The sequence below is a fragment of the Pirellulales bacterium genome (assembly GCA_035533075.1).
Classification (GTDB): Bacteria; Planctomycetota; Planctomycetia; order Pirellulales; family JAICIG01; genus DASSFG01.
In genome coordinates this window covers 1-57671 of sequence record DATLUO010000031.1, presented here as the reverse complement: position 1 = coordinate 57671, position 57671 = coordinate 1, and the positions used below count along the sequence as shown (strand labels likewise).

Genomic DNA, 57671 nt, shown 5'->3' with positions numbered 1-57671 from the left:
GCCGACAAGAACGACAACGGCGTCGACTTGGCGGAACTGTATCAGTACGTGCGAGAAGGCGTCGGCCGCTATGTGTGGCAGGCCAGCGGTGGCCGCGAAACGCAAACGCCTCAGCTCCTCGGTCCGGCGGCGGACGGCGAACGCGTGGTGGCCGAGGCGGCCAACGTACTGCTGGTGGGCCGGACTAAGCGGGCCGTCCCCGCCCCCACGAAAGGCGATGCGGAACCCAGCGAGGCTCCCACGCCCAAGGTCGACGAGCCGAAGGCGACAACCACCCGACGCGCACGCGAGGCAAATCGGTCGCGATTCCTCGCTCGCGCTTCGGGCTTGTATGGCACGATGAATCTACCGCACGCGGCTGGCAACGACACATTCGCGGTGGCTGGGGCAGAGCTGGCCGCAATCGACTTGCAATTGCCGAAAGTCGCCGCCGGCCAGCGATGCCCCGGTGGTGACGCTACCGGGGCATCGGCTGGCCGCGGCGTTTTTGATCATTCTCGACCGCTACGTGGCCAGCCTCTGCCCCAGCCACCAAAAGTAAGCGACGTCACTTACGGTGGGCCGGCGATTGCAAGCGCGCTTTTTCCACCCTACGGCTACGGCGTTGTTTTCAACCTCGTAGCCGCCGAGGCGCCCGCGCCCGACAAAACCGCCAAGGCCGAAGGCGACGCTGCTGCGGCCACGCCCGCCGTCGCGGAACCCGACGGCGACAAAAAGCCGCCGCAAGCCGCTGCGCCGGCTGCCAACGACAACGACCACGCCACCGCCGAGTCGCCCGACACGGTCGCCAAACCGCTTTCCCAAGACGAGGACACGGCCGGCGGCAAGAAAAACGACGATCCTTTTCTGGCATCGCTCGCGGAGCAATGGCTGCTGTGTCATGAGCTTGTCGACCGCGCCGCGCACGACTGGACCGCGATCGACTACGCGCCCCATCGCTGGCTGCAGTCGGTCGAGAAACTGAAAGGGTACGAGTTACGATGGCTGTGCGGCGTGAGCAACGATCCAAGGCAGTTGAGCGGTCTGTCCGGCGATTTGCATGAGGAGCGACGCAAGTTAAACCGATATGCCTCCGACTTGCCGCTGGCACTCGTCCGGGCACAGCAGCACCCGCAGTTGCAGACGGCGGTCCGCTTGCGGAACGATCTGCTGTTGCGGCTGCGTTATTACATCGAGTCGCCGCTCGTTCTCGGAGCGGATGTGGGCAACATCGACGCTCTGCTGGACGGTCTTCCCCGACTGCTGGCGCTGCTTCGCAGCCAGCCCGATGCCACGGGCCAGGCCATCGACGCCCGAACCTGGCTCGCCGATTTGGAGGCGGCCTGCAGCAAGCTTCAGGCGCCGATGAACGCGCTGGAGGCGAGTTTCGCCGAACGATTTGCCGAACGATTTGATCGTGGCGATCCGGCGACGATCGAAGCCGTTTTGGAGTTCCCCTGGATCGAGGCCGAACGGCGCATCGCGCTGTTGGAGACGCTGAAAGCATCGCTTCCCCTTTCCGACAAGCCCACCGACGACGAGATCGTTCCGCGCCCGCCTGCGTGGAAGAGGACGGCGCAGTTCGCAGGCTGGCAGGCAAAGTGGCTTCAGCTCGTCGGCGGCCAGTCCGCCGTCGTAAATAAGCTGTTGAGTGGGCTCAGCGGCGCTTCGTCGGACCAGACGGAGCTGCGCACGATCGGCGCCCAGGTCGCGTCGTTGCGCGGCGCCCTGATCGCCGGTCTCAACGACGACGGGGATGCCGCAAAACGCTCGGATGCCGCCAACCGCTTGCGCTTGTTGGACGCGCGGGCCAACATTCCGGCCGACATGGAAAGCGACCTCATTCTTCGCGACCGTTTGCCCGAATTGAATCTTCCGTGGAATTTGAAACTCGTGCGGTTGAACAAAAAAGCGCCGGTCGAGCTTGCCGCCGATGACGCGGTCCAAGTCCAGTGGCGGATCGAAGCGGATCCTCCGCGACCGGTGCGTGCCCGGTGGAAAGTGGCCGACTATAAGCAGTCTCAACTGCTCATCGAGCCGACGCACGGCGAACTGGAGCTGACCGACGATCGCGAACAAATGCTCGCCGTGAAGGTCCGGGCGGCAAAAGGGTTCGAGTCCACGGCCCGGTTGACGTTGGAGATCGAGACCGAAGGCCGGACCGATCGCGACACGATCGACGTGCGCGTGCGGCCGCTGGAGCCGATCAGGCTTGTGGTCGAGGCACCCGGCCCGGAGGGGATGCACGAGATCGTGGAAGACGATCCGAGAAGGCGCATTCTGCGGCCGCTGGCGTCCGGGCAGACCACGTTTCACGTGTCGCTTCACAATCCATCGCGCCGGCCACGCGAAATCGAATATCGCCTGCTGGCGTACACCGACGCGGGCATCGTGCCGCCCGATCTGCTCGGTCGCTTGCCCGGCGTCGAGGATGAGCTGCCAGGCGGCTTCAAAGTGCTGCAGGCCAAAACTTTGAAGCTGGAGGCGGACGAAAAGAAACCGCTTCCGCTTGCTGAGCCGGCGAAACCGGCGGCGAAGGAAGCGGCCGGGCCGGCCGGCGCCGACGCACCGCCCGCCGGGCCGCCCAAAGGCCAGCCGATTGCGGCCTTGGTGTGCGAGGTGCAAGACGCCGCACCCGGAGGCCAACCGCTCGTGCAGCGGTTCTGGATTTCTCTGGAGCCGCTCCATCCGCGCCGCTATCTCACTCCGACGGCCCGCTTCGATTTCGACAAGCGGCTGATCGAGCTCGACTTCGCGCCGCTCGATGCCGGCTGGCTGCCGCCCGAGGGATCGGCGATCGACTGGCAATATGGCAAGGGAACGCTGGCGCCGCCGGGCCGCTTGTTGGGCGCTTCGATCATTCCGCCGAAGGACCTCGACGACCGGCCGGTGGAGGTGTTTGTCAGCGCCGACCATTATCCGCGTGCGTTCCGGTACGATATCCGTTGCGACGGGCCGCGCGGGACGCAGTTGCCCAAAGACGATTTCGACTTGCGGCTGATCGGGCCGCCGGCCGGCCAGCAAAACTGGCTGAGAAAAGGCGAGCCGGCGCGCGTGAAACTGGCGGCCGATTTTCCCAAGGACCGGTTGCGCGGCCGCGGCAACCTGGTCCGCATCGAGATCGACGCCGAGACGGGCCAGACGCAGCGGCGCGTCGAGCTGCACGCCGACCGCCAGGCAAAGTTTCTCTTGTTACCCGCCGCGGCCGACGGCCTGCTCGCCATCGAGGCGGCCGTCGGCGACATTGAAGTGGGCTTTCCGACCGACGCCTATCAAGACCAGGAGTTGCAGGTCGTCGCCACGCTGGGCAATCTCCGCCCGGTGTCGTGTTCGTTCACGCTCGACACGAAGCCGCCGACGATCGAGGTCGACCGCTTGCCCACGGCGGTGGTAGGCCAAGAGCTGCACGTCGTGCTGCGCGCCACCGACGAGCGCGGCGCGGTGAAAAAAGTGGAAGTGGCCCTCGACCCCAACGACTCGGGCGAGTGGAAAATGCCCGTCCTCGCGCAACCGGCCGCCGCGGGTGGCAACGTGTGGGAGGCTTCGTTGCCGACGAACGACAAGACGTTCTACCCGGCAGGCCGCGTTTCGCAATTTCTGGCACGGGCCACCGACGAGGCGGGCAACACGCCCGAACGGCCGCAACGCTTCGAGTTTCGCGTCGTGCCCGCGCCGCCCAAGCCGGCCGGGGGCGATCAAAAGGCCAACTTGAGCGTAACCGTCCTGTTTCAAGGCGTACCGGCGGACCGCATCAACGTTACCGTGAGCGGGCCGAAAAGCTGGCAAGGAAAGACGGATGCAAAGGGCCAGTTTACTTTACAGGCGCTACCGGCCGGCGTTTACAAGTTTCACCTGCAAGGGTATGGCCGTGCAGGCACTCCCTTGGACTCGGAGCACGAGCTGAAATTCGATCCCGCCGTGGCGCCCGTGCAAAAGGAGACGCTCGTCGGCAAATCGCTCCGCCGGCCGTAGCGCCCGAAGCGACGGCGCCTCAAGCCGTAGGAAAACCCACACGACCGACTTAACCCCCCTGCTTAGGATGTATTTGGCTGCTCTGGGCCGGTGGCAAGGGCCACACCTCCAGCCGACTCGGCAATGCAGCAGTAAACCACCCCGCCTCAGTTCTGCCCCTCGCAACGCCGGTAGATTGGGGTATATTTAACCACAGTGTCTTGGCCGACGGTTATGCCGGTTAGCCCAAGGCGGATTGTTGCACGCACGAAACCTTTCCCAATCTCCATCCGGAAGATCAACTATGTTGGCCATGCTCAGCCGCTTGCGGCGCCAGGTCTGTTTGTCGCTCTCGTCGATGATGCTTGTCGGCGCCCCAACGCTCGCCGGCACGGTGCGGGCCGACGATAAGCCGCCTGCGGATAAAGCCACCGACAAGGCCGGCGAGAAGAAAGATGGCCCCAGCACCACGTCTTCCGAGGCGGCGGCGAGTGGCGCCAGTGCGGCGACGAGCAGCCCCCGCTCCAAGCACCCGTCGTACTCCGATGTGCTCCGCGACTTCAAAGCGATCGACGGCCTGATCAAGTTGCACCGCAAAGAGAACCAACTCTATGCCGAGATCAGTCCCAGCCAGCTCAACCGCGACTTCATCGTGCTGATTTCGATTTCGCGCGGCATCGGCGAAGGGATGTTGCTGGGCGGCATGACCTGGGGCTTTGGCGACGATTGGCTGTGGCAGTTCCGCAAGGTCGACGACAGCATTCACGTGGTCCGCCGCAACGTCCGTTTCCGCGCGGCACACGGCAGCCCGGAGGAGAAGGCCGTCAGGCTGGCCTACACCGACAGCGTGCTGTTCAGTCTGCCGATTGTCACCACGGGGCCGTCGGGCGGCATGGTGGTCGATCTCGGCCCGATCTTCATGAGCGACCTGCCACAGATTTCTCGCATGTTGCCCGGATTCTACTTTGCCGGCAACAAGTCGTCGTGGGAGTCGGTGAAGGGTTTTGCGCAGAACGTCGAGTTGGAGGTGGCGGCCACCTACGCCTCGAGCGGCAACCTCGAGTTCGACACCGTGCCCGACAGCCGCGGGGCCACGATCAACATCCATTATTCGATCAGCGCCCTGCCGCAGACCGGCTATCAGCCGCGATTGGCCGACGACCGCGTGGGTTACTTCCTGACGGCCATCAAAGACTTTTCCAAGAAGAGCGACGAAGACCGTTTCGTGCGCTACGTCAATCGCTGGGACCTGCAGAAAGACGACCCCACGGCCGAGGTCTCGACGCCCAAGAAGCCGATCACGTTCTACATGGAAAAGACGGTCCCCTACAAATATCGCAAGCCGATCAGTGACGGCATTTTGGAGTGGAACAAGGCCTTCGAAAAGGCCGGATTCTATAACGCCATCCAGGTGATCCAGCAGCAAGACAGCGACGATTGGGACCCGGAAGACATTCGCTACAACACGTTCCGCTGGATCACGGCCAGCGCGGGCTTCGCGATGGGTCCCAGCCGCGTGAACCCGATCACCGGGCAAATTCTCGACGCCGACATTATTTTCGACGCCGACTTCGTGCAGTTCTGGAAGCGGGAATACGAGACGTTCACACCCGCCACCATTGCCGCCCTGACCGGCGGCCCACTCGATCTGGAAAGCTATCGTGCGGAGGTCCAGCGGCTGCCGTTCGCCCATCGGCACAGCTATCTCTGCCGTTGCGAGCTGCACCACGGCATGAGTCGCGAGTTCGCGCTGGGCGCCATCTCGCTGTTGGCCAACGCCCCGGCGGTCGGCACGTTGCAGCAGCAGGAAAAAATGATTTCGCAGGGTCTGAAAGAGGTAGTGATGCACGAGGTCGGTCACACGCTCGGCTTGCGCCACAACTTCAAATCGAGCTCGATGCTGTCGCTGGCCGACCTGAACGACACCGACAAGACCAAAGAGACCGGTCTGACGGGCTCGGTGATGGATTACGCTCCGGTGAACATCGTTCCCAAGGAGATGAAGCAGGGCGACTACTATTCGCAGACGATCGGTCCGTATGACATGTGGGCCATCGAGTATGGCTACAAGCCGTTGCCCGGCGGGACCGAGGGCGAGGCAGCCGAGCTGCGCAAGATCGCGGCGCGTGCGGCCGAGCCGCAGCTTGCCTACGCCACCGACGAAGATACGCGCGGCATCGACCCCGATCCTTTGGCCAACCGCTTCGACATGGGCAGCGACACCATCGAGTATGCCAAGCTGCGCGCCAAGCTGATCGGCGAGTTGTGGCCGACCGTGGTAGAGCGGGTGACGCCCGAGGGCGATGGCTATCAACGTGCCCGGCAGGCGTTCGGCGTGCTGTTGGGCAACTACGGCACGGCGATGTTTTTTGCCTCGCGCCAGGTGGGCGGCATTCTGGTGAACCGCGACCACAAGAGCGATCCGAACGCCCGGCCGCCGTTCGTGATCGTGCCGGTAGCCAAGCAGCGAGACGCGCTGGCCTTGGTCGAAGAGAACGTGCTTTCGGACAAACCGTTCAACTTTCCGCCGGAGCTCTACAACAAGCTGGCGGCGACGCGCTGGTATCACTGGGGCAGCGATATGCCCAACCGCATCGACTATGCGGTGCATGAAGTGATCGGCATGTGGCAAGACCGCATCCTGTCGCAGCTTATGTCGTCGTTGACGCTGGACCGGATTCACGATTCGGAGTTGAAGGTGCCGACGGACCAGGACGCGCTGACCACGGCCGAGTTGTTGTCGCGGCTGACGGCGGCGGTGTTCGCGGAGACCGGGCAGCTCAAGCCGGGCGAGTACAGCAATCGCAAGCCGGCCATCAGCCCCTTGCGGCGCGACTTGCAGCGGCGCTACCTCAAGCGGCTGTCGAGCGTGGCCATGGGCACCAGCGGCGCGCCCGACGACTGTCGCACCGTGGCCGCCTTCGAGCTGTCGGGACTGGAACAGAAAATCAAGCAAGTGCTGGGCAACGCCGAGTTGAAGCTCGACACCTACACGCGCGCCCATCTGGAAGAGACGGCTGGGCTGATTCGCAAAGTGGTTGATGCGCGGTTGAACCTGCAGAGGCCGTAGGAGAAAGGCGGAAGGCAGAAGGAGGCCAACTCGATGAAAATGATTGTCGCCATCATCCAGCCGACCAAGCTGGAACCGCTCCGTGAGGCGCTGGACAAGATCGGCGTCACGCGGATGACCGTTTGCGACGCACAGGGTTATGGTCGGCAGCGCGGCCGCACCGAGATGTATCGCGGGCACGAATACAAGACCAACCTGTTGCGGAAGATCGAGCTGGAGATTCTCGTCAACGACGACTTTCTCGATCGCACGGTGGATTGCATCATGAGCGTCGCGCGCACGGGTCCGGAGGGGACGATTGGCGACGGGAAAATCTTCGTCGTGCCCGCCGAGCAGTCGATTCGCATCAGCGACCGCGTCCGCGGCCCCGAAGCGGTTTAAGGAATTTTGGATTTTCGATTTTGGATTGCGCGAATCCAAAATCGAAAATCCAAAATCGAAAATCGCGTTAATGGATCCGACCCTGTTGAATAGCACTCCGACGCCGGCAGCCCTGGCCCTCGGTCCGACTGACGCGGGCTACGTGGCGCAGGTCCGCCTCCTGTCGGACCGCATCGTCGAGGCCCAGCGGCCCATTCGCGTCCGTGAAGCCGTCAAGTGGGACGATTGCGTCGAGGCCAAAGTGCTCGCGTCGGGGCTGAAAGAACTGCCCGACGTTGGGCCGGAGTATTACGCCGCCGTGCGTCCGCTGCCTTACGACGCAGGGGCCAAGATCGCCGAGTTCGCGGCCCTGGAGCGGGAAGTCGAGCAGGCGCTTGGCCGCAACGACGCGCTCGGGCAGATCCTGGCCCGCAATTGTCGCGAATATCAAGACGTCGTGCGAATGCTGCTGGCCCGCGGCACGCCCGAATTCTATCGCCGTTCTCGCGACCTCTACGGCAGCCCGAAAGACCGCTTCACCGGCGACGCGGTCACCATCCGCGATCTGGGCCTCTTGCTGCACGACATCTTGTCGGGCATCCCCGAAGACGGCCTGGGCGTGCGCTATCGCCGCGAGCTTACGGGCGACGACGTGGTGCGGCAGCTCAACCAGCGTTTCGACGGCTATTTCGGCGACAAGAGGGTGCATGCGCGGCTGGACGACGGCATTTTGTCCGACGCGGCGGCGGGCGCCGACTACGTCAAAATCCGCCGTGGCGGAAAGTTTTCCGAACGCGACGTCAACTTGCTGGAAGTTCACGAGGGCTGGGTCCACGTCGGCACCAGCCTCAACGGCGCGCGGCAGCCGTTCGCCACCTGGCTGGCCAAGGGGCCGCCTTGCACGATGGCCATTCAGGAAGGGCTGGCGGTGATTATGGAAGTGGTCACGCTGAATGCCACGCCCGACCGTGCCCGGCGGCTGAACAACCGCATTCTGGCCTGCGACCTGGCGGAAGACGGCGCCGATTTTCGCGAGGTCTGCGAGTTTTATCGCTCGGAAGGATACAGCGAACCGGAGTGCTATCAGCACGCGCAGCGTGTTTTTCGCGGCGGCGTGGTGCGCGGCGGGGCGCCGTTCACCAAAGACATCAGCTACTGCAAGGGCTTTGTGATGGTCTACAACTTCCTGCGGATCGCCATTCGCTTCGGCCGCCCCGACCTGATCCCCAACTTGTTCCTGGGCAAACTGACGCTCGACGACGTGCCGGTATTGGCCCCGCTTTTGAAGACGGGCGTGGTGACACCGCCCCGCTATTTGCCTCCGCAGTTTCGCGACCTGAACGGCCTGGCGCTGTGGATGGCCTACTCGAACTTTTTGAACCGCGTCAACCTGGCCAGCGTGCAGGAGTATTGGCGCGAACGGCTGACGTGCTGATTTTAGTTGGAACCCGGTGATTTATTGCAGCAACGTTCCCGATTGCGGATCGACGCCCACGCCCCCGGTCAACTCGACCAAGGCGTCGAGCACCACCAGCAGGGCGCTGGGATCGAACACCTCGTCGGTCTCCTCGCCGTAAGCGTCGCCCATTTCTTCGAAGTGCATGATCTCGAAGCGGGCGTCGCAGCCCTTCAGCTTGCCCAGCTTCTCGCGCTCGGCCTTGTCGCCGCGCAGCTCGCGAGTCAGCTCTTCGATCTGCACCAGCACTTCGTCGCCGCTGAGATAGTCGATCTCCAGCGCCGAATGGTCTTCGGGCGAACGAATGTGAAGGCACTCGATCAGCCCCTTTTCGTCGGCCTCTTCGCCGCTCAGCTCAAAGTGCGAGCCGAGCTTGCGGACCGCCTTCTCCACCTGCTTCAGCGACGGCCGCTGGGCGGACGGAAAGAGAATGAAGTAGGTCTCGCGCCACTCGAAGCGATCGTCCATTTCCATGGGTTGGGTGCCTTATTGCCAGCTTTCGTCTTCTTCGTCCTCCGGCCCCACGCCGCCGGCCCACTCTTCGAGCGCTTCGAGCAGGGCGTCGCGCTCTTTGTGATTGGCCCACACGACCTCGCCCTGTTCGAGCCGGACTTCGTAATAGCCTTCGCGCTCGCACGCTTCGGCGCCGCAAAAATGGGGCGTCGCCGAGACCCACACCACGCGATACAACGGCACGTGCTTGTCGTCAATCACACAGAACACAGACATGCTTTTGCACCTCAACTTCCGTCAGGAAGATTTCCCCAGTTCGGCGGAACGTCGCGTGGCGGCTTCGACGGCCGCCATCAACGCCCCGCGCACGGCCCCTGCTTCCAACACTTGCAGCCCGGCGATGGTCGTGCCGCCCGGACTGGCCACTTGGTCTTTCAGCGCCGCCGGATGCTGCCCCGACGAGAGCACCAACTCGGCCGCTCCGCGCACCGTTTGCGCCGCCAGGGCCAGGGCCACGTCTCGCGGCAGCCCCATTCGCACGCCCCCGTCGCTGAGAGCTTCGATCATCAAATACACAAACGCCGGCCCCGATCCCGACAGGCCGGTGACGGCATCGAGCAGTTTTTCATCGACTTCCAAGGCCAGGCCGACCGCTTCCAGCAACCGGCCGACCAACTGGCCGTCGGCGGCGCGGGCGCCCGGCCCCAGGCAGTAGGCGCTGGCTCCTTGACCGATCAGGCAAGGCGTGTTCGGCATGACCCGCACCAGCCGCGGGCCATCGCCCAGCGCCCGCGAAATGGTAGCCAACGGCACGCCCGCGGCCACCGAAACGAGCAGGTGCTGTTGGTTGAGTCGACCGGCAAGCTGCCCCAAAACGCCGGTCATCTGCTGAGGCTTGACGGCCAGAAACAGACAGTCGGCCTGGGCGGCCAACTGGAGATTGTCGGCGACGACGCGGCCCCCGGTGGCCCGCTCAAATTGCTCGCCGGCGGCCGTCGAGGGATCGCTGGCGACAAGCTGGCTGGCCGTCGCCAGGCCGCGCTCCACGAAGCCCTTGGCGAGCGCCGTGGCCATCCGCCCAGCGCCGATAAATCCGAAACGGTTGTCAGGCATCGCAACAGAACAGGCGTGGGCCCGTCGATACAAGGAACCGCAACATGCTAGGGCAAAAGGACATCCGCTACAATATACTCCACCCGGCCCGCCGAGTATCGCCGCGGCTTCCTCCCCGTCGCCGGCGACGTAACTTCCCAATTATAGACAGCTTAGGGCGTTTTGGGGCGTAAAAAATACCTCTGGACAGCCGTCCGCCTTTCTGCGAAAGTCGCGACGAACTCCGTTTTTTTCAGCCCTGCGCGAAAGCAGCCGTCCATGAATCCTCTCGCGAAGCCGTTGGCGAACCGCCCCTCCTTGCTGAGGCAGAGCGTGGGCTATGCGCTGACTGCGGGTCTGATCGTGCTGTCGCTGTGCGGCTGCGCCGGCAAACAGCCCAAACAGCCGACGACCGTCAAAGAGTTCCTCTCGCAGCCGCGACCGGAATAGGGTGGGCGTCTGTAGACACGCCGGGTGGTTGCCGTCTAACTTCATGAGACGATGCAATCGTCTCTCCCCGCTCGCGACGTCGTTCTCGTCGGCCTCGGCCACACCAATGCCCACGTGCTGCGGATGTGGCGCATGGCTCCGATCGCAGGCACACGGCTGACGTGCATCTCCGACTTTCCGGTGGCGACCTATTCGGGCATGCTGCCCGGTACGCTGGCCGGCCTCTACCCGCCCGACCACATGACCATCGACCTGGTCCGGCTGTGCGCGGCCACGGGGGCCAGGTTTCTGCAAGCCGAGGTCACCGGCCTCGACGTGACGGCAAAACTGGTTTTGCTGCGAGACCGGCCTGCGGTCCCCTTTGACGTGCTCTCGATCGGCGTCGGTTCCGTGTCCAAGGGAATCGGCCAGCAGACCGGCGCGGCCGCAATGTGTGAAGCGATCGTGCCAATCAAGCCGATGCAGACCTTTCTGGAACGGCTCGATGAGCGTCTCGCTGTCCTGGCGAAATCGCGCGACGGTAATCGGGCCGTGCAAATCGCGGTGGTGGGCGCCGGGGCGGGCGGAGTCGAAATCGCCTTTTGCCTGCCGGGCCATATCCGGCGTCAATGGCCCGATCTGCGATTTGAGCTGCGCATCGTGGACGGGAGCGATGAGATTTTGCCCGGCGCGACGACAGGCGCCATCCGCCTCGCTCGGCGGGAACTTGAACGTCGCGGAGTCGAGTTGCTGCTGTCACGCGGCGTCGACCAGGTTGCGCAAGGCCGGCTCGTTTTTTCCGACGGCGCGACGCAGCCGGTCGATCTAGCGATTTGGGCCACCGGTGCCGCGGCTCCGCCGCTGCTTGCCAGGCTCGGACTTCCGTGCGACGAGCAAGGTTTTTTGATCGTGCGACCGACCTTGCAAACCGCGGCTGATGCTCCGGTATTCGTCGTGGGCGATTCCGGCACGTGTCCGGAACAACCGCGTCCCAAGGCGGGCGTGTTCGCAGTGCGGCAAGGCCCGGTCCTGTGGCAGAACATTCACCGCATGCTCCGCCGCGAGCCATTGGTCGAGTATCAGGCGCAGCGGGGCTTTCTGTCGCTGATCGCCACCGGCGACCGCCGGGCAATCCTGAGCTACAAAGGACTGGCGGCGCACGGTCGATGGTGCTGGAAGGTCAAGGACTACATTGACAGCCGGTTCGTCGACAAATACCAGGACTATCGGCCGCGCATGGTGCAAGCGGCAGCCCCACTGCCCGCCGCGTTTGCCCCGCGGTGTGCCGGCTGTGGCAGCAAAGTGGGCGCGTCGGTGCTCTCGCGGGTCTTGGCGCGGCTCGACGTGCCGGCCAGCGAGCACGTGTTGCTGGGCTTGGACGCGCCCGACGACGCGGCGATCATTCGCCCGACCGAGGGCAGGCCGGTTGTGGCGACGGTCGATTTCTTTCCGGCGTTCATGGACGACCCGTATCTGGTGGGCCGTGTCGCGGCGCTCAACGCCATGTCGGACGTGTTCGCACTGGGCGGCCGGCCGCTGGCCGCACTGGCGATGATCACCGTCCCGCAGGGTCCGACGCGGCAACAGGAGCAGTTGCTCTACGAGCTGCTTTCGGGCGGACTGCGCGAACTGTGTGCGGCGGGAGCGACGCTGGCGGGCGGTCACACGACCGAAGGCGATCAGCTTACGGTCGGCTTCACGATGCTCGCCGAGACAAGCGCCGCCCCGCGTCTGAAAAGTGGTCTTCGGCCCGGCGATCGGCTTGTGCTCACCAAGCCCCTCGGCAGCGGCGTGTTGTTGGCCGCGCACATGCGCGCTCTGTGTCGGGCCACCTGGCTGGAACCGCTCCTGGCGGCCCTGCTCACCAGCAACCAGGTTGCCGCCCGAATCGCGGAAGAGTTCGATCCGGGAGGCATGACGGACATCACCGGTTTTGGGCTGGCCGGCCATCTGCTCGAAATGTTGCGGGCCAGCGGCGTGGCGGCCGAGATCGACCTGTCGGCCGTGGCGTTGCTTCCGGGCACGGCGGAGCTACTGGCGCAGGGCATCGAGAGCACGCTGGCGCCGGCCAATCGCGCCGCCGAGGCCGAGATCGAGCGGAACGCAAGCTGCGCACACTTGGCTGCGTATGCCGCTTTGTTCGATCCTCAAACATCGGGCGGATTGTTGCTCAGCTTTCGTCCCGCGGCGGTCGAAGGCTATTTGTCGCGGTTGAATGAGTGCTCATCGCAGCCCGCCGCCGTGATCGGCCAAGTCGTTGAACACATCTCTGAAACGCCGCGTCTGCGCGTCAAGTAGGGTGGGCCGGCGCTCGCAAGCTCGCTGGTCCCACCCTACACCCCTTCGCATCCGTTAGTCATCTTTTTCCCGGCTTTGCCGCAGCAGCCATTCGATGATCTCGCCAAGCATGTCTGGATCGCGTCGCAGGACTTCGTGGTCGATTTCTTCTTCCAGCTCCATTACCAGCTCGACGATATCGAGCGAATCGGTCAATCCGATCTCGAATACGCTTTCACCGAACCTTTCGGTCAGCCGCTGCCGCACTTGCTCAACCAGTTCGGCGTCCAACAGCCGCAGACCGTGTTCGGTGTTGACAAACCACAGCAGCGTGCCGCACCTTGGACACGGCGCATCGCCGAAGGGCGACGAAGGCTCGATGGCGATCACGGCCTCGCAGACCGGGCAAACATTCGGTTCGCCTTCCGGCGTCCGTGACGAAATCGTCTCCGCCATAACTTGAATCCCGGCGCGCCGGGAAACCCTGAACCCTGAACCCTGAACCCTGAACCCTGAACCCTGAACCCTGAACCCTGAACCCTCCTATGCACCTTCTCGATGAAACTACTGCCGAAGCCTATCTGCGCCAACAGGGCTGGGTCACGGCCGACGAGCGCGTGGTCGTGTGGCGGTTGACGGGCGGAGTGTCGAACGAAGTGCTCTATGTTTCCCGGCCCGACCGCAAAGATCGCGATTTCGTCGTCAAACAGGCCCGGCCGCAGTTGCGCACGCCGCAGCCGTGGTTCTCCAGCGTCGAGCGTATCTGGCGCGAGGTCGAGGTGTTGCGAATCTGCCAGCGGCTGCTATTGGCTGAAACGCAGCCGGAGGCGACCGTGGCGCATCAGCTCATCGCGGCCACGCCGCGCGTGCTGCACGAAGACCGCGACAACTACGCCTTCGCCATGAGCGCCGCGCCGGCCGATCACCGCGTCTGGAAGGCCGACCTGTTGGGCGGCCGCGTGGAGCCGGTCATCGCCGAAGCCTGCGGCCGCCTGCTGGGCCGGCTGCACGCGGGCACCTGGCACGACGCCGACGTGGCGGCCCAACTCGACGACCGGCGACTCTACGACGAGCTGCGGCTCGACCCATACTATCGCTCCGTGGTCCGAACGCATCCGGGCCACGCCGCGGCCTTGGAGCGGTTGATCGACCAGACGTGGCACGAGCGGCACTCGCTGGTACACGCCGATTTCAGTCCCAAGAACCTGCTGGTCTACGAAGGCGGCCTGCTGCTGGTCGACTTCGAGACAGGCCATTACGGCGATCCGGCCTTCGACCTGGGCTTTTTTCTCAGCCACCTGATGCTGAAAGCCGCCTACCACGCCCCCGCGCACGCGGCCTATTTGGACCTGTCGCGTTTGTTCTGGAAAAGCTATTTGGCCGAGATGGAAGGCGCAATTTCCGGCGACGAGCGGCGGCAACTCGAACGTCGCGCCATCGACAACTTTGCCGGTTGTGCCTGGGCGCGGCTCGACGGTAAAAGCCAGGTCGACTATCTCACCGACGCGGCCCGCCGCGATGTCGTGCGCACGCTGTGTCAGCAACTGTTGAACAGCCCGGCCGATGATTGGGAAGAAGTCTTGGAAGAGCTTGACCGGCGATTGTAGGGTGGGGCAATCCCGGCGCGCCGGAGCTGGTCCCACCCTGGAACATCGGCAGCCCCAATCGGATTCATCGCGGCAGCGGCATGAATGGTCTTTTACATCGGCCAAAGTTAAAATCACTGCTTGGGAGCATATTAACGTACCTGCGCCGATGCCGTATGATATCGTGATGCACGAACTGGCCGTTCGAGAACTGGAGGATCTACGCGCGTTCGACCAGCGACGACTCGTCGCGGAGATCCGCGGGCAGCTCTCCGATCAGCCGACCACGGCCACGCGTCGACGCAAATGTCTGATCGACCTGACGCCTTCGTTTGAACATGATCTGCCGGTGTGGGAACTTCGGGTCGGTCCTTTTCGCGTCTTTTACGACGTCGCGGATGAGGACCGACGAGTGCATGTGCGAGCGATACGGCGCAAACAGCCGCCGCAGAAAACGGAGGACATCCTATGAAACGAATCCCGGCCAAAGACTTGCAAACGAACGTCGACGCCGTCCTCGATTCGGCGCAGTCTGACCGCGTCGTGATCTCTCGGCGCGGAAAACCGTGCGCGGTGCTGGTAGGTATCGAAGACTACGATGCCGAAGACCTGAGGTTGGCCAGCTCGAACGAGTTTTGGAGCATGGTTCGCCAGCGACGTACGAGCGGCAGATCGGTTCCCCTGGAGGAAGTCGAGGCGCGGCTGGAGAAACGTGGCGCGGGGCGGGCCAAAAAGCAGAGTGAAGCCAAAAAGCGTTAGGGCCACTCGGATTCATCACCCTGCTAACAGCGCAAGAAGTCGGGCCAGATGGCGTCGCTGACGAACAGCCCCTCGCGCGTCAAACGTACCCGGCCGCCCTCGTCGACCAAAAGGCCCAATTCGATATGCTTCGCCAACGGCCGTCCGACAAGCCGATCGAGGTCAAAGCCGGTCCGGGCGGCGAATTCGTGGCGCGAAACCCCTTCCAATCGCCGCAGCCCCAGCACCAGCGCCTCGCGGGCACGGTCTTCGGCACACAACTCCTCGGCCTCCGCCACCGGCGACCAGCCGGCCAACACGCGGGCCATCCAGGTGGTCGTGCTGCGATGATTCACCTCGCGTCGCCCGCCGAGATAGCGGGCGGCGCCGGGACCGGCGGCGAAATACGGCCGCGCCGCCCAATACACCTCGTTGTGCCGGCAACGATGGCCGGGCCGGGCGAAATTCGACACCTCGTAATGCTCGAAGCCGCGAGCGACCAACGTTTCGATCGCTTCAGCATACATCGCCCGCTCCCGCTCTTCGCCCACCGGCGCCAGTTCGCCGCGCAGTCGCCGGCCCCAGAACGTGGTGCCACGCTCGAAGGTCAGCCCGTAGGTCGAAATGTGAGCGGGCCACAGCCGCAACGCCGCGGCCAGATCGTTCCGCCAGACCTCCAGCGACTCACCCGGTGCGCCGAAGATCAGGTCGAGCGAGATCGACTTGAGCCGCGAGCGGGCCAGCGCGACGGCGGTTTCGATGTCGGTCGCGCAATGATCGCGTTCCAGGCCGCGGAGCTTGGCCTGGTGGAACGACTGGGCTCCCAGGCTCAACCTGGTCACGCCGTGCGCCGCCAGCACGGCCACCCGCGGCCCGTCGAGTCCGCCAGGATTTGCCTCGATGGTAAACTCGTGTCCGACCTCAGGCCGGAACCAGGTCAGCACGATTTGCAACAGCCGCTGGAGCGCCGCGGGCGGCAAATAGGTGGGCGTGCCGCCGCCGATGAAAATCGTATCCACGGGCCGCGGCGAACCGAGCCACGACAGCTCACGCTCCAGCGCCAGCAGATAGCGGTCGACCAAGTCGGGCCGGTGGGCGATCAGCGTAAAATTGCAATATCCGCAACGGTGCGCGCAGAATGGCACATGTATATAGGCCGCTCGCGGATTCCCCGAAATACTTCCCAATCCCCAACCCCCAATCCCCAGCCCCTGACATGAAACTCGTCATCCACCCGCCGATCGAAAACGACCGTCTGGAGAAAGTCGCCGCCGCCGCGAAGCCGATGGAGGTGGTCAACGCCCCCGACGCCCCGGCAGCCCTGGCGGCGATCGCCGAGGCCGACGCCTTTTTTGGCAAGCTGACGCCGGAACTGCTGGCCGCCGCCCGCCGCCTGCGCTGGGCGCAATCACCCACCGCCAGCTTAGAACACTACCTGTTCCCCGAATTGATCGCGCATCCGCTGACGCTGACGAACATGCGGGGCCTTTTCTCCGACGTCATCGCCGATCACGTGCTGGGCTATGTGATCTGCTTCGCTCGAAACTTCCACTATTATATCCGGCAACAGGCCGAGGGGTGTTGGGCGCCGGTGGGCGGCGAGCAGGCGCGGTCGGATTTCCTCTACGGGCCGGGCGTGGCCAGTGCGATCGACCGCGCTCACCGGCACCTTGCCGACGCCACGATGGGCATGGTGGGGCTGGGACACATCGGAGCCGAGATCGCCCGGCGGGCGTTGGCCTTTGGCCTGCGGGTGATCGCGGTCGATCCGCTCCGCACGGAGCCGCCGCTGGGCGTGGCGGCCCTGTGGCCGGTGCCGCGCTTGCCGGAGTTGTTGGCGGAGAGCGACTTCGTGGTGATTGCCGCGCCGCACACGCCCGACACGGAGAAGATGTTCCGCCGCGAGCAATTCCGGCAGATGCGGCCGAGTGCCTACCTGATCAACATCGGCCGTGGGGCGATTGTCGATCTGGCCGACCTGACCGCGGCCTTGACGGAGGAAGAGATCGCCGGAGCGGGTCTCGACGTGTTCGAGACCGAGCCTTTGCCGGCCGATCATCCGCTCTGGCGGATGTCGAACGTCATCATCACGCCGCACGTGGCGGGCACGTCGCCGCGTATTGCCGAACGCCACCTGGGCGTGCTGTTGGAGAACATCCACCGTTTTCGTCGCGATGAGCCGCTGATCAACGTGGTGGACAAGGCACGGTGGTTTTAGCAGTCAGGTGGTCGTGGCAACCTCACTCGGGTGCAATGCGAGATAGTCGCGCACTTCGAGTTGCATGCGATCTGTTTCCGCCAGGAAACCTGAGGCAGACAGGCGGTAGCTCATCGGGTTTGTCTCGACCTTACGCAAATGGGCGATCTGCTCTTGGAAATGCCGGATCCGCTCCTGCGTCGCTTCGAGCTCTTGATCGTTACGAATCATGATTGCTCCTCGATAATTTCAACGATGCCGCGTGCGCGACCACCGCGTTTTACCTGCCAGTATTCTACTGCCGCTTGCTCGCCGTCGAAACAGGCCAACCGCCGGAGAAGATCGCCTTCCTCGTTAAAGGCCGGCAATGTCACATAACTCTCCCTGCTACTCTGGCGTTTGTGGTCGTCTGAGGCGGCGCGGTCGTCGACTTGGACGACCCGATCACGTGAGATTGTGGCATTTCTTTTACGCGAAGCGTTGAAAAAAGGCAACCAGCCCCCCCCTTTCGGAAGGGCCGATCTCCAGCGCCTCAACCACAAATGCCCATGGCCCTAAGCAGTTAGGTGTGCTGCGGCAATCCCTGCTCAGGGACGGCACCCGGTTTGCTTTCCCTCTACAGCAACCCACTGTGGCGAGCGAGCCTTTGTCCCCTCAGGCTCTCTTGCCCGGTTGGGTCGCGGTGGCTGGGGCAGAGGTTGGCCAAGTCGAGGTCGAGCGTAGTCGACGACTGGGCGGCCAACCGATGCCCCGGCTCGCACGCACCGGGGCATCGCCGCGACGACGCCTTGGGGTAAGAACCACGCTGGCACCGCGGCTCTGCCCCAGCCACCGGCCCTGAACCCTGAACCCTTCCTCATGACCCTCGTCGATTTGCTTGAGTTGGCCGCGGTGGTCACGGCGCACGCACCGCTCGTGCTCCGCTCTGACCGGCAAATCTCGCCAGAGGCGCTGCGGCAATACTGGTCGGTCTGCAAATGCCGCCAGCAGCGATGGTCGCGATCGCTGAAACAGCTTCGCCTTCGGCCTGTGCTGGAAGAGATTCTGGCCACCGAAGTTCTGACGCGCGTCTGCGCGGCGGTGCTGACGGCCCACGATCGCCGGCGAGAAACGGCCGATGCCGAACCGATTGCCCGGAGCGTGTTGACCGGCCATCTCGAAGCCCGCCACCGCGCCTTGACTCTCCTTCTCTGCGGGCCGGGCGTCGGTGCCCAAGACGCCGGCGATTTGAACCGGCTGCGGCGGCAAGTGGAGCGCTGGAACGACATGCTCATCGGCAGCTTGCTGATACATGACGACGTGGCTGAATTCGCCTTCGATGCCGCGCTGGCACACGAATTCGCCGACGATACTCGCGATCGCCCGTCTTGGCAACAGGGCGGCACCGCCTGGTCGATGGTGGCGCATTCGCTCAGGGCGGGCTTTCAGGCCTCGGTGGGTCGCGATGGCCACAGCGACGGCAACGACCAGCTTGCCGCCGCGATTCTCGGTTGTCTGGGACCCGACCTGTTCGACCCGGTTGGGCTGCCCAGATCGCTGTGGCACATCCGGCTGCTGCACACGGCCGACCGCGTACAGGACATGATCGAGGAGCTGTTCGCCGCCGAACGCCAAAAAAGATAAACGGCCCTTCTCCTGCGTGCAGCTTCGGCGTTAGATTGTAAAAGACGGCACGATTATCAAAGACGGACCCGCACGGACGGCACGACCCGACTTTTGCACGCCGACGGCTCCCAGCTTCGCCCGCCTGCCGATGAAGATGACGGCGATGAATGTCCCCGCACGCAAGCCCGCAACGTGAGATTTACGATGCTCTGGTTCCCTCGACGCACAAGCAAGAAAAAGTCGCGCAGCAGCGCGCCTCGTTCCGGTCTTTCCAGATCCGCTCACCGAGTGAGCGGGCGACATAGCCGCTTCACCCGGTCCAGCCGGCAATTCGAATCGCTCGAAGTTCGCCTGGCTTTGTCGACTGACACGTGGACCGGCGTGCTGGGCGCAAATTGGAGCACAAACATCTCGGGCGTGACGAACTGGAGCGGCAGCGTGCCCGTCAGCGGCGATTCGCTGGTTTTCCCCGCCGGCGCTTCCAATCTGACCAACACCGACGATATCTCCGGCCTCTCCGTCAATTCGGTTACGTTCAATGGGGCGTCGGGCGGTTATAACCTCGGCGGCAGCACTCCGCTGACCATCACGGCGGGCGTCACCGACAGCGACACCAGCGGCACCGACACGATGAACCTGCCCCTCGTGCTGGGCGCCGGCCAAACGTTTACCGTCGGCAGCGGCGCTCAGCTCAATGTGGGCGGCGTCGTGAGCGGCTCGGGCGGGCTGACCAAAGCCGGCGCCGGCACCCTGGATTTGCTTGCCGTCGACAGCTACAGCGGCGGCACCACCGCCAGCGCCGGCACGCTGCTGGCCGACGGCACCATCGGCGACGTAAGCCTGAACGGCGGCACGCTGGGAGGCTTTGGAACGACGGGCACGATCACGGCCACGGCGGGTGGCGGCACCATTTCGCCCGGCAGCGTCAGCTCGCCAGGCGTGCTTACCACCGGCGCCGTGACCCTCGATGCGTCGACCACTTTCAACGTGCTTCTGGACGGCACGGTCGCCGGCAACGGACCCGGCAACTACAGCCAACTCGCCGCCAAAGGCGCGGTGAATCTGGGCGGTGCGAACCTTACCGCGTCGCTCAACATTCCGCTCACCACGACGACCCCGTTTACGCTGATTCAATCGACCGGCACGATCACCGGCACCTTCGCCCAGGGAAGCAGCCTGATCATCAACGGGCAGCGGTTTCAGATCACCTACAATGCCAGCAGCGTGGTGCTCACGCCCGCGAACACCACCGACACGCTGGTCTCGTCGGCCAATCCCTCCCAGCTCAATCAATCGGTGACCTTCACCGCGACCGTCTCTCCGGCCAGCGGACTGAGCGGCACGCCTACCGGCACGGTAAGCTTTTTCGACAATAATGGCACGACGCTGCTCGGTTCAGGCACGCTGTCGACCGTCAACGGTCAGCAGGAAGCGACGTTCACCACGTCGGCGCTGACGGCCGGCACGCACTCGATCACCGCGTTCTATTCCGGCGACAGCAGTTTCAACGCATCGACGTCGTCGACGCTTTCGCAAAAAGTCACGGCCATCGTCACCACTACGACGCTTTCGACGCCCCAGAACGCCATTTCGCCCGGCCAGTCGATCACGCTGACCGCCGTCGTCAAGTCGAGCGGCGTAGGCGTGCCCACCGGTTCCGTAAACTTCTTCGACGGCTCGACGCAAATCGGCAGCGCCTCGCTGACCACGGTCAACGGCCAACAGCAGGCCACCTTCACTACCTCGTCGCTGCCGATCGGCAACCGCCAGCTCTCGGCCCAATACACGGGCAATTCGACCTTCGGCAGCAGCACTTCGTCCACTCTGGTGGAGTTGGTGGGCAACACGGTCGAGCGCTATGTGAACCAGGTCTATATCGAGCTGTTAGGGCGCGACGCGGAGACTTCGGCCTTGACGTACTGGTCCGCCGCCTTGAACGCGGGGCTTGCGCCGATCGTGATGACCCAGCGCATCGAAGGGAGCCAAGAGTACCACATCCGCGAAATCGACTCGGTCTTCGAAGCCTATCTGGGCCGGCTGGCGGATTCCGCCGCGCTGAACAGCTTCAACCAGTTGTTGACCGAAGGCTACTCGATTGCGGCCGTCAAGGCGATCGTGCTCGGCTCGGACGAGTATTTCAATTTGCACGGCGGCACGGTCAATGGTTTTGCCGACGGGCTGTACACCGACTTGCTGGGCCGCCACGTCGATCCGGGCGCGCTGGCGGCCATCGGGGCGGAGCTTCCCGGCGGCGGCACGCCCGTCACGCGGGCCACCGTGGCCACGCAGGTGATGTCGAAGCTCGAGTATCAGCAAGTCCTGGTGCAATCGTTATATCAGACGTACCTCGGCCGCAACGCCGACGCCAACGGCGCGAACTATTTCATCAGCCAGTTGAACGCGGGCGGAACTGAGGAAGGCATCGTCTCGCAGATGGTCTCGTCGCAGGAATTCTTCAACTCGATCGGCCCGTAGCAGAACCACCGCCGCCGCCCTAACAGCTCGGCAATGGCTTCCGCTCGACTCTTAACGTTGCCGGTGCGCCATTTGATTTCGCCCGCGGCAATTCGGCGGCCGGCGACGCTTCCAACGTGACGACGATGCTCTTGAACGCCGGAGTCTTCGAGAGCGGATCGGCGTGACGGGGCACCAGCACGTTGGCCTCGGGGTAATACATCAGGGCGTTGCCGACCTTGATTTCGGCGAACGGCCGCACCAGGATGCCCGGCAGCGAGCCGGCTTCGCTGTGAACGGTCACACGCTGGTTCTCTGCCAATCCCAGTCGCTCGACGTCCGTGGGGTGCAGCAGAATGACGTCGCGGCGGTCCTGGCCGCGATACAGGTCGTAATCTTCGTAGACGACCGTATTGAACTGGCCCTCGCTGCGGACGGTCATCAATCGCAGGCTGCCGTCGCCGCCCGGCAGATCGGGCAACGTGTGCGTGTGCAACTTTGCCCGGCCACTCGCCGTGGGAAAACGCGGCTCGTGCAGCACGCGGCCGCTGATGGCGAACTCTTCTTTGGTGCGGTCGATGCGGGCGATCTTTTCGAAGCCCGGCACGACGACCGCGATCGCTTCGCGGATGCGCGAGGTGTCGCGCATCGCCGACCAGTCGATCGGCGTACTGCCGTCGAGCACGCGCTGGGCGAGATCGGCCAGAATGTCGACTTCACCCCGCGGGCCCTCATGGCGCGCCGGGCCACCGTCGCTGAGACGGATGAAGTTGAACATCGATTCTTGCGTCGTCGGCTGGGGCTCTTCGTCGCGTGCCAACACCGGTAGGATCAGCGTTTCTTCGGCCAGACCGTGAGCATGGCCGGTGTTGAGTGTTGTGTTGAGATAGACCAGCAGGTCGAGCTTGCCGAGGGCGCGGGCCGCGAACCGGGCTTCGGGCGACGCGCCGTACAAGTTGCCTCCCAGACAGACGCCGACCTTCAAGCCGCCGCCGTCTGCCCGCTCCAGGCATTCCAGCGTGTCGAGGCCCGGCCCGCTTGGCAGCTTGACGCCGAAGTGCGCTTCCATCCGCTCAAACAGCGCCTGCTTGAGTTTCGGCATCACGCCGACCGAGCCGATGCCTTGCACGTTCGAGTGGCCGCGAATCGGCAGCAGGCCGCTGTTGGGCCGCCCCACCATGCCGCGCAGCAGCGCCAGGTTGGCGATGGCCTGCACGTTCTCGACGCCATGCACGTGGTGCGTGATGCCCATCGTCCAACTGAAGACCACGTGGTTGGCCCTGGCATACCGGTCGGCGATCGCGTCGATTTCTTTACGCTCGACGCCCGACTTGCGGCAGATTTCAGCCCAGTCGAGCGTGCGCAGCCACAGCGAGAATTCGTTCCATCCGTCGCAGCAATGGTTGAGATACTCCGCGTCGATGGCCTGCATCTCGTCGATGCGCTTGGCGATGCCCGCCAGCAGCGCCAGGTCGCCGCCGATGTGCGGTTGCACGTAGAGGCTGGCGATCTTCGTGCCGAAGAGCAGGCTGCGGACGTCGCTGGGCACGCTGAAGTTGACCATCCCGGTCTCGATGACCGGATTGATCACGATCACCTCGCCGCCGCGTCGGCGGACCTGCATCAACGTGCGCATCAGCCGCGGATGGTTGCTGGCCGGATTGCCGCCGATCACGAACACCAGATCGGCGCCGTCGAGATCGGCCAGTCCGACCGTGGCCGTGCCGGTGCCGACGGAACTGGCCAGACCGACTCCGCTGGCCTGGTGGCAGTAATAGCTGCAGTTGTTGACGTTGTTCGTGCCATACAGTCGGGCAAAAAGTTGCAGCAGAAAGGCCGCTTCATTGGAGCCGCGGCCGCTGAAATACCAGAAGGTCTCGTCGGGCACGGTTGCCCGCAGCTTGTCGGCGATTTTGGCCAGCGCCTCGTGCCAGCCGATCGGCCGGTAATAATCGTCGCCGCGGCGGAGCACGACGGGCGTGGTGATGCGTCCGCACGACTCCAGCTCGCGCGGCGTGAAGGCCTGCAGTTGGGCCACCGAGTAGGTGCTCCAAAAATCGCGGCGGATGGCGCCCTGCATATCGGCGGCCATGGCCTGCAGCGACTTCTTGCAGACCTCGGGGAAGTGGCCTTGCTCGTTGACCATGCCACCCGCCTGCCCGCCCATGCCGACCGCGCAGGTCTTGCAGGCATTTTTGCTGCGCATGGCCTTCCACAGCTTCCACAGGCCGCCCACCTCGCGGCCTTTGCGGAGCGTGTACCAGACCGCCGGCCAACCTCCGCCCGTTTTGACTTTTCGCATCGAAATCGCTTGCCTCAACCGCCCGTTCGCCCGAAGTTCAGTTTAACACCAGGGAGTCGCCGTCTGAAAGCGGGGCGGGGCTACTAATCTCCCGCGAGCCGGTCGAACACGGACGGATCCGCTGGTCGAGACGCCTCTTTCCGCGGTCTCACGTTTCCAACACCGCCTTGGGGCGGTAAACTCGCATAAAAGAGAATCTTTCGGTGTCGGATTGGGTGCCCTAGACAAGTTCACGCCGCGAACAACATGACGACCTTTGACAAGATCCACATCCAAGGGTTCCGACGTCTGCACGACGTCGATCTCAAGCTAAGGCCGCTGATGGTGCTGATTGGGGCCAATGGATGCGGGAAGACGTCGCTGCTCGATGTCTTCTCGCTGCTGGCGGCATCGGCGTCTGGAGACTTGAATCAAACGATGAGTGACTTGGGCGGAATCGAGAGCAATTTGAGCAACTTGGCGTCGGCCAACGGCGGAAAATCGCGATCCATGGCGTTCGATCTCGCAATGGGAAATAAGCATCCCGAACCGATTCGATATCGCGTCGCGCTGGCCGCCCGCGGAGTCGGCTATGAGATCGCCGATGAAACGCTGACGCAGCCGCAGATGCAGGAGGCCCGCGAGATCAAACGAATCGACGCACATCATGGAGACGTACATTACTGCTCGCCGGACGGCAGCCGCATTGCACCGAACTGGGACTATGACGCCGCGGAAACGGCGTTGTCGCAGGTCCCGAAGGTGTATAAACAACCGGAGGATTTTCGCAAGCGTTTGGCGTCGTCCACCCACTACCACGTGCTCGATGTGAGCCGGCGTGCGCCAATCCGTCTGCCACAGCAGATGCGCGACGCCAGATTGCCAGGCCATGACGGCGCGGACCTGGTCTCCTGCCTCTACACGCTCAGGGAAACCGATCCCGACCGCTACGACACAGTTGAGGATACATTGCGAGCGGGGTTTCCCGGCTTCGAGCGCCTGAATTTTCCGCTGGTCGCCGCCGGTACCGTGGCCATGACGTGGAAAGACGCAACGAGCAAGCAGCCTTTCTATATGCACCAGCTTTCGGAAGGGACGCTCCGTTTTCTGTGGCTGGTGTCGCTTCTGCAGAGTCCGGGATTGAGCGCAGTCACGCTCATCGATGAACCGGAGGTGAGTCTCCACCCGGAACTCCTGTCACTGCTCGCGGACCTGTTTCGAGAGTCGTCGCAACGGACTCAACTCATTGTCGCCACGCATGCCGACAGGCTGGTGCGCAGCCTGCAACCATCCGAAGTTGCAACGATTGACGTGAACGACTCGGGAGCGGCCGAGATGACGTGGGCCGACGAGCTCGACCTCGATCAATGGCTCGATGATTACACCTTAGATGAGGTCTGGCGGTTGGGGCGCATGGGGGGCCGGTCGTGAGGATCGCCATTCTCGTCGAAGGAAAAACGGAGACAGCGTTCAAACCGCACCTGCTACGATTTCTACACGGACGATTATCGGGCAAGATGCCCAAGCTCGACATGGTGCCTTACGACGGCCGCATTCCAACCGGAGAGAGGCTAAAACGCGACGTCGAGCGGTTGTTGCGCGACAAGCGACGCGCAGCGGATGCCGTGATTGCACTGTCCGACGTTTACACGGGGTCCCGTCCACCCGATTTCGAAGCGGCCGATGACGCCAAGGCTAAGATGCGTGCCTGGGTGGGCAACGAGGACCGGTTCCATCCCCACGTGGCCCTACACGATTTCGAGGCATGGTTGCTCCCGTTCTGGGCAAAGATCCAGAAGCTAGCCGGCAGCAATAAAGCCGCACCAGGGCCGGATCCGGAAAAGGTCAACCACATTAAACCTCCGGCCCATATCTTGGCCGAGGTCTATCGAACAGGTCAGAAGGGCAAGAGCTACGTCAAGGCGCGCGATGCTGGTCGTATTCTCGCCGGGGAAAATCTCCTTGTATCCGCGAACGCTTGCCGTGAGTTGAAAGCCTTTCTGAACACTATTTTGAAGCTCTGCGACGAGGATCAGACGATCCCGTAGTCACCCGTAATCATTTTCCGCATTGCTGCACAGCTCATGGCCGGTACAGTGCGATTGCTTCTGCCGGTCGCTCCGCACTTTCAGACGTCGGGCCATACACCACCGGTTTCCAGGTCGATGCCTCGATCCGCTCGCGCGTCACGGCCAGATGAATCGCCCCGCAATCGGCCGTGTTCAAAACGCACGCGCCGCGCTGGCGATAGGCCCGGTCGACCTCGGGCCGGCGGTCGTTGGCACTGCCGCTGACGACGGCCACTTCGGGCGTGCTCCAGGCGGCAAAGCCGGGCGGATTGCTGCGGGCACTGCCGTGGTGCGGCGTGAGAACCACGTCGCAGTGGCAGGGCGATTCGGCCAAGAGGTCGTCGATGCCCGGCGATTCCAAGTCACCGGTCAGCAGAATCCGCCGGTCCTGATATTCGACATCGAGCACCAGGCTGTTGGCGTTGTCGCTGCCCAACACGCCGCGGCGCGTCGGATGCCAGACTTCGAGCAAGCAATCGCTGGCGACGCGCAGCCGGTCGCCCGACCACGTTTCGCGCAGCGGCACGCCGGACTGCCGCACCGCCGCCAGCAAGGTCTCGATCGCGGGGCTTTCGTCGCGCAACATCGCCGGAGTCACATAGATCACTCCCACGCGGAACTTCGTCAGCAACTCGGGCACCGCGTTGTAGTGATCGACGTCGGCATGCGAGAGCACGATCGCGTCGAGACGCGTAATGCCGCGGTGCCAGAGATAGCCCGCGATGGACCGCGCCCCGGCTTCCGGCGAGCCGAGCCGGCCGGCGTCGTAGAGCACATTCTCGCCGCCGGGCAACTCCAACAGCACCGCGCACCCGTGGCCCACCGACAAGAACGTGCATTCCAGCCGCGGCGAGGCACGACCGGCTGCCAGGGGCAAGCCGAAGCCCAGAGCGGTCCAACCGGCGAAGCCCGCCAGGCACCAACGCGGCGGCGGACACCAACGTGGCGCAACCACGCACGCCGCCAGCGCCGCGTAGAAGCCGGCCAGCCACCAGAATGCCGGCCCCGGCGCCCAGGCGTGGCTCCAGGGAAGCGAGGCTGCGTAGTCGATGCACGCGTCGATGGCCCACAGAGACCAATCGCAGACCGCCCCGCACATCGCCGCCAACGGCCAAACGAGCCACCCTACGGTCAACAACAAAAAGCCCGAGATCAGGGCCGTGGCGACGGGCACGGCCAACAGCGGCGTCAGCGCCAACGTGGCTGGCGAAATCAAGTGAAACTGCGACAGCACCAAGGGCACGCCCGTGGCCCACACGCAAAAGCTGATCGCGAAGCCTTGCAGCAGGCGGCTGGCCCAACGGCGCGCCCGCTTGACGTGCCACGGCCGCGTTTGTGCGATCAGGCGATCGAGCGGATCGGCGATCGGTCGCGGTGCAAAGCGGCCGCCCGCCCCGATCAGCGCCGCCACCGCCAAAAACGAGAGTTGCGGACCGATGCGGAACAGATCGCAGGGGTTCATCACCAACACGACCAACGCCCCTGCTGCCAGCAGATTAAAGGAGAGCGGTCGTTGACGGAGCAACGTCGCCAGGCAGACCAGCAGCACCACGATGGTCGCTCGGACTGCCGGCGGCTCCGCCGAAATCACCAATGCGTAGACAATCGTCGTGATGGCGACGCACGCCAGCGCCAAGCGACGTCCGATCAATCCCAGCCGCAAGATGCCGAACAAGAACATCGACAAGATGCCGACGTGCAGCCCGGAGATCGACAACAGATGGATCGTGCCGGTCTTGGCAAAAGCCACGTTCGTCTGTTCGTCGAGTTCGTCGCGCACGCCGAGCAGCAGGGCAGACGCCAGCGCGGCCCGGCGGGCATCGATCTGTCGCCACAACAACTCGTGGCCGCGCTGCCGCAGGCGGTCAAGCAGGCCGGCGGGCGACCAAAAGCTGCCCCGCTCGATAACCTGGACGCACTCGACGAAATCGGCGGCCAGCCGGCTGCGTTGGCGATCGGCCCGGCTATGGCCGGCGAAATCGAATTCGCCGGGGTTTTGCGGACCGGCCGGTGCGGAAAGCTGCCCGACAATTCTCAGGCGGTCGCCGCGATGGACATCGCTGACCGTGCCGTCGACCCACACCTGCGTCATGCCCGATGCCGGCAGCCAGCGGTCGCCGTCGCGCAACGCCACAAGCTGAACGGTCAGGCGACTGCGGTCTTGCTGCTGAATGGCGCGCAGTGGATTGGGCGGCCGGGCCGCGATCTGCCGCGGACTGCCAATCGCGATCGCCTCAACGCAAGCCGGCCGCGGCGACTCGGCGGCATAGAGGCCGATCTCGTGCCTGTCCGACAGGAACCAATGTTGGTGATGCCAGGCGCCGCCGAGGCCCGCCAGCGCCAACGCCAATAGCGCGGTCGGCAATGCAGTGCGTCGTCGTCGAACCAAAAACCAGAGGCACCAAGTTGTGAATCCTAGGGCAAGCCAGGCGTCGGTCCGCAACGCAACGAGGCGATCGGCGACGATGCCCGCCGCGCATGCCGCCGCCACCAGCACCAACGGCTGATAACGGGGCCAGCGGCGATCACCAACCGTGTCGTCACCATGCATTGCTTGCACGCTCGTCGTTGACGAATGACTTGTTGCCGGATAGACGTCCCGATCTTGGCCAGAATTCCGCCTCGGCCGTTAAAAACTTGGCCTTGTGGCATTCCCGCGATTATCCCATTTTTCTGCCGCGGTGGTAAGCCACCGGCCTTTATTTGAACTGCGCCGGCCCGGCGGGTATCCTGTTGGGTATGAGCGATCTTCAAAGTCCCGGCTGTGTGGTGCTTCTGGTAGACGAGTCGTCGGGCATGGGGGCGGTCATGCGCGAGCTGACCACCGAAGGCAAAGCCTCCACGCGGCCCAACGCCGAGCGTGTGGCCACCGCGGTCAATGCACTCTTGAAGCAGTTGGCCGGCGGCCCGAGCTTCGATCTGGCCCTGGTTGGCTATCAGTCCGATGCTCAAGGACAAGTCAACGTCGGCCCGCGCTGGGGCGGTCCGCTGGCCGGACGCGAGTTTGTGCCGAGCGGCGAGCTGTCGGCCGCGCCGCTGCGCATGGAAACGCGCGTCCGCAAACTGCCGTCGCCCGGCGGCTTCGGCCCGCCGCGAGAAGAGACCGTCGAGTTCCCAGTCTGGTACGCGCCCACCCTGGGAGCCAAGGCGCCGCAGATTGCCGCCTACAATTCTTGCCGCGACCTGATCGCGCGGTGGGCCGCCGACGCAGGCCCCTCGCCGGGCATGCCGCTGGTCATCCACATCGCTTCCGGCGCGTCGGGCGACGGCAATCCACAGCTCGCCATCAGCAAGTTGCTGGAACTGACCACGCCGGGCGGACATCCCTTGGTGCTGCAGGCCCATCTGGCGGCGTCGGCGGCCGTGGTCACGTCGCTCTATCCGTCGAACTACGTCTATCTCACGCTCGGTTCTGCCCGCGATCAGTTTCGCCGCGCGAGCGTGCTGCCGCCGCACCTGGTCGAGGCCCTGCAGGAGGCCCACGTCACGGTCAACCCCGGCGCACGCGGGTTGATCTACAACGCCAAGATCGCCGACCTGATTCAGATGCTGTCGCTGGTGAAGGCCCACACGCGCCACTGGCCGTCGAAGGGCGGCGTTGCGGCCCCGCCGGCGCCCGGACCGATGGCGGCCCAAGCGGCGCCCGCGGCCGCTGAACCTGCGCCGAGCGACGCGTCGCCGCTCGCCGCGGCCGGCAAGGAACAAGCGGCGCTGCTGGCCTTCGTGCTCGATCGTTCGGTGGCCGATCCCTTCGCCACCAGCGTGCAGAACCCCGTGGGACGGCTGCAGGAGCACGCCAACGACCTGTTGAAGCAGGTCTCGAAGATTGCCTCCGGCGTGGTGGACGTGGCCCTTGTCTCCTACGGTCTCGATTCGTCGGGCGAGGTCGACGTTCGCGGGTTCGAAGGGCCGCTCGCCGGCCAGTCGGTTGTCCATCACACCGATCTGGCCGCCGGCGCCCTCCGGGTGGAAGAGAGCGAAGAGCAGGTCTCCAACGGCATCGGCGGGCTGATCTCGCTGACCCGCAAGAAGCCGATCTACTTCGACCTGGAGCCGACGGCGGCGGCCCCGCCGGTGACCGCCTTCGAGCGCGTGGCCGAGCTGGCCGCCGAGTGGTGCCGGCAGCACCGCGCGGCCTGCCTGGCGCCGGTCGTGCTGCATCTGACGCGCGGCCAAATCGAGCCGGGCGACGTCGATTGGATCGCCGGCGCGCTGGCCCGCGTCGATTCGGCCGCCGGCCCCGTGACGCTTTATCACCTGGTGGTCACCGAAGAGCCGCACAAGTCGCTGGCCTATCCGGCCAGTGACGAGGAGTTGCAATCGCCCGCCCTGAAGAAGCTGTGGGCAACGACCAGCCTGTTGCTCGACGGCGAGCGGTTGGCCGCGGACAAGCGGCCGGTGACCGCCGAGTCGCGCGGCATGGTGGTCAATGGCAAGTTCGATCTGCTCGTCGATCCCGTCCGGCACGCGCTGGAGACGGCCTGAAAAACCGCGACGCCGGGCTGCGCGCCGTGGGGCTACCGACGGGGGGGTGGGCGCCGTGCCCACCCCTCCGGAAGCACGGGATCTGCGGGATTGCCTCCCGGTTGCACCCCTCTCTGTCAACTTTTCGAAGATCGATCAGCGACGCTTCGCGTCGTCTGCCACGGTCAATCTGGCAACGCACCACGGACTGCCGACGAGGATTCGTGGGCGGTCGAATTACCGTTGACGGAAAATAATTATCGTTGACAAAAACAAAACGCGTGTCCGATTTCCCCGCGCTGCAAACCATTTGGCGGTCGGACCTTGCGGCGACAGCCCGGCGCGGCTCATTTTCGCGCCGCAACGATGAATCTGGGGGGTGGGGCGATTTTGGATTGCCGATTTTGGATTTTGGATTGCGACTGCGGCCGCCCATTTTTCTGTCTGTATTCTTTCTGTCATTCCTCTGGTTCTACCGCGCGGCTGGCTTGGGTTGTTTCGTGATTCCCGGCGCGCCGGGAAAGGCATCACGCTCCGCCGTGATGGGCCCCTCGCGTCGCATAAAAACTATCGGGCGAGGTCGCTCATCGCATCCGTCATCTTGCGCTGCAATTGGCTTGCACCGCTCCGTGGAAGCTCATCAGCTTATCTCTCTCATCCCTCATCCCTCATCCGTGAGTCAGTTGCTGATGAATTGAGCACCGAAGCAGCACCATGCGTACATATTAGGCAGTCAGCCCAAAAGCAGTACCGATGGGTGGTTCGTTGCCAAAAAATGCCGTATTTTATCGGTGTTTGCAAATTTGCAAAAGCCGTGGATCGCTCAGCCGCACTCGACCGTCGTGCGAGGCCGCTGCCCACTTCTTAGGCACGGCCGTAGCACCGAAGGTGCGTCATTCGACAGCCCAGGGTGGAACCCTGGGTATCGGGAAGGCACAAATCGTCTTTAGCCCTGTAAGGGCGTCATTCCCCATCCTGCGCACGGAATCGTGGCAGAGGCAACCGTCGGGCGCGGCCCCGCGAATGACGCCCCGTTTGGGCTGACAATTCTCTTCCCGTCAGAACCCCAGGGTTCCGCTGCGCTGCACCCTGGGCTTTCGAGTGCAACCCCTTCGGGGTCGGGATCTAAAGTCGCGCAAACAAGGCGTCCTTGGCCGCCACCACCGCCTGCGTTTGCGCCGGCGTCGGGTAATAGTCGGCCAGCGGCGTTCCGGTGCCGGCGGCCGGCGCCGAGGGATTGTTGGCGTACTCCGGCAGGTTCGTGATCTCCTGCTCGATGGTGCGGTCGGTCGCGCCGGCCTTCATTTGGCTCACATACTGCGCCTGCTCGGCGGCCGTCGGTGCGCGGAACAGATACTCTTGGAACCAGCCGGCCACGTCCTGGCCGAACGACTCCGGGCTGTCGAAAAAGCCCAGCGCGATGTTGTAGCGTACGGTGCCGGCATCGACGCCCGCCGCCGTCTGCTGCTGGTAGTAGTTCATCCAGAACGACTCGCCATTGGGGTCGGGCGTGCGGTTGAGGATGCGCTGATAAAGGGCCGCGATCCACGACTGCGGCGTGCCGCCCGCCGAGCTAAAAAACTCCGGGCTGTCGGCGAAACCGGCCTTGATCTGCTCCGGTCCGCCCGTGGCGTGCCAAACTCCCTTCCAATACGTCAGCCCGTTCGCGTCGAGCGGCCGCAATAGGTATTGCTCGTAATAGTTGCCCAGCACCTTGTCGAGCAGCTCGTCGCTCTCGAAGAAGCCGAACGCCATGTCGCCGATCTTGCCGCCGTTGTTGAAGTAATTGGTCCAGTATTGCAGACCCGCCGGGTCGGGCGTGCGATTGAGCACGGACTCGTAGAACTTCCAGACCACGCCGGCGTGCTGCGACAGCACGGTGACGGTCTGAGTCGCCTTGTCGCCCGATGGGTCGGTCATGTTGAACGGCGCGCTGTCGAAGCCGAGGAAACTCACGGCCGGCGTATAGGTGAACGAGCCGTCGGCGTTGAACGTGAACGAGCCGCCCTGCGCTCCCGTCACCGTGCCCGCGGCCACATTCCCGTGACGGGAGGCGGCACCGCCGGCCAATAGCCCGTCGGCAGCCGATACGCCGACTGATCCCGAACTGGTCGTGTAAATCCAGTCTTGAACCGATATGTCGAACGGGCTCGATGTAGCAGTATTCGACGTAGCATCGCTTGCAGTAAGGACGTAGCCTACGCCGCCTTCATTCATCGACAAGTTATTGAATGTCGCGTCGCCGTTGCTGTCGCTCGTCTCGGTGAGGGTGCCATTAAGTGCGCCGTTGCCGGAGTTAACGCGCAGAGTGAGGGTGACTGGAATGCCCCCCAGAGCGTGGCCGAGCGCGTCAGCAACATGAACCGTCGTGCTGAACGGCGCACCAACGAATGTATTCGCGGAGGGCTCGGAGCTGATAGTTACGGCGATCGGCGAAGGCAGCAGGGATTCGAGACCGTTGACGAAGTTGGGCTCCAGGAAATCAGTGTCGATTACTTCGGACTGCTGCAAGAAGGCGGCCGCATTCGTGCCGACGCCGGATCTCGGGTACGAAGTATCCTGACTTACAAGGCGCAGGAACGTCCCAAGCAGCGTCGGCATCGTAGCAGTCGCCTGCAGCGAATTCGTATCGGCGCTCGCGACAGCCAGAAACGAAGCAGCATCTCCCATAAAGCCCGAATTGAGGAACTGTTGGCCGTCGCTCGCCGCTTGCGTGAGGAAAGAACCGACGTCCGCGCTCAATGTGGATTTGCTGAACAAGGTGCCAGATTTCGCGGCCTGTTGTAGAAACGTCCCAATTTCGCTGGCAATGGTCGGATCGCTCAGCAGGGCCGACTCCGCGCTGCCCTGTTGCAAGAATTTCCCCACCGAGGTAGCAAAGGCGGAGCTCATGAAAGCAGGGCCGTCTTGCACCGCTTGTTGTAAAAAGCTGCCCAGGCCATTAGAAAACCCCGAATCCGTCGCGCTAAACGGATATTGCTGAAGGTATTTGCCGACCCCGGCTACGAGCGGAGAATTCACAAGATCAAGCCCGTCTGCTTTCGCTTGTTGGAGGAGCTCTCCCACCCCGACCGCTAGCGGCGATGACTCGATGGAACTGTCCGCGCCACCGGCCTGCAGCAGCAAATCGCCAACCCCATTAGCAATTTCAGAAGTGTCGAGTGATGTGGTGCCTGCGACCTGCTGCAAGAGCGCCCCGACGCCCTCGGCCAGAGGCGACGTAGTTAAACCGCCGGATACAGCCTGTTGTAAAAACGTTCCGAGACCTTGGCCCAATCCTGTGCTTACGAACGTGCCGAGACCGGTCTGGCTTATTTGATTGACAAAGCTGGCGATATTACCGGCGAGGTCTGAGCCAGTGAGCTGATCGGCAACCGAATTATCGAAAAATGATAGCGCGTCTTGCGCAAACGTATTACCAAAGGCACTGCTCGTAATCTGTCCACTAACTGCCTTGCTCAGCAGCGATACAGCATCGCTGGCAAACGGCGTATTGCTGAGGTTGTCGCTTGCGATTTGTTCGAGCAACGAGGCGCCCGAGTCAGCGAGCGAGGCGAATGATAGATTGCTCCAGTTGCCGGAGACTGCGGCGTTAAAGAATCCCAGCACGGCGGAGTTGACAAATGGCAGGTCTGCAGAAGCGTCCGACACCTGGCTCAAAAAAGATGAGGCTTCCTGAAGGAACGTCGAGCCGATTTCTGAGTTCTCCAGCGCATCGCCAACGCCGCGCGTAAGACCGTCAAGGGCCCCTTGGGCAGCTTGGCCGAGGGCGCTATTGAGCGTTCCTCCGTCGGCCAAACCTTTCAGAAACCCACCGACGGCTTTGTTTAGACCGCCATCCAGCACGTTGGCAACGATCGAATCGTCGACCGGATCCACAGAACCAACCAAGCTGCCGACAAGGTCAGCGCCGTCCAGAGCCGAGAGCCCCGCGCCAAAGAATTGCGTCCAGTTGAAGGAGCCTCCGTTCACGGCAATGTTGAGGCCCTGGTCCACGGCATTCGCGACGGCCTGATCGACCACGCCGGCAAGAACGTCGGCAGCCTCGGCACTGATGCCTAAGGCGTCCGCCGCGTCCCCAACAAGGTCCCCGACAAGGCCGAGAATAGGGTCCGCGACAAGGCCGACAATAGGCCCCAACACAAGACCTCCGACGAAAAAAAGGCCCACCTCAAGGAACCCTAAGAATGGGCTCGGCTGGGGCTGTTGTACGCTCGGTTCAGTGTACGTGTAACTCGTGCCGAACTCACTCGCGGCCGTCGGCTCGCTGTAGTCCCACGGGTTTCCAGGCTGGGTTGGACCGGTTGTCACCGATACGCCCGTCAGGAAGTAACCTGTCTGCGGGTTGCCGGGTGGCATAAAGGCTTGGATGTCTTCGTCCACCAAAACCGTCCCCGCGCTGCTCTGCGGGACGAGGAACATCTCAAAGAGCCCCGTTTGAGGTACCACAAGCCAGCTAGGAAAGTTCGTGTCCCAGGTGTCCTTAATTGTCACCGCCATTGATCCATCGGCCAGGAGATATACCTGGGAAACGGCAGTGAGCAGAGGAAGGTTGACGGGGTTGCCGGGGCCGCTGAGGTGCTCGAAATTGAATGTGAAGTAATGTAGTTCTGCGTTTGTCGCCGCGAAGCACCACGCGATCACATAGGGCGTGCTGCCCTCGAGCGTGGGATGCTCAAGCAGGAAGGGCGAGGACAAATGAGCGATGACGGCGATGATGACCCCATGTGGGTCGATATGGAAAGACGAAACTGCATTCCACGACCCATCGGACCACTGCGTGGCTGCGATCATCACTTGTCGCTGGTCGAACCGTGCAGCGGAGGTGGGGTCGAACAACACCAGGTCGCCGTTGGCCTCGAGTGCGACAACCTGCCCGGTTGTGTCGAGCATGAATGAGAGTACAGCGTTGGTATCCAGTTGCATGGAGGTTGTCGCCCCTGGCGCAAATCGCGTTAGGACATCGCCTGTGTTCAGCGTAACAACGCCACCCCCGCCATCGACTGCGAATGTTTTGACGTCGGACTCGATGTTCTGTGACGAGTCGGACCCAGGCGCGAACTGAATCAGGTTCCCGCTTCCCGTAGGCACATATAAGCTGCCAGGTGATAACTGTTGGATCGTTGTACCCGGTATTCCAATTCGAGCTATGCTTCCTGTCCGAGACGAGCTCGACGCGGAGTTCGCTGTCTGTGCGACGACAAAGCCGGCTCCGTCGACCACAAACCCGGTGATGTTGCTAGCCATTAGCTGCGCCGTGGTAGCGCCCGGTGCAAAGCGCACGAGATCGTGACTGGCATCAAGCGCGACGAGAGATCCGGACCCGTCTAACAGAAACTGTTGGGCTTGAAGTGTGTCGGATCCGTCCGGTTCATAGAGCGGCTGCGGTGTGGTTGAACCAGCGGCGAACCGGACTAGCGGTCCGCTCGTGGTATTCGGGATTGGCTCAAAGGCGATTACCGATCCGCTGGAATCGACAAGAAACGTAATGACGCTGACTCCGGGAGCCATCGGCTGAGCTTTATCAGAGCCAGGGGGCAATAGCCACAAAGCGTTGCTGTTGTCCAGTGCCACCGAATCACCTTTGCCGTCGAGGGCGAGCGCCGTGTATGACCCGTTGATCACGCTCGGCATATCACTGCCAGGACTCCAACGCAGCAACTCGCTGCCTGACAGCGCAACCATTGAACCGCTCTGATCAACGACGAAGCTTCTCACATCAGTAGCCATGACTGCCGGCGGAGGGCTGGAACTGTCGGGAAACTCAACCAAAGCATAATCGTTACGTGCCGCAACCGCGGCTCCGCGCTCAACCCTCAGGTCGGTGAAGACGCCGCTGTAGGGGTTGGGCTCCGTCGATCCCGGCTTGAACCAGTAGACAGAATCAAAAGTTGCGCCAGGTGCTGCCAGCGCGGTGACGACCCCAGAGATATCGATTACAAAACTCCTCACACCGCTGAGCATGACCTCTCGAGATGGCGAGTTGGCCGGAAACAGAACAAGGTTTCCGGTGTCCTCCAGCGCTACGGCTGCGCCGGAGGCGTCGAGGCCGAACGTCGCCACGTTCGTGTCGATGACCTGTGTCACATTCGAGCCCGCGGCCTTCATTTCTAGCCAGCCGCCGCTTGACGCGTCGGTCAGCGAGTAGACCGTTCCTTGTGCGTTCGTCTCCGTCTGCAGAACGCTCAGCATTCGCCGAGTTTCCAGCCTCTGGAAGTTGAGCGAGCGGCCGACTTCAAGGTTTTCTAATCGGGGCAAGCTCGCATCGCGTCGCGCGCGGTTCCGTCGACCCGCGAATGGACTTCGTCCGCGGACCAGCCGTTGGGCAGCGTTGGCACGGTGTGAACGGCTCATGACGTTGATCTCCGAAGGGCAGCATGGGTTATGGCACCGCCCCAAGAGGCTCCGCCCGTCGCGGCGGCGCCACCTCAAACAACGCGGCCCAAGTATAACCGCCGCCCACCCGCCGCGTGAGGAACGATAGCGGAACGATCAGCGTGTCTAACCACCGCCCGGCGCGGCGAGGATTCCTGAGATACTTTTCGTCGTTGCAACCCACGAGAACGTCGATTATCAATGGGTGCAAGAGGGACACTTGTGGCCGATCGCATCAGTCGAGTTAAGTGATTTTGTCGCACCACTAAGTTCAAGTTTCGCGGTTTTTGAGGGGCGGTTTGGGTCAAAATGAGGTCGGCCTCCATGCCTAAAACGGGTAAACCTGTGAATTCCACAACCCAGGCAACCCGCGGCAAGGAGGCCGAGCATGGAAGTTACTTCATCTTTTCAGACGTTGCTATCCGAATTCCAATGCGTGTTCACCGCGCCAAGCTTCCTGATTTTTCTCGATCTGGTGAGCGGCTGGGTGCTCTCGCATCGCCATCGGTATGTGACGGACTTGATTTGGTCCAGCGGCTCGACCCAGAAGGGGCACCACAGCCGATACCACCGCTTCTTCAGTCATGCAGCCTGGAAACTCGACGGCTTGTGCTGTGTGCTCGCGCAACTGCTCGTCCGCATTTTCGCGCCGACCGGCCTGATTGTGCTGGCGGTGGACGATACGCTCTGCCGCAAACGAGGATTGACCGTTTACGGGGCGGGCATGCATCACAACCCCTTGATTTCCAGCCGGGCCAAGCCGCTCACCAGTTGGGGACACGATTGGGTCGTGCTGACGCTCATCGTTCGCTGCCCGTTCTGGGCGCCAACCAAGGTCTGGAGCTTGCCGATCGCTTTCCGCCTCTACCGAAATCGCCAGGGTCTGACCAAGGGTCGCAAGAAGAACACCGAGGGCTGCAAGAAGAAGGCTCGCAAGCCGGACCCCAATCATCGCACGCGTCCGGAACTGGCCGTCGAGCTGATTTGCCTTGTAGCAAGCTGGTTTCCCGACCGGAAGCTGCTGGTCACGGGCGACAGCGCCTATGGCGGGCAGAGCGTCTTGAAGAAGCTGCCGGAGAATGTCGATCTCATCAGTCACGTGCATCCCAAGGGCGCGCTGTACGAACCGGCTCCGCAAGCGGTGCCCGGAAAAAAAGGTGGCCGTCCACGCAAGAAGGGCCAGCGCCTTCCCGGCATGGCAGCCTGGGCCGAGGACCAGAGCCAACCTTGGACCGAGTTGACCTTCGATCAGTTTGGCTTGCACGCCACCCTGTTGGTCAAGACGATTCAAGCGTTGTATTACAAAGCAGGCGGGCAGCGGCTGCTGACCATCGTGCTCGTCCGCGACACCGTTGGCAAACGCCCGGACCAAATGTTTTACTGCACCTGCCTGGACTGGGACGCGCGCACGATTCTCTCCCACTACTCGTGCCGCTGGTCGATCGAGGTCACCTTCGAACACAGCAAGCAGTTGTTGGGTCTGGAGGACCCGGCCAATCGCTTGCCGAAGGCCGTGGAGCGCACCGCACCGATGGCGCTGGTCTTGTACAGCCTGATCGTGGCTTGGTTTCACCGCGAGGGTCACAAGCACGTGAAGTTTCCCGACCGTCCCTGGTACACCAAGAAGGCCGAACCGTCGTTTGGCGACGCGCTGACGACGCTGCGCCGCTTGAGTTGCCAGGATGGGTTTCGTGGATACCTCCCTCGCACCGGATACTTGAAAACTCAGGTTGCCCGGCTTATCGAATTTGTCAGCCTTGCAGGCTGACGAAGCCGCCGCGACACCTGTCTCGCGATTTACGGCTTGCCATCTGCTTTTTTCCTTCGCGTTCAACGCGATCGACCGCTGGAACTATGCTCGAAAACCGCGAAACTTGAACTAAGGGATAAGGATGCCGGCAAGCAGGTCAGCTCGGTCGTTTCGCGTTCTCGGAACTCGCTTGCGCGAGTTGCGGGTGGGACGCGCATGGTCGCAACTCGAAGCCGCCGAACGCGCGGGCGTCAGCGACCGCCTGATTCGTAAAGCGGAGTCGGGCGGACCACTCGAGCTGAAAACAATCGCCCTTTTGGCTCAGCTTTACAGCGAGCCCGGTGCGCCGGTCAATCCTCAGACGCTGCTGGCCGATCCGCTCGAAGGCGCCAACGAGCCGTCGGCGGTCTACGAACGGCTCGTGCGCCGCTGGTGGCAAGAAGTGTGGAACGAAGGAAGGCTGGAAGCCATCGACGAGCTCACCACGACCGACGTCGTGCTGCACGCCGACGGGGCCGAAATGCACGGGCGCGAGGAGCTCCGGGAGCGCACCGAGGCCATTCGCGCGGCTTTCAGCGAAATCGAGGTCCACCTGGAACAAGTGACCGTCAGCGGCGATTGAGTCATGAGTCGTTGGCGCGTCGCCATGACGCACACTGGCCCGTGGAGGGGGATGCCGCCGACGCACAAGCGCATCGTCGTCAATGGTTCGACGTGGATGCGCGGTGAAAACGGCCTGCTCGCGGAAGGTTGGGATTACTGGGAAAAGGAGGAGGCCGCCGACGCGATCCGCGCCGAGCTGCGACGAACTGCACGGCCCGCAAAAGCCCACCGCAAATCGCGGCGGCGACCTTAGGAACGGATGGCATCTCGGCGGCGAGGAGACGAGCGACGGCGTATGGAAAAGTTTGCACGCGACGACCAGACTTCTCACGAAGTCGGCTACCGAACCGGTCGCCCGCGAACCCGCCCGTATCCATCGATGTCTTATCCCCACATGATCTCCTCTTCGCCGATGCGGGCACGACGGACGACGCGGATTCTTGTATCATTTGGCGGTGACGCCCGAATTTCGCCGCACGGGCCTCGGCAGGCGACTCGTCGAAGAATGTCTGGCCGGGCTGCGCGAGCTAGGCATATTGAAGTGCAACGGCCTGGTGTACCGCCATAATGCCGACGGCAAGCGATTCTGGCGGCAAATGGGTTTCAGCACGCGTGACGATTTGGACCTTTGGCAGAGAACGATCCCGTAGCGTAAAAACATGCCCCCCACAAGCAACCGCTCTCAAATCCGCCGGCTTCCGCAACGCGGGGTCTATGACCGCGCGGCCATCGACGCCATTCTCGACGAGGCGCTCGTCTGTCACGTCGGTTTCGTCGACGACGGGCAGCCGTTCGTCATTCCCACGATTCATGTCCGCATCGGCGACGCGATCTATCTGCACGGCTCGCCGGCCAGCCGCATGATGCAATCCCTGGCACGCGGCAGCGAAGCATGCATCACCGTCACGCTGGTCGATGGCCTGGTGTTGGCCCGATCGGCGTTCCATCATTCCATGAATTACCGTTCGGTGGTGCTGTTCGGCCGGGGATCGGCCATCGGCGACGAGGGCGAAAAGCTCGAAATCCTCGGTTGCCTGGCCGAGCACCTGGTCCGCGGCCGGTGGGCCGACGCGCGGCGACCGAACGCCGAGGAGCTGCGGCGGACGCTGGTGGTGCGGGTGCCGATCGAGGAAGCCTCGGCCAAGGTCCGCACGGGCATGCCGCTCGATGACGAAGAAGACTATGCCTTGAATGTCTGGGCCGGCGTGCTGCCGCTTCGTTTGGCCGCATCGCCGCCGATTGCCGACCCGCGTTTGCCGCCCGGCATCGCCGTGCCGCAATACGCCAGCGAGTATTCCGGGCCAAAAGCCGTTGGCCACCAAGCCGACGCGGACGTGGGGCGGCCTTCCTAGGCCGTCAAAACCGGGCGACGGCCTAGGAAGGCCGCCCCACGTCGGACGCAATCCCCGCCCCTTATTGCGACGAAGGGCTCACCAGGGCCGCCTGAAAGGCCGCGATCCGCTCGGCCATGGGTGACAACGCCGGCAACGGATAGTCGGCCCCGACCGGAGCGACGTGCAGAGATAGGAACCGCGGTCCCGGCGAATGCAACGCCATCGCCGCCTCGCGCTGCCAGATTGCGGCATCGTCGAAGTCGAAGACGCTGGTCAGGCCGGCCGCCCGCGCCATCGCGGCGAAATCGACTTCTTGGCCGCACTTGGCGCCCGCCGCGGTGGCTTGCCCGCCGGTCACTTCGTAGATGCCGTTTTCCAACACGATGAGCGTGAAGTTGGCGGCGCCCGCGGCGGCGATGGTCACCAGACAGCCGAGGTTCATCAGCGTGCAACCGTCGCCATTGAAGACGATCACTTCGCGATGCGGCTGGGCCAGCGCCAGACCCAGGCCGAGCATCGGGGCCTGACCCATCGCCGAGGGCAGATAATGAAAATCGAGCGCATGTTGCGAGAGTTTCGGCCACTCGCGGGCCGCGCCCATCGTCGTCACGACAATCGCGTCGCCCCGCAGGCCGGCTACGACCTGCACAGCCGGCAGCAGCGGCATGCGACGACGCGTTGATACGGTTTCGGCGGTCATCCTTTTCCCTCGGCCCACAATGCCACCCCTGCTTGCCGCGACAACTGGCAACGGCGATAGTGCTCGGCCAACAACGGCATCGCCTCGGCCGAATCGATGAGCACGCTATCGATACCCCAGGCCGCCAGCAGCGGCTCGGTGTAGCGTCGGGCCGTGTCCCGCGAACCCTCCAACAGGAAGCTGCGGTAGCCGACGATCGCGTACAGCGGCAATCCCAGATCGAACAGCGCGCTGCGCAGGGAGTCGCCCGATTCGAACAAGCCCGTGTTTTGCATCACGACCAGCGGGCGAGCTCCGCCCAAGAAAAGCCCGGCCGCCAGCGCCCAGGCTTCTCCCTCGCGGCAGACCCGCACCAGCCGCAGTTTGGACGAGGCCACCAGGGCACGCTCCCACGTGCCCAGGGTCGAGTCGGGCAGCCACACGACGTGCGTCAGACCCAATGACTCGAAAACCTCGATGACTTGTTCGGAACGGACCAAAGGAGGGCAGTGGTTAAGGGTTCAATCGCGATCGATTCCACTGAGCCGCTCCAAGCAGTTTAGCAGACAGTTACTCCCTCGAACAGTCCGCGGTCGTCGCCTTCGTCGCCCCCAGTTCGACACTCTCGCTTCGTGCGGCCGCGACCTCTGACCTGGCGGAGTTACGATTCTATGCGACCACGACCGCGACCGAATGTTGAAACCTATTCGTCGTCAATCGCGAGGACCATTCCCCATGTCAACCCTTGAGCCGATTCTGGCCCGGCACCCCCTTCTTCAAAGACCTCGAACCGCAATACTTGCAGTTGCTCGTCAGTTGCGCCGGCAACGTGGTTTTCAAAGCGGGATTCTCGCCGGGTACGGCAACTTTCGCCCGGATCACCAGGAGACGCACGCGCAACTTGATGATCTGATGATCGACCACGTTTATCGCGACGGCCCCAAGCGCGCGCACGACTGGCACAGCGGTTGGCTGGTCGAGACGGCCGATTTGCTGCTCGCCGCACCGTGACGCTGGCCACGACGCAAGCGAGGACGCTTACGCCACGCTTCGTGCCCGCCGCCTCTAACGCCGCGGCGAACGCTTGCCAAGGGTGTGCCGGCCGAGTCCGTTGATCGACTCGAACACGCCCTTCCAGCGTCTGGGAGTGACTTTGAACTCCGACCGCGGCTCGAAGCGGTTGCTGCTCCGTTTGAGCCTCACGATGTTCGCCAGGCGAAACCGCCGCCAACCGGGCAAACGCCCCTCGCAGCTTTCGCCGCCGATCTGGTAGGCGTCCATCGTGGCCGAGTTCTCGATCAGACCGAGTAAATGGGGATTGACCACGCGCATCGTGCTGCGCTCGTCCAATTCGCGATACTCAAACTCGATCGTCACGCGGTCGTGGATGGCCAGCTTGATCTTATCGAAAATCTCGTCCTGGTCGCTGACGGTCAGAGATGTCGGTCGTTCCGACAGGGATGTTCGTTCAGACAAGGGTCGAGCCTCCTGGTTCTAACTAACATGAATCCGCCCCATCCTGTACTGGCGTTCTGACGGAAAGCGGCCACGGCAGGCACGCAGTAACACCTTTAAGTTAAAGCAGAAAGCCGATTTATGCAAGAAAGAGCATCGGTCGCCGGGGCGCATTTGCGGATTTTGTTTGACCGAACCCGCGCCCCTTCGGTATAATGTTCGCACTTCTGGGCCAGGAACGAGACGAGTGGGGCAGGAACGAGAGGGGCGGCACATCACTCCTTCCGTCGCAATCGCCATTATAAAGGACGTTCCGCTATGATGTTAGAAGAAATCCTCCGTCGCAAGGGATCGCAGGTGCATTCCATCGGTCCCGATGCCACGCTCGATCAGGTCGTACAAAAGCTCGTCGAAAACAATTGCGGCTCGTTGGTCGTCTGCCAACGGTCTGACGACGGCAGCGGGCCCGGCACGCTGCTGGGAATTATCACTGAACGCGATATTTTGCGGGCCTGCGCCGGCCGCCGGGGACCGCTCGATCAACTGAAAGTGACCGACGCCATGTCGCACGAACTGATCACCGGCAGCCCCACCGACTCGATCGACGACATCATGGGCCTGATGACCGAACGGCGGATTCGCCATTTGCCGGTGCTTTTGGACGACAAGCTGGTCGGAATCATTTCCATCGGCGACGTGGTGAAAGCGCACCACGACGAGGTCACGATGGAAAACCACTATCTGAAGAGCTACATCCAGAGCTGACTTACTCTACCGCGGCCACCGCCAGCTCCTTCGCCACGGCCTCGATGTGCTCGGCGCAAATCGACCGCTGCTCTTCGGCAAAGCCGACCAGCAGCGCCAGGTCGCAAAGCCGATTGATGCGGCGAGGAACGCCGCGCGTCAGTAGAAACAGCGTTTCCAGCGCCGACGGTTCGAACACCATGCCCGTGGCGCCGGCCACCGTCATGCGGTGCGAGACATAACTCATGGTTTCTTCGATCGTCAGCGGCCGGATGAGGCATTTGGCTCCCAATCGCTCGTCGAGGTGCGGCATCCGCTCCAACATCGGCAACAGGGCAGGCTGCCCGACCAAGAGCAGCGTCGTCAGCGGCCGGCCATCGGCCTCCAGGTTCAGCAACAGCCGCAAGGCGTCGAAGCTGCGTTGGCTCTCCAACATCTGCGCGTCGTCAACCACGACCACGGTGTGCCGCCCCTTGGCGCGCCGCTCGTCGAGTTCGCGGGCGATCCGGCCCACATTCTCGGCGATCGACGCTGGCCCAGATGCGCCGGCGCCCAGCTCGGCGGCCAGATAGGCCAGCAGCTCTCCGGGAGGCATCTGCGGAAACACCAGCTCGACCACGGGCCGGTATCGGTCGGGCAACTGTTCGGCGAGCAGCCGCACGAGCAGCGTTTTTCCGGTGCCCGGCGCGCCGGCCAAGAGGGCCGCCGCATGCTCGTGCTCGATGGCATAGCGCAGCTTCAAGAGCGCCCCCTGGTGCGCATCGCTGGGGTAGTAGGCTCGCGGATTGGCGCCGCTCTCGAAGGGACGCCGCTTCAACTTCCAATAGGCTTCGTACATGGCTCGATCAGACAAAGTTTTCGATGATGGCCCAATGAGCCGTGCCCAGCTCGACGAATTGCCGGCCCACGGCCTGGGCCTGTTCCAAGCGACAGTCACGAACGTCTCTGACGACAACGGCGGCCTGAATGCCGGCCGCAAACAACGACTTCTGCCGGGCATCGCCCACATCGGTCGACGGCCCCAGGTCGATACAGACGAAATCGAACTCGGTTTGCAGGCGCTCAAGCAGCTCTTTCACGGCGGCAGTGTTTGCCGCCAGCAGGGACTCTTCGACCGCGGCTTTCAGCGGCAGAATGGTCAGACCGTCGCGGAGCGACTCGATGAGCGCTTCGTGCGGCGGCAGCTTTTTGGCCAGCAATTCGTCCCAGCCGGTCTCGGCCACGGTGCCGAGCATCTCCGCCAGCCCGGGCCGTTGAAGGTCGCCGTCGACCACCAGCACCCGCGCTCCGCTGCCGGCCAATTGCCGCGCCAGCACCAGCGACACCGTAGTCCGACCTTCACCGCGGCGGCAACCTCCGACCGCGAGCGAACCCCGGCTGTGGGGAAGTAACTCATCGATCAGCGCCGCCAGATCGCCCCGGAGATCGTCGCCGAGCGCCGCTACGACGTCCGGCCACTCGAAGCCTTCGATTTCAAAAGCCGGCTTGGGGCCAGCGACGTGGACCGGCCCGACCGGCGGTGCCTCAGCGGCGCCGACCGGCTTGTCAGAGAGCGTCGCCGGCGCCTTCGTGTGCGCGGAATGCGGTCTGGCGGAGGACGCGGCGTGGGATTCGCCCGCGCCCAGCGGGGCATCGGCTGACGCGGCGTCGGCCGGCGCTGGCTGCGATTGCCGGCCGAAAGGCACGTGCGGTCCGTGCAGGCCATGCCGTTGATAGGCCTTGATAAACGCCTTGTCGAGCGTGCTCATTACGGTTGTTCGTGGGAGTTCGTCTCGGGGTTTGGTCCCAGCGGCACGATGCCGCCCAGGGTGGCGCCGTCCGGTTCGCGGACCGATTTGCCGTCGAACTGCCCGCTGCCTGCGGCCCGTCGGCGGTTCTCGGCCATTCGCGTGGGAGGCGATGCGGAAAGCGCGCTTGCCGCTTCCGTGAGGGCGTCGCCATCGGCCCCTTGGGCATCGACGGAAGGCTCGATGGGCGCGGCGAGGCCCATCGGCGTCGTGGTGCCGTCGCTGACACCGCCGCCCGGCTCGATCGCCTCCGCGGGGTTGGGAGCGGCGGGCACGACAATTCGCGCCGCAGGCGCGGATTCGGGTGCGGCCCACTTTTGGGGCGCGGCCTCGACACGCTCTGCCTGTCCGTAATCTTCCTCGCCCGGTGTGACCACCAGGGCCAACACCACTTGCACGGCGGCGAAAACAAAACACGCCAGCCAGAATTTCGGCTGGCGAACAAAGCCGATCACCTTCGCGAAGAAGTCGGCTTTCGCGGAGCGAAAGAGCGGCTTTCGGGGAGCGAAAAACGACAATTTCGTCGCCAAACGCTCACGGCTCGTCGGTGAGGCTGCCTGGCTGCTGACACTTGGCGAGGCAGTGCCGGGCACAGCCGCCGTCGAAACGAGACGGCCAGTGCCGTCGGCGGTCGCGGCGTCGATGCGTGCGGTCGCTCGGCCCGCGTTGAGATCAGGCAGGCGCACGGTTAAGGGCGATTTTGCGGCCGGCTTGGACGGCGGTCGCGCCTGCTGCGGATCGGCACGGCTGGAGCCGGCTTCTGTGGCAAGATGGGTCATGTTAAGGCTCCGTGCCCGGATTGCAGAGTGCAGCCGTCTCTATCGGTTCTGCCGGTTCCGAGCTTGAGCTTTAATCCAGGTTTGCCGATTTGACAAAGTGCTCGGGCAGCGTCGTTTGCGCAGAATGCCCCGTCAATGATCGTGGCCGTCTCGGCAACAGCGATACTGCACGCGGCGGGCGCCGAGAGAAATGGCGGTGGCCGGGGTAACCTCTGGGCCGCGGCACGGCGGCTGGTATTGGCCCGGCCGTCGCCATTCTTCAGGCCCTTGATGAGACCTTAACGCGTGGGAAATTCTGCCACCGCTCAAGCCCCTCGAGGCCATTCCACCTGAGCCAGATCAAGCCGCAACGAGGTCGCCGGGTGGGACGTAGACAAGCGTGCGGCCGCTGTCCTCTTCGATGAGAGCGTACCCGAGTTGTTCGAGATCTTCGAGCTTTAGCCCGGTCAGCGTTGGCGCCACTTCTCGAGCCAAGCCGCCGATGCTTCCGTGTGTGCGCAAGAAATCATCAAGCGTCTCGAAGTTCACGGAAATAGTCGTTGCGGCGCCGTTTGCACTTGGGCACGCAGATTGAATGGTCAGGCGGCTGAGCGTGGGCAACCCGAATACCAGGCCGTCGGCGCGTCTGGCAACCTGAATGATGATGGGGCCGATTGGCCCTTCGGAGGCGGGTGCAGTCACTTCGGTGACAACCCAGGCCTTTTCGCCCGTGCGTCTTTTCAGTTCATCGGCAAACGCTTGGGCCTTTTCGCGAGAATCCCAGACGTACAACCAACGGCGAGCCGTGCCCGGCTCCGGCGCGCGGGGTAATTTGCCTAAATCGACGCCTTGTTGCCGCAGCAAGCGGACGTAAGCCTCGAACTCGGCATCCTTAGTGCCGCCGTCGTTGCGAGTGACCGTGAACGGCATGGAAACGCCTCCCGATAAAATTGAGCAACGCTCCATTCTACACCGCAGCATCTTGCGGGAAAACGCCTTGGGCGGTCGCCGCTATCGTGCGACTGGAATCGCCGATCGGCGCGGCCGACAAGACCAGCAAGAAAATGCTCCGCGGCGTCGGTAGGCGCTGGTTGGTTCTCGTTCTTCACTGCTGTCAATTCCCTGCTCGACAGAGACTTGGGGCAGCCAAAGGGGCCAGGGGCAGCTAAAGAGGCCAGGTCCAGGCGGGTGCAATTCTTGCAAAAAAGGCGTCAGGTTTATTCGATAAGCGTCGGAGCTTGACGTATGTCACTTCGCCTCAAACCTCGCTTTTCGGTGTTTCAGTTCGCGATCCGGCATAAAAAGTGGTAGATAACTCCAGAACGCCGCCAGGCAAAGTTTTTGACGGGCCGGCTTCTACCCCAGCCGCCGTAGGTTTCTCATTGCTGCCCGCGTGCGGGTATACTGCGGCGATGAACGCTCTTTATCTCACCGAAGCCGATGTCACCGCTTTGCTCGATATGCGAATGGCGATCGACGTGGTGGAAGAAGCGTTCCGGCGGTTGGCGGCGGGTGAAGCGAGCAACGTGCCGCGGCAGCGGGCCAAAGCGCCGGGTGTCGTGCTGCACTCGATGATCGCCGCCGCGCCGTATCTGGGCCTGGTCGGCTGGAAGTGCTACCCGACGACCAAGCAGGGGGCCCGGTTCCTGCTGGGGCTTTACGATCAAGCGGGCGAGCTGACGGCGCTGGTCGAGGCCGACCGGCTGGGCCAGCTTCGCACGGGGGCCACCACCGCCGTGGCCGCCGAGTGGATGGCCGCGCCGCAGGCCGGCGAGGCCGGCATGTTCGGCGCCGGGCATCAGGCCGAGACCCAGTTGGCCGCGCTGGCCGCGGTGCGTCCGCTCAAGCGGGCGTTTGTCTACAGCCGTAGCGAAGAAAAGCGGCTGGCCTTTGCCCAGCGTATGTCGCGACAGTTGGCCATCGAAGTCGTGCCGGTCGATCGTCCCCAAGAGGCCGCCCAGGACTTGCCGATCGTGATCACGGCCACCACCAGTGCCGTGCCGGTGTTCGACGGTCACGACCTGGCGGAGGGCGCGTTGGTGGCCGCCGTCGGCTCGAATTGGCTGACGCGGGCGGAAATCGACGCCGTCGTGGTACGCCGCGCCGACCATATTGTTTGCGACAGCGTGGAAGCCTGCCGGCACGAGGCGGGCGACTTCGTCGACGCTTTGCAAAAGGGGATTTTCGATTGGTCGCGGGCCGTCGATCTGGCCGACGTGGTGGCCGGCCGGGCGATGGCCCGCAGCCGCCCGGAGAAGATCACGCTCTTCAAGAGCGTCGGGCTGGCGATTGAAGACGTCGCGCTGGGCGGCAAACTGATTGAGCTGGCGCGTCGGGCCGGGGTGGGACGAGAACTGTCTTGAGTCAATCGCCCGCTTGATAAGCCTAATGATTTTGCCTACCCTTAAAGGGCAATTTCCCACCTCGGCGAATACGCGCGCGTAGCTAGCCCGATTGGCCCGACTGAGCAAGGAGCCAGACCACCTCCTGGCCGACTATGGCCACAAGGCGGGCAAATACCCGCACCAGACGGTGAAGAACATTATGTACGACTGGGATGCGCGGCCGTTTCTGCTGGCCCGGCGGCTGGTGGAGGCCGGTGTGCGGGTGGTCACGCTGCGCGACGGCGAGTGGGACCACCACGGGGGGCCGCAGAGCGACATCTTCGCCGCCCTGAAGATGAAGATGGCCTTGCTCGACCGCAGCCTGTGCGCCCTGCTCGACGACCTGCGGAACCGCGGCCTGGACCAGGACGTGCTGGTGGTGGTGCTGGGGGAGTTCGGCCGCAGCCCCAAGATCGAGGCGGGTCCCGGCCGCAATCACTGGGCCGAGGCCGGCTGCGTGCTCTTCGCGGGCGGCGGCCTGCGCATGGGCCAAGTCGTCGGCGAAACCGATTCGTGGGCCGGTTCGGGTTGGTGTAGAACTGGTCGGTGGTCAGCAGGAGAAACTGCACATCGTCCCAGGCCGCTCCGGCGGCCAAGCTTGCGAAGAATCCGTCATTGCCCTGGGGCGAGTCGTCGAACGGGCCCTCCAGATAGAGGTTTTCCCAGCCGGCAGCGGTAAGTTGCGCGAGGTCCGTTAATCCTCCACCCGCTTGAGTACCCGGTGCGGCAAGCGAATGGCCGGTGACGCCCCCGGCAGCCGGATAGAAGGCGTCGAGCAGGTCGTGAGCAGCTTCAGGCGTGGTGAGCAGGTCGCGCACGATGCCGTCGCGGTCGGCGGTGCCCCGGATTCTTACTTCGCTGGTCCAGAACGCGAGGCCAGGGCCGTCGGCTGCGCGGCCGAAGCCGCCGGCAACCTAAGTGCAGCCGACGCCCATTTCAGCGCGGCCGTCGAAATGAACCCGAAAGACCTGTGGCCTAATTTCTATCACGCTCGGGCCGCCTACCAGCTCGAAGACTATGAGGAAGCAGTGACCGCCTTCACGGTCTGCCTGGTGCTCGCGGACCGCGCTCCGTGGTGTTATTACAATCGCGGTCTCGCCAACGCACAGCTTGCACGCAACGACGCCGCGCGTCGCGACTTTGATCGCGCCTTGGATCTCGATCCGAAACTGGCGGCGGCGGCGCTCGATCGCGGCATGCTGTCGTATCGAGACGGGCGATACGATGAGGCCCTCATCGACCTGCAACGCGCACGCTCCGACGGGGCCGATGCCGGTAGCGTAGCCTATGGACTGGCTGAACGCAATTCAGCAACAGAACAATGCGAGCGGCCGGACAAAGGTGATCGATGGGTTCTTGAACTCGACCGAGTACAAAACACACTATGTCACGAGTTTGTACGAGATCATTCTCGGTCGCGCGCCGGACGCCGCAGGCCTGGCCTTCTGGACTGCCAAGATGGGCAATCCCGGCACAGCGGGTCAAAACGACGGCAGCGCCGATGAAAAGTTCGTAATTGCGGCGATCCTCGGCTCGGATGAGCTCGCCATTCCGCTCGATTTAGAAAAGAGCTACGAAGAGAGTTGCCACGCGCTGGGCATTGCCTAAAGTCCAACGCCTAATCTCGCTTTAGGGGCATCGCTGGCCGATCCAGCTCGCGGCGAACGTCGGGATCGGCCTCCACGGCCAAGCGTGATTCGATTGCCTGCTTTGCCCGCACGTCGTCGAACTGTTGCAACGCCCAGGCGCAAGCGCCCCGCACCAGCGGCTCGGCGTCGCCCAGGCCGTGGACCAAGGCCGCGATGGCTTCCGGTGGACGCTGGTTGCCCAGCACGAGGGCCGCGTTTCGCAACAGGCCGCGACGTTTCGGCCGCCAAAGAGGAGTGTGGCGAAAGCGGCGGCGAAAGGCATCGTCGTCGAGCCGGAAAAGCCCGATCAGCTCAAGTGGATTGCTTTCGGCCGTCGGTTCAAACGCCGCTTCGCTGCTCGCCGGCGAGCGGCTGTTCCAGGGACAAACATCCTGGCAGATATCGCAGCCGAACGCCCAGTCGCCCAACGCCGGCCGCAGCTCCTGGGGCACGGGGCCGCGCAGCTCGATCGTCAAGTAGCTGATGCAGCGGCGGCTGTCGAGCACGTAGGGAGCGACGAAGGCCTGCGTTGGGCAAGCGTCAAGACAAGCCCGACAGGTGCCGCAGTGCTCGGCGTCGTGCGGTGCATCGTAGTCGAACTCGGCGTCGGTCAGCAGGGCCGCCAGGAAGAACCAGCTTCCCAGCCGCTGGTTGAGCAGCAGCGTGTTCTTGCCGGTCCATCCCAAACCGGCGAGCTGGGCGAACTCACGCTCCAGCAGCGGGGCCGTGTCGACCACTCCGCGCACCATGGCCTGAGGCGAGAGCCTCGTCAGCGAGCGAGCAAGCTGCTTCAGCCGGTCGTGGATCAAGTCGTGATAGTCTCCGCCCCAGGCGTATCGAGACACCCGCCCCTCACCCGATCGCGGCCCGACCGGCTCCGTGGTGCGGTAAGGCATCGCCAGCAACAAGAGACTGCGAACGCCTGCGAGTACGTGCCGTGGGTGTTCATAGGCGTTTCGGCGCTCGGTGATGTAAGCCATTTCGCCGGCATAACCGGCATCGAGCCAGTCGTGGAAGCGATGAACGCCTTGCGCAGTGACAGCCGGACACGCGCCCGCCAGTTCGAAGCCCAGTCGCCGCGCTTCAAGTTTAAGTGCGGCGGTTAGTGCGGCGGGGTCCATAACCTACGTTGTGCCACGCCCTGCGACGACTGTCTATCGTCTTTCTTGTCAGCGGCCGCTCGATGGCTTACCATCAAGGTTCATTCCCAGCGGCAGCTTTGGCAACCGAACGGCCAACTGCCCGTAACCTTCCGCCTTCGCTCAAACCATGCGTTCGCCTTGGCCGTGTCTGACGCTCGCGATCGTGCTTGCCGCCAACCGCGCGCCGGCGGCCGAACCGGTTGACTATCGCCGCGAAATCCAGCCGCTATTGGCCAGGCATTGCTACGAGTGTCATGGGCCCGACCAGCAAAAATCCGGCCTGCGGCTTGACACCGTGGCGGCGGCCAAGCTTGGGGGCTACAACGGCGCGGCCATTCTGCCGGGCAAAAGCGGCGAAAGCCTGCTGATTGCCGCAGTCACCGGCAGCGGCGATATCATTCGCATGCCCGAAGATCGCCCGCCGTTGAGTGCGGCCGAAATCGACCGGCTCAAAAGCTGGATCGACCAGGGCGCCGTCGCGCCTGCCGATGATTCGCCGGTGCCCACGAAGTCGCCCGCCAGCCGCCACTGGGCCTTTCAACCGCTCGTTCGCCCGGCCGTGCCCGCGGTGTCGCAGCCACTTTGGCTGCGAAACCCGATCGACGCTTTTGTTTTGGCCCGCCTCGATGCAGAAAAGATCGTTCCGTCGCCGGAGGCCGATCGGTATACACTCATTCGCCGCTTGTCGCTGGACCTGACCGGGCTGCTGCCGTCCCCGGCCGAGACCGAGGCGTTCGCCGCCGACGAGCGGCCCGATGCCTACAAACGGCTCGTCGATCGCTTGCTTGATTCACCCCGTTACGGCGAAAAGTGGGCCCGCCAATGGCTTGACCAGGCCCGCTACGCCGACTCCAACGGCTACACCATCGACAGCGGACGCTCGATCTGGAAGTATCGCGATTGGGTGATCGACGCCCTGAATAGCGATATGCCCTTCGACCAGTTCGCCGTCGAGCAGCTTGCCGGCGACATGCTGCCCGGCGCGACGCCCGACCAGATCATTGCCACCGGCTTTCATCGCAACACGCTCCGCAACGAGGAAGGCGGCACCGACGCCGAGCAGTTCCGCGTGGAAAGCGTAGCCGACCGGGTGAATACCACGGCTGCGGTTTTTCTAGGACTGACCCTGGGCTGCGCGCGTTGTCACGACCATAAATACGACCCGATTTCGCAGCGCGATTATTACCAGTTCTTCGCTTTGTTGAACAACGCCGACGAACCGACGCTGCCCGTGCCGACGATGCAGCAGGCCAAGGAGGAACCCGCCTTGTTGGCCGACATCGCTCAAGTCGAAAAGCGGCTGGCCGAGGTCGAGGCGAATGCCGGCACGCGGCAGCAGGACTGGGAGCGCAAGCTCACCGACGAAACCCGTGCGGCATTGCCGGAGCCGGTGCGGCAGGCTTTGGCCGTGGATGCCGGCTCGCGCAACGACGTGCAAAAGAACGCGATCGCCGAGGAGTTTCGCAAGGTCGATCCAGAATTGGTGCCGCTGGTGACGGTGCTCAACGATCTCAAAGACCGCAAAAAGCAGCTCGCCGCGCGTGTTACCACCACGCTGGTGATGAAAGAGCGGGCCGCGCCGCGTGAGACCTATATCCACATGCGGGGCGATTTTCTCCGCCGCGGAGCGCGGGTGCAGCCGGGCGTGCCCGCCGTGCTGGCTTCGACCGCCAGCCAGCCCGTCGCGGACCGACTCGAACTTGCCCGTTGGTTGGTTTCGGCCAACAACCCGCTCACGCCGCGGGTGACCGTCAACCGTCTCTGGCAGCAATACTTCGGCCAGGGGCTGGTCGAGACCGATAACGACTTTGGCACGCAAGGCAGTCCGCCGTCGCACCCGGAATTGCTCGACTGGCTGGCCGGCCAACTCATCGACCACGGCTGGAGTCTGAAAACCATCCATCGGCTGATTGTTACGTCGGCAACCTATCGTCAGGCGTCGGCCTACCGCGCCGACCTGGCCCAGCGCGACCCGGCCAATCGCTTGCTGGCCCGCATGCCGCGCTTGCGGCTCGACGCCGAAACCATCCGCGATGTCGCGCTTTCGGCCAGCGGGCTGTTGAGCGGCGAAGTGGGCGGACCGGGCGTCTATCCGCCACAGCCCGAAGGCATTTATCGCTTCACGCAACAGGTGAAATTTTGGAAAGAGAACACCGGGGACGATCGTTACCGCCGTGGTCTTTACATCTATTTCTGGCGATCGAGTCCCTATCCATTTCTGATGACGTTTGACTCGCCCGACGCCAACACGGCTTGCACGCGTCGCGTGCGGTCCAACACGCCGCTGCAAGCCTTGACCCTGGCGAACGACCGCGTGTTTATGGAAGCCGCTCAGGCGTTGGCTGCTCGCGTGATTCGCGAGTCGCCGTCGCCCAACGATGCCGAGCGTATTCGCTATTTGTACCGACTGTGCTTCGCTCGCGAGCCAGCGACGGGCGAAGCTGCCCGGTTGTCAGACTTGCTGAACGTTCAGCGGCGGCAGTTTGCGGCGAGATTGTCCGATGCGGAGCAGATTGCGGGCACGGTTCGTCCCGCCGACGCTTCACCGGCGGAAACGGCGGCTTGGACGATGTTGGCCCGCGTGGCGATCAACTTGGATGAGTTTATCACGAGGGAGTGAAGAAACTCCCTCTCTCTCCGGGAGAGGGCTGGGGTGAGGGTGGTGACGCCGCTTTCGGTTCGACATCGCCCAATGCCATTTCGCGTCCGCGCAGCGCGCTGCGCGTTCGGTTGGAAATGGCCCCTATCGTCGCGCTGCGCAGACTGCCCTCGTTCGCCTTTCCACGGCGCAGCGCGCTGCGCCATTTTACCCAAAGTGATGGGTTCGCGCGCACGCGCAAATACCTGCGGTGCCGCGGTTTAGGGCGCCGCGGCGAAAGATGGAATGATCGTCGGCGTGGCATTCGCCCAATCCTATCGCATCCGGCAGGTGCGGGAATGCACTGTTTAGGCTGGCGGAGAGGCCGCGAAGAAAACCGGCCGTCAAACTGGCCTCACGGCGAATCGTCAGCGATCGCCCCAAGGCTCCGCACCGTCAGTAGTATATAAGAAAACCTCTTCTGCTCGTAACTCGGAATGCAGCCGATCAGTAATGATTCGCCGTCCGGCAGTTCCGATGCCACGTCAATCCGGCAGCGCTTGACGCGAGGGATCTGAATCGATGTCGGTTCGCCATGAAACAGGGTCGAGACGGTGCCGACGCCGCTGATCTCGCTCAACTCGACGCCCGCCTCGATCTGCACTTTCGCATCATTGGGGCTTTGAATTGCCCGCAGCGTCAGCGTGGTCCCTTCATCGATGACTTCGATCTTGGGCTGCTGTCGTCCTGCGAGGTCCTCGTGAATTCCGACGACGAACGGCGTTTGTGTAAAGTCAAACAAGGTGCCGCGCTGGCCATTGAACAGCGTGATTTTCGGAGCCTGGAGCAGGTTCGCCTGCCGCGAGTCTTGGGCACGGTTCACAAAGGCCGACGCTTGCTTGCGGCTTAAGTTGGCCACGGCAATCGGCAGATAGTATTCAACGGCCGCGCTGGCGTGAACCACCGGCATGCCACCACTGGCTTCCGCCGCAAATGTTTCAGTGCCGTCCGCCGAAAACGCTTCCAAGTATCGCCATGAGATTCCGCTCGCCGAGGCGATGTCGCGATCGTCGGTCACGAATCTCGTCTCCACACAGATTTGAGCCAATCCGCTTTGTTCCCAAGCTTGTAAGTTTCTGGCAATCTCCGCATGCGCGCCGGGCGACGCCGTCACGGTCAAGGCCGTGCCTGTCAGCGTCACGCGTTCTTCCGCCGATGGACGATCGGCCATCACGTGCATATCGGGCTCTTGCAGGCGAGTCGCGACGGGCGCCGGAAGGGCCACTGCCGCAGCCGCCTTGTCCGGCGAGCGGTAATGCCCCTCCATGCCCGCTAGGGTGTGGATCAAGAGCGCTTTCAGCTTCCGCGCAGCCTTGTCTTCGGACCGCTCGTCGTCGGCGATCCGCTCGAGGGCTTTGGCTACAGCATAAGTGCGAGTGACGAGCGGCCCGCGGTCCACTTCGGGAGCGGAGTCCCAATGGTTCAAATCGAAGCCCGCGTCGGGCAGCCAGTTGAACCAACGCTGCGGAGGCGGCGCTTGGGCGGAGCCGGCATCAGTCAATCCGCAAGCGGCGGCCAACGCGACCATGCCGCTAACCGTTGCGGTGTGCCAGCCGCTTCGTTTCACTCCCGCCGCGCGCAACGCCCTAAGCCGGTTGCCCATGGCGCGTTTGCGAAGGTAGGTCGGCAGAAAACCGAGGATCGACACGGGCAACACAATCCGCCACGACGCCGATTGACGACGGTCGGCGAGCGCCAGCAGCAACTCGCCGTAACTATGGGACGAAACTCCGTCGATACGTTCGAGCGCAAAGGCGTCGCAGGCCTGCTCGCGCAGACTTTGAAACCGTGCAGCCGCCAGCCAGAAAACCGGGTTCCACCAGTGCGCCGCGCGAATGATAACCAGCAGCCAATTGGCGGCGACATGCCAGCGCCGCACATGTGCCAGCTCATGCAGCATCACCATCCGCAATTGCTGTTCATCGAGATCAGCAACATGCGGCGGCAAGAGCAGCTTGGGCCGTAACATGCCCGACACGGCCGGCTGCTCGACGCCGTCGAACAGCAGCATCGGTACATCGACACGCACTCCGGCCATTTGACGACATGATTTCCAAAGATCGCACAACTTGGGGTCGTCAATCGGTTGCGCCCGTCTTAACCGGCGGCAAAACCGCCCATGACCGATCAACGTCGCCAGCATGAACACGGCCGCTCCGGCGAGCCAAACCAATCGCAGCATCGCCGCGACGTTGTCGCCAGGCTCCGTTAAGTCCGGTCCGGTGGGAGGCGACGCAGCGAGCGCCAACTCGGCTGCTTCATACGGCTGCGGTTGGGGCGCAGCGTACATATAGCCTGCGGCTGGTTGAGGATCGATGTCGCGAGGCTCACCGCCTTCGCTGACAAACGAAGGCAAGAGATTCTGCAGACTGAATGAGCTCGGCGGCGCGACCGGAAGCAGCAATCGCAGCAGCACCAAGCCCCACAAGAGGCCCATTTGCCGCGCCGAAAGCCAGCGGCGAACAAAGACGTTGACAGCCAGCACGATTGTTGCCAGTAGTGCGGCCAAAGCGCCCGCGTCGATGGCCAGCCCCAAGCCTTCTTCCGACCAGATTAATACACCACTGACGAGATCGGTGAATCCGTTCATGATTGCTCCTGTTCGCTGAGGATTTGACGCAGTTGGGCAATTTCGTCGGGCGACAACTTCGAGGTGCGCAGGAAATGTGCCAGCAGCGGAGCCGATTCACCGCCGAACACGCGCCGCAAAAATGACCGGCTAGCCTTCTTGACGCAGTCCGAGCGGCGGACGCGGGGACGATAAACGTACCGATTCCCTTGCGACTCATAGGCCAGCACGTTCTTCTTAACCAGCCGATGCAGCATGGTCTTGACAGTCGCCGGCGCCCAATCCACCTCGCCGGCCAGCCTGCCAATCACGTCCTGGGCCGCCAGCGGATGGGCGGTCCAGACGACGTTCATCACTTGCCATTCGCCATCTGAAATCGAAACTTCTGTCATGTCGCAAACTCCTTTTGCCGTCGATTACGCGTGTAAATAGTTACATCTGTAATCGGCGTCAAGAGCGGTTTGCGACACTGCGCTGGTTGTGCCGCCACTGGCGAGTGATAGAATGCGCTGGTGCGGACGATCGACGAGGAGGGACTTATGGCGAACGTCGACATCGCGGGGATTGCCAGGAAACAAATCCGTTGCAATGATAGTTGATGAGGCAAAACGAGTTCGTTTCGGCGGTTACCGCGCTACGATGAGCAGAATGGACCGGCATCCATCTTCGAGCGTCCTGACCGGGACACGCCGGCACTTTTTCCACGACTGCGCGTTGGGGCTGGGCTCGATCGCGCTGGCGAATCTGATCGGCGGTTCCCCGTCGGCAGGTGCCACCAGCATCGCCGCGTCGCCCTTGGCCCCGAAGCCGACGCACTTTCCGGCCAAAGCGAAACGCGTGATCTACCTCTTCATGGCCGGCGGCCCAAGTCAACTGGAGCTGTTCGATTACAAGCCGAAGCTGCAGGAACTCGACGGTCAGGTCGTGCCCGAATCGTACGTCAAGAACAAGCGGTTCGCCTTCATCAAGCTCGATGCCAAGCTGCTGGGCACGCGCCGCAAGTTTGCCCGATATGGTCAGAGCGGCGCGGAGCTGAGCGAACTGGTGCCGGGGCTGGCGTCCATCGCCGACGACGTGACGATCGTGCGCAGCATGGCCACCGATGTGTTCAATCACGGTCCCGCCAAGCTGTTCGCCAACACCGGTGTGCCGCGGTTCGGCTTGCCGAGCATGGGCGCCTGGGTCACCTACGGCATCGGCAGCGAGTCGCAGGATCTGCCGGGCTTCGTGGTGCTGCAATCAGGCCCGCGCGGCCCGCGCGGCGGCGCTCCGCTGTGGGGGAGCGGCTTTCTGCCGACGACCTATCAAGGCGTGCCGCTCTTGCAGGGGCCGGAGCCGATTCTGAATCTTGCCAGTCCGGCCGG

Annotated in this window: 45 protein-coding genes and 2 pseudogenes (1 of these 47 running past the window's edge); 27 read left to right on the top strand and 20 right to left on the bottom strand. The window is 63.5% G+C overall.

Features of this window, described 5'->3' with window-relative positions:
- The 4 genes from VNH11_03660 to VNH11_03645 all read left to right on the top strand — a co-directional run.
- Positions 1-3951, top strand: partial view of a hypothetical protein gene (locus tag VNH11_03660; GenBank protein ID HVA45459.1) — the 3' portion only. 795 nt of this gene lie to the left of the window's left edge; the window shows 3951 of its 4746 coding nt (coding positions 796-4746); the start codon falls outside the window, past its left edge; it ends in the stop codon at positions 3949-3951.
- Positions 3952-4234: 283 nt separating this feature from the next.
- The gene (locus VNH11_03655) at positions 4235-7000 is read left to right on the top strand and encodes a zinc-dependent metalloprotease (GenBank protein HVA45458.1); all 2766 of its coding nucleotides are present in this window, start codon (positions 4235-4237) and stop codon (positions 6998-7000) included.
- Positions 7001-7033: 33 nt separating this feature from the next.
- Positions 7034-7381: a P-II family nitrogen regulator gene (locus tag VNH11_03650; GenBank protein ID HVA45457.1), complete on the top strand. Its 348-nt coding sequence runs from the start codon at positions 7034-7036 to the stop codon at positions 7379-7381.
- Between the two features lie 85 nt (positions 7382-7466).
- A complete protein-coding gene (locus VNH11_03645) occupies positions 7467-8795 on the top strand; it encodes a flavohemoglobin expression-modulating QEGLA motif protein (protein ID HVA45456.1) in 1329 nt (442 codons plus the stop codon).
- 21 nt (positions 8796-8816) lie between these two features.
- Here the strand turns inward: VNH11_03645 and VNH11_03640 are convergent, their stop codons facing one another.
- Genes VNH11_03640 through proC form a run of 3 tightly spaced genes read right to left on the bottom strand, consistent with a single transcriptional unit; the run spans position 8817 to position 10382 of the window.
- Positions 8817-9290, bottom strand: coding sequence for a hypothetical protein (locus tag VNH11_03640; GenBank protein HVA45455.1), 474 nt, complete (start codon positions 9288-9290; stop codon positions 8817-8819).
- Between the two features lie 12 nt (positions 9291-9302).
- A complete protein-coding gene (locus tag VNH11_03635) occupies positions 9303-9545 on the bottom strand; it encodes a hypothetical protein (GenBank protein ID HVA45454.1) in 243 nt (80 codons plus the stop codon).
- A 21-nt stretch (positions 9546-9566) separates the two neighbouring features.
- Positions 9567-10382 (bottom strand): pyrroline-5-carboxylate reductase, encoded by an 816-nt coding sequence (gene proC / locus VNH11_03630; GenBank protein ID HVA45453.1) that lies wholly within the window; start codon positions 10380-10382, stop codon positions 9567-9569.
- Positions 10383-10640: 258 nt separating this feature from the next.
- Here proC and VNH11_03625 point away from each other — a divergent pair, with 258 nt between their 5' ends.
- Positions 10641-10811 carry a hypothetical protein gene (locus tag VNH11_03625; protein HVA45452.1) on the top strand — a complete coding sequence of 57 codons (171 nt, stop codon included), beginning with the start codon at positions 10641-10643 and terminating at the stop codon, positions 10809-10811.
- A 51-nt stretch (positions 10812-10862) separates the two neighbouring features.
- Positions 10863-13088, top strand: coding sequence for a selenide, water dikinase SelD (gene selD / locus VNH11_03620; protein ID HVA45451.1), 2226 nt, complete (start codon positions 10863-10865; stop codon positions 13086-13088).
- 54 nt (positions 13089-13142) lie between these two features.
- Here selD and VNH11_03615 read toward each other — a convergent pair whose 3' ends face one another.
- Positions 13143-13523, bottom strand: a complete 381-nt coding sequence (locus VNH11_03615; protein ID HVA45450.1) for a hypothetical protein — start codon at positions 13521-13523, stop codon at positions 13143-13145.
- A gap of 89 nt (positions 13524-13612) precedes the next feature.
- Here VNH11_03615 and VNH11_03610 point away from each other — a divergent pair, with 89 nt between their 5' ends.
- From VNH11_03610 to VNH11_03600, 3 genes are all read left to right on the top strand, one after another.
- Positions 13613-14674: an aminoglycoside phosphotransferase family protein gene (locus VNH11_03610; GenBank protein ID HVA45449.1), complete on the top strand. Its 1062-nt coding sequence runs from the start codon at positions 13613-13615 to the stop codon at positions 14672-14674.
- Positions 14675-14822: 148 nt separating this feature from the next.
- On the top strand, positions 14823-15125 hold the full coding sequence (locus VNH11_03605) for a type II toxin-antitoxin system RelE/ParE family toxin (protein ID HVA45448.1): 303 nt from the start codon (positions 14823-14825) through the stop codon (positions 15123-15125).
- The gene (locus VNH11_03600) at positions 15122-15412 is read left to right on the top strand and encodes a type II toxin-antitoxin system Phd/YefM family antitoxin (protein HVA45447.1); all 291 of its coding nucleotides are present in this window, start codon (positions 15122-15124) and stop codon (positions 15410-15412) included. Before VNH11_03605 ends, VNH11_03600 begins: the two co-directional genes overlap by 4 nt.
- 23 nt (positions 15413-15435) lie before the next feature.
- Here VNH11_03600 and hemW read toward each other — a convergent pair whose 3' ends face one another.
- On the bottom strand, positions 15436-16578 hold the full coding sequence (gene hemW / locus VNH11_03595; GenBank protein ID HVA45446.1) for a radical SAM family heme chaperone HemW: 1143 nt from the start codon (positions 16576-16578) through the stop codon (positions 15436-15438).
- A gap of 29 nt (positions 16579-16607) precedes the next feature.
- Here hemW and VNH11_03590 point away from each other — a divergent pair, with 29 nt between their 5' ends.
- Entirely contained in the window at positions 16608-17609 is a 1002-nt protein-coding gene (locus VNH11_03590) for a D-2-hydroxyacid dehydrogenase (GenBank protein HVA45445.1), read from the top strand.
- 3 nt (positions 17610-17612) lie between these two features.
- Here the strand turns inward: VNH11_03590 and VNH11_03585 are convergent, their stop codons facing one another.
- Together VNH11_03585 and VNH11_03580 are read right to left on the bottom strand one after the other, a co-directional pair.
- Positions 17613-17819: a hypothetical protein gene (locus VNH11_03585; GenBank protein HVA45444.1), complete on the bottom strand. Its 207-nt coding sequence runs from the start codon at positions 17817-17819 to the stop codon at positions 17613-17615.
- Positions 17816-17962, bottom strand: coding sequence for a hypothetical protein (locus VNH11_03580; GenBank protein ID HVA45443.1), 147 nt, complete (start codon positions 17960-17962; stop codon positions 17816-17818). Before VNH11_03580 ends, VNH11_03585 begins: the two co-directional genes overlap by 4 nt.
- A gap of 484 nt (positions 17963-18446) precedes the next feature.
- Here VNH11_03580 and VNH11_03575 point away from each other — a divergent pair, with 484 nt between their 5' ends.
- Positions 18447-19211 carry a hypothetical protein gene (locus VNH11_03575; GenBank protein HVA45442.1) on the top strand — a complete coding sequence of 255 codons (765 nt, stop codon included), beginning with the start codon at positions 18447-18449 and terminating at the stop codon, positions 19209-19211.
- Positions 19212-19550: 339 nt separating this feature from the next.
- Positions 19551-21668, top strand: coding sequence for an Ig-like domain repeat protein (locus VNH11_03570; GenBank protein ID HVA45441.1), 2118 nt, complete (start codon positions 19551-19553; stop codon positions 21666-21668).
- Between the two features lie 19 nt (positions 21669-21687).
- Here VNH11_03570 and VNH11_03565 read toward each other — a convergent pair whose 3' ends face one another.
- Complete coding sequence (locus VNH11_03565) at positions 21688-23949, bottom strand: FdhF/YdeP family oxidoreductase (protein HVA45440.1); 2262 nt, start codon at positions 23947-23949, stop codon at positions 21688-21690.
- A gap of 246 nt (positions 23950-24195) precedes the next feature.
- Between VNH11_03565 and VNH11_03560 the strand changes: the two genes are divergently transcribed.
- Both VNH11_03560 and VNH11_03555 read left to right on the top strand, forming a co-directional pair.
- On the top strand, positions 24196-25359 hold the full coding sequence (locus tag VNH11_03560; GenBank protein ID HVA45439.1) for an AAA family ATPase: 1164 nt from the start codon (positions 24196-24198) through the stop codon (positions 25357-25359).
- Positions 25356-25976: a DUF4276 family protein gene (locus VNH11_03555; GenBank protein ID HVA45438.1), complete on the top strand. Its 621-nt coding sequence runs from the start codon at positions 25356-25358 to the stop codon at positions 25974-25976. Before VNH11_03560 ends, VNH11_03555 begins: the two co-directional genes overlap by 4 nt.
- Positions 25977-26010: 34 nt before the next feature.
- Here VNH11_03555 and VNH11_03550 read toward each other — a convergent pair whose 3' ends face one another.
- Positions 26011-28548 (bottom strand): ComEC/Rec2 family competence protein, encoded by a 2538-nt coding sequence (locus VNH11_03550; GenBank protein ID HVA45437.1) that lies wholly within the window; start codon positions 28546-28548, stop codon positions 26011-26013.
- 188 nt (positions 28549-28736) lie between these two features.
- On the opposite strand from VNH11_03550, the gene VNH11_03545 reads away from it, so the two are divergent.
- The gene (locus VNH11_03545; protein ID HVA45436.1) at positions 28737-30482 is read left to right on the top strand and encodes a hypothetical protein; all 1746 of its coding nucleotides are present in this window, start codon (positions 28737-28739) and stop codon (positions 30480-30482) included.
- Positions 30483-31586: 1104 nt separating this feature from the next.
- On the opposite strand, the gene VNH11_03540 is transcribed toward VNH11_03545, so the two are convergent.
- Entirely contained in the window at positions 31587-36653 is a 5067-nt protein-coding gene (locus VNH11_03540) for a DUF4214 domain-containing protein (GenBank protein HVA45435.1), read from the bottom strand.
- 571 nt (positions 36654-37224) lie between these two features.
- Between VNH11_03540 and VNH11_03535 the strand changes: the two genes are divergently transcribed.
- The 4 genes and pseudogenes from VNH11_03535 (at position 37225) to VNH11_03520 (ending at position 40541) form a co-directional block, all read left to right on the top strand.
- A complete protein-coding gene (locus tag VNH11_03535) occupies positions 37225-38604 on the top strand; it encodes a transposase (GenBank protein HVA45434.1) in 1380 nt (459 codons plus the stop codon).
- A 124-nt stretch (positions 38605-38728) separates the two neighbouring features.
- A pseudogene (locus VNH11_03530) lies at positions 38729-39442 on the top strand (ester cyclase).
- A 175-nt stretch (positions 39443-39617) separates the two neighbouring features.
- A pseudogene (locus VNH11_03525) lies at positions 39618-39839 on the top strand (GNAT family N-acetyltransferase).
- A gap of 9 nt (positions 39840-39848) precedes the next feature.
- A complete protein-coding gene (locus tag VNH11_03520) occupies positions 39849-40541 on the top strand; it encodes a pyridoxamine 5'-phosphate oxidase family protein (protein ID HVA45433.1) in 693 nt (230 codons plus the stop codon).
- Positions 40542-40602: 61 nt separating this feature from the next.
- Here the strand turns inward: VNH11_03520 and VNH11_03515 are convergent, their stop codons facing one another.
- Both VNH11_03515 and VNH11_03510 read right to left on the bottom strand, forming a co-directional pair.
- Entirely contained in the window at positions 40603-41190 is a 588-nt protein-coding gene (locus tag VNH11_03515; protein ID HVA45432.1) for a thiamine pyrophosphate-dependent enzyme, read from the bottom strand.
- Between the two features lie 29 nt (positions 41191-41219).
- Complete coding sequence (locus VNH11_03510; protein ID HVA45431.1) at positions 41220-41702, bottom strand: thiamine pyrophosphate-binding protein; 483 nt, start codon at positions 41700-41702, stop codon at positions 41220-41222.
- Between the two features lie 235 nt (positions 41703-41937).
- On the opposite strand from VNH11_03510, the gene VNH11_03505 reads away from it, so the two are divergent.
- A complete protein-coding gene (locus VNH11_03505) occupies positions 41938-42213 on the top strand; it encodes a hypothetical protein (protein HVA45430.1) in 276 nt (91 codons plus the stop codon).
- Between the two features lie 54 nt (positions 42214-42267).
- Here the strand turns inward: VNH11_03505 and VNH11_03500 are convergent, their stop codons facing one another.
- The gene (locus VNH11_03500; GenBank protein HVA45429.1) at positions 42268-42678 is read right to left on the bottom strand and encodes a WYL domain-containing protein; all 411 of its coding nucleotides are present in this window, start codon (positions 42676-42678) and stop codon (positions 42268-42270) included.
- 297 nt (positions 42679-42975) lie between these two features.
- On the opposite strand from VNH11_03500, the gene VNH11_03495 reads away from it, so the two are divergent.
- Positions 42976-43422, top strand: coding sequence for a CBS domain-containing protein (locus tag VNH11_03495; GenBank protein HVA45428.1), 447 nt, complete (start codon positions 42976-42978; stop codon positions 43420-43422).
- 1 nt (position 43423) lies between these two features.
- Here the strand turns inward: VNH11_03495 and VNH11_03490 are convergent, their stop codons facing one another.
- The 4 genes from VNH11_03490 to VNH11_03475 all read right to left on the bottom strand — a co-directional run bounded on the left by VNH11_03490 (position 43424) and on the right by VNH11_03475 (position 46876).
- Complete coding sequence (locus VNH11_03490) at positions 43424-44239, bottom strand: AAA family ATPase (protein HVA45427.1); 816 nt, start codon at positions 44237-44239, stop codon at positions 43424-43426.
- Between the two features lie 7 nt (positions 44240-44246).
- A complete protein-coding gene (locus tag VNH11_03485; protein ID HVA45426.1) occupies positions 44247-45149 on the bottom strand; it encodes an AAA family ATPase in 903 nt (300 codons plus the stop codon).
- The gene (locus VNH11_03480; protein ID HVA45425.1) at positions 45149-45967 is read right to left on the bottom strand and encodes a hypothetical protein; all 819 of its coding nucleotides are present in this window, start codon (positions 45965-45967) and stop codon (positions 45149-45151) included. The genes VNH11_03485 and VNH11_03480 overlap by 1 nt, the downstream gene beginning before the upstream one ends.
- 339 nt (positions 45968-46306) lie before the next feature.
- Positions 46307-46876 carry a hypothetical protein gene (locus tag VNH11_03475; protein HVA45424.1) on the bottom strand — a complete coding sequence of 190 codons (570 nt, stop codon included), beginning with the start codon at positions 46874-46876 and terminating at the stop codon, positions 46307-46309.
- Between the two features lie 482 nt (positions 46877-47358).
- Here VNH11_03475 and VNH11_03470 point away from each other — a divergent pair, with 482 nt between their 5' ends.
- The 4 genes from VNH11_03470 to VNH11_03455 all read left to right on the top strand — a co-directional run bounded on the left by VNH11_03470 (position 47359) and on the right by VNH11_03455 (position 49938).
- Positions 47359-48309: an ornithine cyclodeaminase family protein gene (locus VNH11_03470; protein HVA45423.1), complete on the top strand. Its 951-nt coding sequence runs from the start codon at positions 47359-47361 to the stop codon at positions 48307-48309.
- Positions 48310-48400: 91 nt separating this feature from the next.
- Positions 48401-49009, top strand: coding sequence for a DUF1501 domain-containing protein (locus VNH11_03465; protein HVA45422.1), 609 nt, complete (start codon positions 48401-48403; stop codon positions 49007-49009).
- 55 nt (positions 49010-49064) lie between these two features.
- Positions 49065-49835, top strand: coding sequence for a tetratricopeptide repeat protein (locus VNH11_03460; GenBank protein ID HVA45421.1), 771 nt, complete (start codon positions 49065-49067; stop codon positions 49833-49835).
- On the top strand, positions 49789-49938 hold the full coding sequence (locus VNH11_03455; GenBank protein ID HVA45420.1) for a hypothetical protein: 150 nt from the start codon (positions 49789-49791) through the stop codon (positions 49936-49938). Before VNH11_03460 ends, VNH11_03455 begins: the two co-directional genes overlap by 47 nt.
- A 10-nt stretch (positions 49939-49948) precedes the next feature.
- Here VNH11_03455 and queG read toward each other — a convergent pair whose 3' ends face one another.
- Entirely contained in the window at positions 49949-51079 is a 1131-nt protein-coding gene (gene queG / locus VNH11_03450) for a tRNA epoxyqueuosine(34) reductase QueG (GenBank protein ID HVA45419.1), read from the bottom strand.
- A 148-nt stretch (positions 51080-51227) separates the two neighbouring features.
- Between queG and VNH11_03445 the strand changes: the two genes are divergently transcribed.
- Positions 51228-53720, top strand: a complete 2493-nt coding sequence (locus VNH11_03445) for a PSD1 and planctomycete cytochrome C domain-containing protein (protein HVA45418.1) — start codon at positions 51228-51230, stop codon at positions 53718-53720.
- A 373-nt stretch (positions 53721-54093) separates the two neighbouring features.
- On the opposite strand, the gene VNH11_03440 is transcribed toward VNH11_03445, so the two are convergent.
- Together VNH11_03440 and VNH11_03435 are read right to left on the bottom strand one after the other, a co-directional pair.
- On the bottom strand, positions 54094-56328 hold the full coding sequence (locus tag VNH11_03440; GenBank protein ID HVA45417.1) for a M56 family metallopeptidase: 2235 nt from the start codon (positions 56326-56328) through the stop codon (positions 54094-54096).
- On the bottom strand, positions 56325-56699 hold the full coding sequence (locus tag VNH11_03435; GenBank protein HVA45416.1) for a BlaI/MecI/CopY family transcriptional regulator: 375 nt from the start codon (positions 56697-56699) through the stop codon (positions 56325-56327). The genes VNH11_03440 and VNH11_03435 overlap by 4 nt, the downstream gene beginning before the upstream one ends.
- Positions 56700-56955: 256 nt before the next feature.
- Between VNH11_03435 and VNH11_03430 the strand changes: the two genes are divergently transcribed.
- On the top strand, positions 56956-57671 hold a 716-nt coding region (locus VNH11_03430), incomplete at its 3' end, for a DUF1501 domain-containing protein (protein HVA45415.1).

Coding starts and splice junctions, on each gene's coding strand:
- VNH11_03655 (HVA45458.1), top strand. CDS start 4,235: ATGTTGGCCATGCTCAGCCGCTTGCGGCGCCAGGTCTGTTTGTCGCTC.
- VNH11_03650 (HVA45457.1), top strand. CDS start 7,034: ATGAAAATGATTGTCGCCATCATCCAGCCGACCAAGCTGGAACCGCTC.
- VNH11_03640 (HVA45455.1), bottom strand. CDS start 9,290: ATGGAAATGGACGATCGCTTCGAGTGGCGCGAGACCTACTTCATTCTC.
- VNH11_03635 (HVA45454.1), bottom strand. CDS start 9,545: ATGTCTGTGTTCTGTGTGATTGACGACAAGCACGTGCCGTTGTATCGC.
- proC (HVA45453.1), bottom strand. CDS start 10,382: ATGCCTGACAACCGTTTCGGATTTATCGGCGCTGGGCGGATGGCCACG.
- VNH11_03625 (HVA45452.1), top strand. CDS start 10,641: ATGAATCCTCTCGCGAAGCCGTTGGCGAACCGCCCCTCCTTGCTGAGG.
- selD (HVA45451.1), top strand. CDS start 10,863: ATGCAATCGTCTCTCCCCGCTCGCGACGTCGTTCTCGTCGGCCTCGGC.
- VNH11_03615 (HVA45450.1), bottom strand. CDS start 13,523: ATGGCGGAGACGATTTCGTCACGGACGCCGGAAGGCGAACCGAATGTT.
- VNH11_03610 (HVA45449.1), top strand. CDS start 13,613: ATGCACCTTCTCGATGAAACTACTGCCGAAGCCTATCTGCGCCAACAG.
- VNH11_03605 (HVA45448.1), top strand. CDS start 14,823: ATGCCGTATGATATCGTGATGCACGAACTGGCCGTTCGAGAACTGGAG.
- VNH11_03600 (HVA45447.1), top strand. CDS start 15,122: ATGAAACGAATCCCGGCCAAAGACTTGCAAACGAACGTCGACGCCGTC.
- VNH11_03590 (HVA45445.1), top strand. CDS start 16,608: ATGAAACTCGTCATCCACCCGCCGATCGAAAACGACCGTCTGGAGAAA.
- VNH11_03585 (HVA45444.1), bottom strand. CDS start 17,819: ATGATTCGTAACGATCAAGAGCTCGAAGCGACGCAGGAGCGGATCCGG.
- VNH11_03575 (HVA45442.1), top strand. CDS start 18,447: ATGACCCTCGTCGATTTGCTTGAGTTGGCCGCGGTGGTCACGGCGCAC.
- VNH11_03565 (HVA45440.1), bottom strand. CDS start 23,949: ATGCGAAAAGTCAAAACGGGCGGAGGTTGGCCGGCGGTCTGGTACACG.
- VNH11_03560 (HVA45439.1), top strand. CDS start 24,196: ATGACGACCTTTGACAAGATCCACATCCAAGGGTTCCGACGTCTGCAC.
- VNH11_03550 (HVA45437.1), bottom strand. CDS start 28,548: ATGCATGGTGACGACACGGTTGGTGATCGCCGCTGGCCCCGTTATCAG.
- VNH11_03545 (HVA45436.1), top strand. CDS start 28,737: ATGAGCGATCTTCAAAGTCCCGGCTGTGTGGTGCTTCTGGTAGACGAG.
- VNH11_03540 (HVA45435.1), bottom strand. CDS start 36,653: ATGCTGAGCGTTCTGCAGACGGAGACGAACGCACAAGGAACGGTCTAC.
- VNH11_03535 (HVA45434.1), top strand. CDS start 37,225: ATGGAAGTTACTTCATCTTTTCAGACGTTGCTATCCGAATTCCAATGC.
- VNH11_03520 (HVA45433.1), top strand. CDS start 39,849: ATGCCCCCCACAAGCAACCGCTCTCAAATCCGCCGGCTTCCGCAACGC.
- VNH11_03515 (HVA45432.1), bottom strand. CDS start 41,190: ATGCCGCTGCTGCCGGCTGTGCAGGTCGTAGCCGGCCTGCGGGGCGAC.
- VNH11_03505 (HVA45430.1), top strand. CDS start 41,938: ATGTCAACCCTTGAGCCGATTCTGGCCCGGCACCCCCTTCTTCAAAGA.
- VNH11_03495 (HVA45428.1), top strand. CDS start 42,976: ATGATGTTAGAAGAAATCCTCCGTCGCAAGGGATCGCAGGTGCATTCC.
- VNH11_03490 (HVA45427.1), bottom strand. CDS start 44,239: ATGTACGAAGCCTATTGGAAGTTGAAGCGGCGTCCCTTCGAGAGCGGC.
- VNH11_03485 (HVA45426.1), bottom strand. CDS start 45,149: ATGAGCACGCTCGACAAGGCGTTTATCAAGGCCTATCAACGGCATGGC.
- VNH11_03480 (HVA45425.1), bottom strand. CDS start 45,967: ATGACCCATCTTGCCACAGAAGCCGGCTCCAGCCGTGCCGATCCGCAG.
- VNH11_03475 (HVA45424.1), bottom strand. CDS start 46,876: ATGCCGTTCACGGTCACTCGCAACGACGGCGGCACTAAGGATGCCGAG.
- VNH11_03470 (HVA45423.1), top strand. CDS start 47,359: ATGAACGCTCTTTATCTCACCGAAGCCGATGTCACCGCTTTGCTCGAT.
- VNH11_03460 (HVA45421.1), top strand. CDS start 49,065: ATGGCCGGTGACGCCCCCGGCAGCCGGATAGAAGGCGTCGAGCAGGTC.
- VNH11_03455 (HVA45420.1), top strand. CDS start 49,789: ATGGGCAATCCCGGCACAGCGGGTCAAAACGACGGCAGCGCCGATGAA.
- queG (HVA45419.1), bottom strand. CDS start 51,079: ATGGACCCCGCCGCACTAACCGCCGCACTTAAACTTGAAGCGCGGCGA.
- VNH11_03445 (HVA45418.1), top strand. CDS start 51,228: ATGCGTTCGCCTTGGCCGTGTCTGACGCTCGCGATCGTGCTTGCCGCC.
- VNH11_03440 (HVA45417.1), bottom strand. CDS start 56,328: ATGAACGGATTCACCGATCTCGTCAGTGGTGTATTAATCTGGTCGGAA.
- VNH11_03435 (HVA45416.1), bottom strand. CDS start 56,699: ATGACAGAAGTTTCGATTTCAGATGGCGAATGGCAAGTGATGAACGTC.